41 protein-coding genes and 1 pseudogene (1 of these 42 cut by a window edge) are annotated in these 43,014 nt (G+C 71.8%); 20 read left to right on the top strand and 22 right to left on the bottom strand.

The genetic code is table 11. The annotated features are described in order from the left end of the window. The 4 genes from ADK36_RS19455 to ADK36_RS19440 form a co-directional block, all read right to left on the bottom strand. Positions 1 to 681: electron transfer flavoprotein subunit alpha/FixB family protein (locus ADK36_RS19455; protein ID WP_053198433.1), on the bottom strand; the 681-nt coding region annotated here is incomplete at its 3' end. A 72-nt stretch (positions 682 to 753) separates the two neighbouring features. Then, complete coding sequence (locus tag ADK36_RS19450) at positions 754 to 1,542, bottom strand: electron transfer flavoprotein subunit beta/FixA family protein (protein WP_030046806.1); 789 nt, start codon at positions 1,540 to 1,542, stop codon at positions 754 to 756. A gap of 240 nt (positions 1,543 to 1,782) precedes the next feature. Beyond that, the gene (locus ADK36_RS19445) at positions 1,783 to 2,292 is read right to left on the bottom strand and encodes a flavin reductase family protein (RefSeq protein ID WP_048580820.1); all 510 of its coding nucleotides are present in this window, start codon (positions 2,290 to 2,292) and stop codon (positions 1,783 to 1,785) included. Positions 2,293 to 2,501: 209 nt separating this feature from the next. Continuing rightward, on the bottom strand, positions 2,502 to 2,915 hold the full coding sequence (locus ADK36_RS19440) for a TlpA family protein disulfide reductase (protein ID WP_048580819.1): 414 nt from the start codon (positions 2,913 to 2,915) through the stop codon (positions 2,502 to 2,504). A gap of 76 nt (positions 2,916 to 2,991) precedes the next feature. On the opposite strand from ADK36_RS19440, the gene ADK36_RS19435 reads away from it, so the two are divergent. Next, positions 2,992 to 3,408 (top strand): DUF4395 domain-containing protein, encoded by a 417-nt coding sequence (locus tag ADK36_RS19435; protein WP_048580818.1) that lies wholly within the window; start codon positions 2,992 to 2,994, stop codon positions 3,406 to 3,408. Positions 3,409 to 3,595: 187 nt separating this feature from the next. Next, entirely contained in the window at positions 3,596 to 4,330 is a 735-nt protein-coding gene (locus ADK36_RS19430) for a lysophospholipid acyltransferase family protein (RefSeq protein ID WP_048580817.1), read from the top strand. 69 nt (positions 4,331 to 4,399) lie between these two features. Here ADK36_RS19430 and ADK36_RS19425 read toward each other — a convergent pair whose 3' ends face one another. After that, positions 4,400 to 4,972, bottom strand: a complete 573-nt coding sequence (locus tag ADK36_RS19425) for a transglutaminase domain-containing protein (protein WP_053198431.1) — start codon at positions 4,970 to 4,972, stop codon at positions 4,400 to 4,402. A 208-nt stretch (positions 4,973 to 5,180) separates the two neighbouring features. Here ADK36_RS19425 and ADK36_RS19420 point away from each other — a divergent pair, with 208 nt between their 5' ends. Beyond that, a complete protein-coding gene (locus tag ADK36_RS19420; protein ID WP_053198430.1) occupies positions 5,181 to 6,551 on the top strand; it encodes a hypothetical protein in 1,371 nt (456 codons plus the stop codon). Positions 6,552 to 6,581: 30 nt separating this feature from the next. On the opposite strand, the gene ADK36_RS19415 is transcribed toward ADK36_RS19420, so the two are convergent. The 3 genes from ADK36_RS19415 to ADK36_RS19405 are packed head-to-tail and all read right to left on the bottom strand — an operon-like array spanning position 6,582 to position 9,837. After that, the gene (locus ADK36_RS19415; RefSeq protein ID WP_048580814.1) at positions 6,582 to 7,652 is read right to left on the bottom strand and encodes a threonine aldolase family protein; all 1,071 of its coding nucleotides are present in this window, start codon (positions 7,650 to 7,652) and stop codon (positions 6,582 to 6,584) included. After that, a complete protein-coding gene (locus ADK36_RS19410) occupies positions 7,649 to 8,398 on the bottom strand; it encodes an SDR family NAD(P)-dependent oxidoreductase (protein ID WP_048580871.1) in 750 nt (249 codons plus the stop codon). The genes ADK36_RS19415 and ADK36_RS19410 overlap by 4 nt, the downstream gene beginning before the upstream one ends. A gap of 41 nt (positions 8,399 to 8,439) precedes the next feature. Next, complete coding sequence (locus ADK36_RS19405) at positions 8,440 to 9,837, bottom strand: DUF6421 family protein (protein ID WP_048580813.1); 1,398 nt, start codon at positions 9,835 to 9,837, stop codon at positions 8,440 to 8,442. Positions 9,838 to 10,242: 405 nt separating this feature from the next. Between ADK36_RS19405 and ADK36_RS19400 the strand changes: the two genes are divergently transcribed. Then, positions 10,243 to 10,926, top strand: a complete 684-nt coding sequence (locus ADK36_RS19400) for a glycerophosphodiester phosphodiesterase (protein ID WP_048580812.1) — start codon at positions 10,243 to 10,245, stop codon at positions 10,924 to 10,926. Between the two features lie 3 nt (positions 10,927 to 10,929). On the opposite strand, the gene ADK36_RS19395 is transcribed toward ADK36_RS19400, so the two are convergent. Then, positions 10,930 to 11,481 carry a GNAT family N-acetyltransferase gene (locus ADK36_RS19395; protein WP_053198439.1) on the bottom strand — a complete coding sequence of 184 codons (552 nt, stop codon included), beginning with the start codon at positions 11,479 to 11,481 and terminating at the stop codon, positions 10,930 to 10,932. Positions 11,482 to 11,552: 71 nt separating this feature from the next. On the opposite strand from ADK36_RS19395, the gene ADK36_RS19390 reads away from it, so the two are divergent. Further along, positions 11,553 to 11,945 carry a VOC family protein gene (locus ADK36_RS19390; protein ID WP_053198428.1) on the top strand — a complete coding sequence of 131 codons (393 nt, stop codon included), beginning with the start codon at positions 11,553 to 11,555 and terminating at the stop codon, positions 11,943 to 11,945. Position 11,946: 1 nt separating this feature from the next. Here the strand turns inward: ADK36_RS19390 and ADK36_RS19385 are convergent, their stop codons facing one another. After that, complete coding sequence (locus tag ADK36_RS19385; RefSeq protein ID WP_053198426.1) at positions 11,947 to 12,861, bottom strand: GNAT family N-acetyltransferase; 915 nt, start codon at positions 12,859 to 12,861, stop codon at positions 11,947 to 11,949. Positions 12,862 to 13,033: 172 nt separating this feature from the next. On the opposite strand from ADK36_RS19385, the gene ADK36_RS19380 reads away from it, so the two are divergent. Further along, a complete protein-coding gene (locus ADK36_RS19380; RefSeq protein ID WP_053198423.1) occupies positions 13,034 to 13,798 on the top strand; it encodes a VOC family protein in 765 nt (254 codons plus the stop codon). Between the two features lie 33 nt (positions 13,799 to 13,831). Here ADK36_RS19380 and ADK36_RS19375 read toward each other — a convergent pair whose 3' ends face one another. After that, entirely contained in the window at positions 13,832 to 14,368 is a 537-nt protein-coding gene (locus tag ADK36_RS19375; protein WP_048580808.1) for a MarR family winged helix-turn-helix transcriptional regulator, read from the bottom strand. Further along, positions 14,365 to 15,811 (bottom strand): annotated as a pseudogene (locus ADK36_RS19370) (FUSC family protein). The gene ADK36_RS19375 and the pseudogene ADK36_RS19370 overlap by 4 nt, the downstream one beginning before the upstream one ends. A 154-nt stretch (positions 15,812 to 15,965) precedes the next feature. On the opposite strand from ADK36_RS19370, the gene ADK36_RS19365 reads away from it, so the two are divergent. The 4 genes from ADK36_RS19365 to ADK36_RS19350 all read left to right on the top strand — a co-directional run bounded on the left by ADK36_RS19365 (position 15,966) and on the right by ADK36_RS19350 (position 18,935). Continuing rightward, complete coding sequence (locus ADK36_RS19365; RefSeq protein ID WP_048580869.1) at positions 15,966 to 16,505, top strand: DUF5134 domain-containing protein; 540 nt, start codon at positions 15,966 to 15,968, stop codon at positions 16,503 to 16,505. 113 nt (positions 16,506 to 16,618) lie between these two features. Further along, a complete protein-coding gene (locus tag ADK36_RS19360; protein ID WP_053198422.1) occupies positions 16,619 to 17,290 on the top strand; it encodes a phosphatase PAP2 family protein in 672 nt (223 codons plus the stop codon). Positions 17,291 to 17,366: 76 nt separating this feature from the next. Further along, positions 17,367 to 18,098 (top strand): HAD family hydrolase, encoded by a 732-nt coding sequence (locus tag ADK36_RS19355; RefSeq protein WP_048580805.1) that lies wholly within the window; start codon positions 17,367 to 17,369, stop codon positions 18,096 to 18,098. Between the two features lie 150 nt (positions 18,099 to 18,248). Then, entirely contained in the window at positions 18,249 to 18,935 is a 687-nt protein-coding gene (locus ADK36_RS19350) for a TetR/AcrR family transcriptional regulator (RefSeq protein ID WP_053198420.1), read from the top strand. Here ADK36_RS19350 and ADK36_RS19345 read toward each other — a convergent pair. Continuing rightward, a complete protein-coding gene (locus ADK36_RS19345; protein ID WP_048580803.1) occupies positions 18,923 to 20,425 on the bottom strand; it encodes an LVIVD repeat-containing protein in 1,503 nt (500 codons plus the stop codon). The genes ADK36_RS19350 and ADK36_RS19345 overlap by 13 nt on opposite strands. Before the next feature lie 65 nt (positions 20,426 to 20,490). Between ADK36_RS19345 and ADK36_RS19340 the strand changes: the two genes are divergently transcribed. Beyond that, on the top strand, positions 20,491 to 21,174 hold the full coding sequence (locus tag ADK36_RS19340; protein ID WP_053198418.1) for a DUF305 domain-containing protein: 684 nt from the start codon (positions 20,491 to 20,493) through the stop codon (positions 21,172 to 21,174). A gap of 34 nt (positions 21,175 to 21,208) precedes the next feature. Here ADK36_RS19340 and ADK36_RS19335 read toward each other — a convergent pair whose 3' ends face one another. Continuing rightward, complete coding sequence (locus ADK36_RS19335; RefSeq protein WP_048580801.1) at positions 21,209 to 21,712, bottom strand: DUF6214 family protein; 504 nt, start codon at positions 21,710 to 21,712, stop codon at positions 21,209 to 21,211. 208 nt (positions 21,713 to 21,920) lie between these two features. Here ADK36_RS19335 and ADK36_RS19330 point away from each other — a divergent pair, with 208 nt between their 5' ends. After that, positions 21,921 to 23,264 (top strand): FAD-dependent oxidoreductase, encoded by a 1,344-nt coding sequence (locus ADK36_RS19330; RefSeq protein WP_048580800.1) that lies wholly within the window; start codon positions 21,921 to 21,923, stop codon positions 23,262 to 23,264. Positions 23,265 to 23,329: 65 nt separating this feature from the next. Continuing rightward, on the top strand, positions 23,330 to 24,718 hold the full coding sequence (locus ADK36_RS19325; RefSeq protein WP_053198415.1) for a nucleobase:cation symporter-2 family protein: 1,389 nt from the start codon (positions 23,330 to 23,332) through the stop codon (positions 24,716 to 24,718). Here the strand turns inward: ADK36_RS19325 and ADK36_RS19320 are convergent. Then, positions 24,638 to 24,991 carry an ArsR/SmtB family transcription factor gene (locus ADK36_RS19320; RefSeq protein ID WP_053198413.1) on the bottom strand — a complete coding sequence of 118 codons (354 nt, stop codon included), beginning with the start codon at positions 24,989 to 24,991 and terminating at the stop codon, positions 24,638 to 24,640. The genes ADK36_RS19325 and ADK36_RS19320 overlap by 81 nt on opposite strands. 150 nt (positions 24,992 to 25,141) lie before the next feature. Here ADK36_RS19320 and ADK36_RS19315 point away from each other — a divergent pair, with 150 nt between their 5' ends. Then, a complete protein-coding gene (locus ADK36_RS19315; RefSeq protein ID WP_048580797.1) occupies positions 25,142 to 26,221 on the top strand; it encodes an NADH:flavin oxidoreductase/NADH oxidase in 1,080 nt (359 codons plus the stop codon). Between the two features lie 51 nt (positions 26,222 to 26,272). On the opposite strand, the gene ADK36_RS19310 is transcribed toward ADK36_RS19315, so the two are convergent. Continuing rightward, entirely contained in the window at positions 26,273 to 30,607 is a 4,335-nt protein-coding gene (locus tag ADK36_RS19310) for a cation-translocating P-type ATPase (RefSeq protein ID WP_053198411.1), read from the bottom strand. 133 nt (positions 30,608 to 30,740) lie between these two features. Continuing rightward, positions 30,741 to 32,066, bottom strand: coding sequence for an extracellular catalytic domain type 1 short-chain-length polyhydroxyalkanoate depolymerase (locus ADK36_RS19305; RefSeq protein WP_053198437.1), 1,326 nt, complete (start codon positions 32,064 to 32,066; stop codon positions 30,741 to 30,743). A 368-nt stretch (positions 32,067 to 32,434) separates the two neighbouring features. On the opposite strand from ADK36_RS19305, the gene ADK36_RS19300 reads away from it, so the two are divergent. Both ADK36_RS19300 and ADK36_RS19295 read left to right on the top strand, forming a co-directional pair. Next, on the top strand, positions 32,435 to 33,415 hold the full coding sequence (locus ADK36_RS19300) for a pectate lyase family protein (protein WP_048580795.1): 981 nt from the start codon (positions 32,435 to 32,437) through the stop codon (positions 33,413 to 33,415). A 32-nt stretch (positions 33,416 to 33,447) separates the two neighbouring features. Beyond that, positions 33,448 to 34,230 (top strand): pectate lyase, encoded by a 783-nt coding sequence (locus tag ADK36_RS19295; RefSeq protein WP_048580794.1) that lies wholly within the window; start codon positions 33,448 to 33,450, stop codon positions 34,228 to 34,230. Between the two features lie 116 nt (positions 34,231 to 34,346). Here the strand turns inward: ADK36_RS19295 and ADK36_RS19290 are convergent, their stop codons facing one another. After that, positions 34,347 to 35,105: a PaaX family transcriptional regulator C-terminal domain-containing protein gene (locus tag ADK36_RS19290; RefSeq protein ID WP_048580793.1), complete on the bottom strand. Its 759-nt coding sequence runs from the start codon at positions 35,103 to 35,105 to the stop codon at positions 34,347 to 34,349. Positions 35,106 to 35,180: 75 nt separating this feature from the next. Here ADK36_RS19290 and ADK36_RS19285 point away from each other — a divergent pair, with 75 nt between their 5' ends. Continuing rightward, entirely contained in the window at positions 35,181 to 36,854 is a 1,674-nt protein-coding gene (locus ADK36_RS19285; protein ID WP_053198410.1) for a DNA alkylation response protein, read from the top strand. Between the two features lie 39 nt (positions 36,855 to 36,893). Here the strand turns inward: ADK36_RS19285 and ADK36_RS19280 are convergent, their stop codons facing one another. Next, entirely contained in the window at positions 36,894 to 37,481 is a 588-nt protein-coding gene (locus ADK36_RS19280; protein ID WP_048580791.1) for an Rv1733c family protein, read from the bottom strand. Between the two features lie 274 nt (positions 37,482 to 37,755). Here ADK36_RS19280 and ADK36_RS19275 point away from each other — a divergent pair, with 274 nt between their 5' ends. Continuing rightward, complete coding sequence (locus ADK36_RS19275; RefSeq protein WP_053198408.1) at positions 37,756 to 38,841, top strand: WD40/YVTN/BNR-like repeat-containing protein; 1,086 nt, start codon at positions 37,756 to 37,758, stop codon at positions 38,839 to 38,841. A 107-nt stretch (positions 38,842 to 38,948) separates the two neighbouring features. Here the strand turns inward: ADK36_RS19275 and ADK36_RS19270 are convergent, their stop codons facing one another. Continuing rightward, the gene (locus ADK36_RS19270; protein ID WP_048580789.1) at positions 38,949 to 39,626 is read right to left on the bottom strand and encodes a uracil-DNA glycosylase; all 678 of its coding nucleotides are present in this window, start codon (positions 39,624 to 39,626) and stop codon (positions 38,949 to 38,951) included. Positions 39,627 to 39,696: 70 nt separating this feature from the next. Then, entirely contained in the window at positions 39,697 to 39,858 is a 162-nt protein-coding gene (locus ADK36_RS48900) for a hypothetical protein (protein WP_159029129.1), read from the bottom strand. Positions 39,859 to 39,929: 71 nt separating this feature from the next. Between ADK36_RS48900 and ADK36_RS19265 the strand changes: the two genes are divergently transcribed. Together ADK36_RS19265 and ADK36_RS19260 are read left to right on the top strand one after the other, a co-directional pair. Beyond that, positions 39,930 to 40,907, top strand: a complete 978-nt coding sequence (locus ADK36_RS19265; protein WP_048580788.1) for an N-acetylglucosamine kinase — start codon at positions 39,930 to 39,932, stop codon at positions 40,905 to 40,907. Between the two features lie 120 nt (positions 40,908 to 41,027). Continuing rightward, positions 41,028 to 41,951, top strand: coding sequence for a sirohydrochlorin chelatase (locus tag ADK36_RS19260; protein WP_107083661.1), 924 nt, complete (start codon positions 41,028 to 41,030; stop codon positions 41,949 to 41,951). A gap of 67 nt (positions 41,952 to 42,018) precedes the next feature. On the opposite strand, the gene ADK36_RS19255 is transcribed toward ADK36_RS19260, so the two are convergent. Continuing rightward, positions 42,019 to 43,014, bottom strand: the 3' portion of a protein-coding gene (locus tag ADK36_RS19255; protein ID WP_053198406.1) for a lactonase family protein. It continues 57 nt past the right edge of the window; 996 of the gene's 1,053 nt are visible here — the last part of the coding sequence; its start codon lies off the right edge, out of view; it ends in the stop codon at positions 42,019 to 42,021.

The following is a 43,014-nucleotide window of genomic DNA, read 5'->3' as shown; positions in this document are numbered from 1 at the left end:
GCCGAGGGAGTCGGCGAGGGCCTCGATGATCGCGAAGTTCTCCGCGCCGTTGACGCCACGGCCACCGGAGACCACGATCGCGGCCTCGGTCAGCTCCGGGCGGCCCGTCGACTCACGCGGCGTGCGGCCGGTGACCTTGGTGCCGGTGGCCTGGGCGGAGAAGGTGACCGCGAGGGCCTCGACCGCGCCGGCGGCCGAGGCGGCCTCCACGGCGGCCGAGTTCGGCTTGACCGTGATGACCGGGGTGCCCTTGGAGACACGGGACTTGGTGGTGAACGACGCGGCGAACACCGACTGGGTGGCCACCGGACCCTCGTCGCCGGCCTCCAGGTCGACGGCGTCGGTGATGATGCCGGAGCCGATGCGCAGCGCCAGGCGCGCGGCGATCTCCTTGCCCTCGGCGGAGGAGGGAACGAGGACGGCGGCCGGGGAGACGGCCTCGACGGCGGCCTGGAGGGCGTCGACCTTCGGGACGACCAGGTAGTCGGCGTACTCCGACGCGTCGTGGGTGAGGACCTTGACCGCGCCGTGCTCGGCGAGCGCGGCGGCGGTGTCGGCGGCGCCGTTGCCCAGCGCGACGGCGACCGGCTCGCCGACGCGGCGGGCCAGGGTCAGCAGCTCCAGGGTGGGCTTGCGGACGGCACCGTCCACGTGGTCGACGTAGACGAGAACTTCAGCCATGGGAATGCACTCCTGCGGATTGCGAAGTCTGAGGGGCGGTAAGGGGGTTGAGCCTCAGCGGGCCAGCGACCCTTAGATGAACTTCTGGCTCGCGAGGAACTCGGCGAGCTGCTTGCCGCCCTCGCCCTCGTCCTTGACGATCGTGCCGGCGGTGCGGGCCGGACGCTCGGCCGCGCCGTCCACGACGGTGTACGCACCCTCCAGGCCGACCTCCTCCGCCTCGATGTCGAGGTCGGACAGGTCCCAGGACTGAACCGGCTTCTTCTTGGCGGCCATGATGCCCTTGAAGGACGGGTAGCGCGCCTCGCCCGACTGGTCGGTGACCGACACGACGGCCGGCAGGGACGCCTCGAGCTGCTCGGAGGCGGCGTCGCCGTCCCGGCGGCCCTTGACCGTGCCGTCCTCGACCGAGACCTCGGACAGCAGGGTGACCTGCGGGACGCCCAGGCGCTCGGCGAGCAGGGCCGGTACGACACCCATGGTGCCGTCGGTGGAGGCCATGCCGGAGATCACCAGGTCGTAACCGGCCTTCTCGATCGCCTTGGCCAGCACCAGCGAGGTGCCCAGGGCGTCGGTGCCGTGCAGGTCGTCGTCCTCGACGTGGACGGCCTTGTCCGCACCCATGGACAGGGCCTTGCGCAGCGCGTCCTTCGCGTCCTCCGGGCCCACCGTCAGAACGGTGATCTCCACGTCGTCGTCGGAGTTCTCGGAGATCTGCAGCGCCTGCTCGACCGCGTACTCGTCGAGCTCGGAGAGCAGACCGTCCACGTCGTCCCGGTCGACGGTCAGGTCATCGGCGAAGTGCCGGTCGCCAGTGGCGTCGGGCACGTACTTCACGGTGACAACGATCCTCAAGCTCACGCCGGCTCTCCTACTGCGTCGACATTTCTCTGCTGCCTACTTGCAGGCAGCATAGGCGCCCCAAGCGGCCTCCCGATCGGGGCGACCTGCGCTCCGAGCGAAATATTACTCGTCAGTACACCCAGTTCGTTCCCGCTAAGCAAGCGCTTTGAACTGTGACCTTTGCAACGCAGCGTAATCGGAAACCGACGGCTTCGCAGAACAGCGGAAGGCCGGTTCGGTCACATCCGTCCGGTGAGCTCAGTCACGCAGACCGTTGAACCGGCCCTGGTGATACACCAGCGGACGGCCCGGGCCGGTGGAGTCACCCAGGACGACCTCGGCCAGCACGATGCGGTGATCACCGGCGGGGACGCGCCCGACGACCCGGCAGACCATCCAGGCGAGCACGTCGTCGAGGACGGGGACCCCTTCGGGGCCCTCGCCCCAGGCCGTGGGCGAACCGAAGCGGTCGGCGCCGCTGCGGGCGAAGGTGGCGGCCAGGTCCTGTTGGTGCTCGCCGAGTATGTGGACACCGACATGGTCCGTCGCGGCTATCGCCGGCCAACTGGAAGCGCCGACACCGATGCCGAAGGAGAGCATCGGGGGCTCGGCGGAGACGGAGGTGAGGGAGGTGGCGGTGAAGCCGACCGGGCCCGCCTCACCGCGTGCGGTGATCACGGCCACTCCCGCGGCATGGCGCCGGAAGACGGAGCGCAGCAGGTCGGGAGAGGCGAGCTGAGGGGTACCGAGGCCGGATGTGGCCGTCATGGAGCTGTCCTTCTGCGAGGGGAGGTGTACGGACCCGCGGCTGTTCAACAGCCCGGACAGCGCGCGCTCGCGGTGCGGGCCAGATCGACGTGGGCCCGTCCGAAGAGAAGGAGTTCCTCAGGCATCAGGTCAGGCTGACGATAGGTGGTGCGGACAGTCAAGTGGCTTCCTGAATGTGGGAGATGACTCACCCTCGGCATCACGGCCCCTCAGACCGCTTCGCCCAGGGCCGCGATCACATCCGCCCTGCGCGGCTGACCGGTGGCCCGCCGTACGACGTTTCCGTCGGCGTCGAGGACCAGCACGGTCGGCGTCTTGAGGATGTCGAGCCGGCGTACGAGGTCCAGGTTGTCCTCGGCGTCGATCTCCACGTGGGTCACACCCGGGACCATGCCGGCCACCTCGCCGAGCACCCGCCGGGTGGCCCGGCAGGGCGCGCAGAAGGCGCTGGAGAACTGCACGAGGGTGGCGCGTGCGCCCAGTTCCCCGCCCAACTCGGCCGCCACGAGCCGTTTTCCGTCGTCCCGCCCGCGCACCCGCACTCTCCCGCTCCGCCGCCGATGCAGCACTCCATAGGCGCTCGCCACCGCGAGCACCACCACGCACACCACGAGTCCGGTCATCACCGTGCTCAACCCTTCACAAGACTGCAAAGATTCCCGAGCCCCTGAAGTCTTTCCCTTGCGGAATGCTTGATTCATGGACATCGACATGAGGGGGCCGCGCTTCGGGGCGGCCGTGACGACCGTGGTGCTGGCGGTCGCACTGGTCACCGGTAGCGCCTGGCTGCTGGCCTGGCAGACGCTGGCGTTCGCGCTGGGCGCGGCGGGCGGGGTAAGCCGGTCGCCGTACGGCTGGCTGTTCCGCACGGCCGTACGACCCCGGCTCGGGCCGCCGACGGAGTTCGAGGCGCCGGAACCGCCGCGGTTCGCGCAGGCGGTGGGGCTGGTCTTCGCGGGCCTCGGGCTGGTCGGCTACACGCTCGGGCCGGACTGGCTGGGGCTCGCCGCCACCGGGGCCGCGCTCGCGGCCGCTTTCCTGAACGCCACCTTCGGGTACTGCCTGGGCTGCGAGATGTACCTGCTCCTGCGGCGGCTGACGGTGCGCGCCGGGTAAAGGCGGCACAAAAGACCGAGGTGGATCAAGGGGCCGACGTGACGAGGATCTCGCCGTTCCCCGGCACTTGGGCTTGGCCCTCGGCCGTTCTTGGGGCACGATCTGCGACATGCCGTAAACCTACGGCTGCGTAACTTCCCACTGGGAGCTTCCTTCCCAGGCACAGAAGGAAGGGTCCACCCCGTCCATGGCAGAGCTTGTCTACCGTCCCGTCGTCGGTTTCGCCCAGACGTTGTTCAAGGCGTGGGACCTCAAGATCGACTGCAAGGGGTCGGAGAACATTCCACGCTCGGGCGGCGCTGTGCTGGTGAGCAACCACATCAGCTACCTGGACTTCGTCTTCAACGGCCTGGCTGCCCTCCCGCAGAAGCGCCTCGTTCGCTTCATGGCGAAGGAGTCCGTGTTCCGGCACAAGATCTCCGGTCCGCTGATGCGCGGCATGAAGCACATCCCCGTGGACCGCAAGCAGGGTGAGGCGGCGTACGCCCACGCGCTGGACTCGCTGCGTTCCGGCGAGATCGTCGGGGTGTTCCCTGAGGCCACGATCTCGCAGTCGTTCACGCTGAAGAGCTTCAAGTCGGGCGCCGCCCGGCTGGCCCAGGAGGCCGGCGTGCCGCTGATCCCGATGGCCGTGTGGGGCACGCAGCGCCTGTGGACCAAGGGGCACCCGCGCAACTTCAAGCGCAGCCACACCCCGATCACCATCCGGGTCGGCGAGGCGCTCGAGGCATCCAAGGACAAGTACGCCGGTGCGATCACCCGGCAGCTGCGCGAGCGCGTCCAGGAGCTTCTGGAGGCCGCGCAGCGCGCCTATCCGGTGCGCCCCAAGGACGCCGGCGACACCTGGTGGATGCCGGCCCACCTCGGCGGTACGGCACCTACGCCGGAGCAGGTGCGCGCGGCGGAGGGCTCCGCCGGCTAGGGGCGGCGGAGCCGCATATGGATGCGGTCCCGCGCCCCTGAAGGGCACTGCCGGACCGGTTCCCGGCGGTCAGAGCGCGAGGGGCAGCGTCTGCCACAGATGCGGTCGGTCGGGGGCCGCCTTGAGTACGTCGAGTACGGCGGGGTGGGGTGCGGCGTACAGAACCGGATAGTCCAGCTCTTCGAGCTCCGGATCGGGCGTGAAGGCCAACTGCTCGCCGTCGAGTGAGAACTGGGCGTCCACGCCCGGCTTGTTGCCCCGTGGATCCTGTCGGTGCCAGGCACCGTTGAACCGGACGGCGACCAGGCCGTGCACCTCCTCGAACTTCTGGTAGCACAGCGCGGTCGGGATGTCCTCGGCCCGCAACAGCGCGGCCAGTGCGTGGGCCTTGGCGTAGCAGATGCCGGTGCCCTGCTCCAGGACGTCAGAGGCGCGCCAGGTGACACGGAGATCGCCGGAATCCTGTGAGTGCGGGATGGCGTCGCGCACGAACTCGAACGCCGCCCGCGCATATTCATACGAGTCCGCCACCCCGTCGGCGAGCCAGGCTGCCGTCTCGCGGACGAGCGGGTGGTGATGGTCGATGACTTCGTCAGCTGCCAAGTAGGCGGAGAGGTCAGCGGTTTCCTGGATCATCTGCATGGCAGCCGAGCGTAGGCGGCAGCCTTGGCGCGAGTCAATCAACTTTCCGACCAACGTATATCTATGCATTGACGGCGCGTGGGCACTGCGGTGGACACCCGTCTCCGGAAGAACGGCTGAACATCGCCGCAACCAGACGCCCCGACTACAACCCCTCCCCCGTCCCGCGGGTCTCGGCCACCGACCGCTCATCGACAAGGGGGAAGTCATGAAGCATCGCCTGCTCGGAGCCGCGCTCGCCTGCTGTGCCCTGGCCGGGGTCGGGGCCGGGCCCGTACACGCCGCGTCCGACCAGTTGTGGATCAGCGCGCCGTCCGAAACGGTACTGCCCGCGCCGGGTGCGGACGGCGGCGCGTCCCAGCGGACCCTTGATGTGCGGGTCACTCACGACAACACCGAGAACGGGGTGCCCGCCGGCCGGCTGACCGTGGACGCGAGCGGGATCGCCGCCTTCGCGCAGGTGTCGTGGCCCGCGAACTGCGTGCCCGAGTCGGCGGTCAAGGCGGTCTGCGACTTCGCCGGGATGCCGGCCGGTGCGGACAGCGTGGGGGCCGCTCTGCTGGGGCTTCGGGCGTTGCCGGACGCGGACCTCGAAGCGTCCGGGCATGTGCGCTATTCGGCCGCCGCCGGGGAGCTGACGGCCTACCCGGTCGAGACCCTGATCACCCTGGGCGACGGTCCGGACCTCGGGCTCAGTCAGGCCCCGAACCAGCGTGACCTCAAGCCCGGCACGGACACCCAGGTGCGGGCGACGGTCGGCAACAACGGCAACCGCGCCGTGGAACGCACGCTGCTGTCGGTCTACGCGTCCTACGGGCTGCGGTTCAAGGAGCGGAACTCCAACTGCGAGTACCGGGACCACGCCACCGGTACGTCCGCGCTGTGCGTGCTGGACGAGGCGGTGGCCCCGGGTGAGCGGTACGAGCTGACGAGCGCTCTGCGGGTGGGGCGCAAGGCCCTGTACGAGCGGTTCGACCACTCCGTACTGCCGTATTCGGACGCGGCGCTGGAAGAGGCTCGCGGCGGGGAGACCTGGACCCCGGGCACGGGGCCCGAGCTGGATCTGCGTCCCGTGGCGGCGCGGATCGCGGCGGCCGGGGACGAGGACCTCGATCTGTCGGACAACTACCGGGCCGTCATGCTCGACGCCAGGAACACCGCCGACCTGAAGCTCACCGGCAGCAAGGTGCGCGGGGACGCCGGGGACACCGTGACCGCCCGCATCACCGTCCACAACCGGGGCCCGGCGTGGGTGGCGTCGCTGGGCGCGGGCGCGGCCGTGGCCACGGTGCGGTTCCAGGCACCGGCGGGCACGACGGTCGTCGGATGGCCGCAGGAGGAGTGCGCGCAGGAGCTGCCGTCCGAGGAGGGGCCGGCCGTCACGACCTACTTCTGCCGGACGCCGGTCTATCTGCACGACCGGGCGTCCCACGCGTTCGAGGTGCGGTTGCGGATCGACGAGGTGGTGCGCGGAGCACGCACCACCGTCGAGACCCTCAACGACGACCCGGAGCTGCCCATCAGGAAGTTCGACCCGAACCTGCGCAACAACAGCGCGCGGATCGTCGTCAACGGCTGACCCGGGCGGGCGACCGCGGGGAGGGGACGGCTAGCGCGCCATCTCCTCCTTCAGCGCCGCCACGAAGGCGTCCACGTCGTCCTCGGTCGTGTCGAAGGCGCACATCCAGCGCACGACGCCCGCCGCCTCGTCCCAGAAGTAGAACCGGAACCGCTTCTGCAGCCGCTCACTCACGTCGTGCGGGAGCTTGGCGAAGACGCCGTTGGCCTGCACCGGGTAGAGGATCTCCACGCCGTGCACGGCGCGCACGCCCTCCGCCAGGCGCTGGGCCATCTCGTTGGCGTGCCGGGCGTTGCGCAGCCACAGGTCCTTGGCGAGCAGCGCCTCCAACTGCACCGACACGAAGCGCATCTTGGAGGCGAGCTGCATGGACAGCTTGCGCAGGTGCTTCATGTGGCTGACGGCGTCCTGGTTGAGGACGACGACCGCCTCCCCGAACAGGGCACCGTTCTTGGTGCCGCCCAGGGAGAGGATGTCGACGCCGACCGCGTTGGTGAACGTCCGCATGGGCACGTTCAGGGAGGCGGCCGCGTTGGCTATCCGGGAGCCGTCCAGGTGCACCTTCATGCCGTGCGCGTGGGCGTGGTCGCAGATCGCGCGGATCTCGTCCGGGGTGTAGAGGGTGCCGAGTTCGGTGCTCTGGGTGATCGAGACGACCTGGGGCATCGCCCGGTGCTCGTCCTCCCAGCCGTACGCCTGCCGGTCGATCAGCTCGGGGGTGAGCTTGCCGTCGGGTGTGGGCACGGTGAGCAGCTTCAGGCCGCCCATCCGCTCGGGGGCGCCGCCCTCGTCGACGTGGATGTGCGCGCTCTCGGCGCAGATCACCGCGCCCCAGCGGTCGGTGACCGCCTGGAGCGCGACGACGTTGGCTCCGGTGCCGTTGAAGACCGGGAACGCCTCCGCCGTGGCGCCGAAGTGGCTGCGGACGATCCGCTGGAGGTTCTCGGTGTAGTCGTCCTCGCCGTAGGCGGCCTGGTGCCCGCCGTTGGCCAGGGCCAGGGCGGCGAGCACCTCCGGGTGGGCGCCGGCGTAGTTGTCACTGGCGAAGCCGCGGACGTCCGGGTCGTGGTGGCGCCGGGCGTCGGTCTTCGGAGGGTTCACGGCTTCTCGGTCAGCCACAGGCGGTTTCCGTTCACTTCTGCGGCGGGCTTGTCCCAGACGTCGACGACGGCGTCGGCCAGGTCCTTGACGTCCGTGAAGCCCGCGAACTTCGCGTTGGGTCGCTCGGCGCGCATCGCGTCGTGCACCAGCGCCTTCACCACCAGGATGGCAGCCGCGGACGTCGGGCCCTCGGGGCCCCCGGCCTTGCGGAAGGCGTCGGCCAGCGCGAGCGTCCATGCCTCGGCGGCGGCCTTGGCGGCGGCGTACGAGGCGTTGCCCGCGGTCGGCTTCGAGGCGCCGGCGGCGCTGATCAGCACGTAGCGCCCGCGGTCGCTGCGCTGGAGGCCCTCGAAGAAGGCGAGCGAGGTGTGCTGCACGGTGCGGATGAGCAGCAGTTCCAGGAAGTCCCAGTCGTCGAGGCTGGTCTTGATGAAGGTCTCGCTGCCGCGCCAGCCGCCGACGAGGTGGACCAGGCCGTCGACGCGGCCGAAGTCCTTCTCGATGTGGTCGGCCCAGTCCCGGGTGGACTGCAGGTCGAGCAGGTCGACGGGTTCGCCGGTGACCGTCGCGCCGCCCGACGCGTAGCGGGCCGCGTCCACGGCCTCCGCGAGCCGCTCGGGATCGTTGTCGGCGGCGGCGACGGTCGCCCCCGCCTCGGCCAGCCGCAGCAGGGCCGCCCGGCCCGCGGGTCCGCCCGCGCCGGCCACCGCGATCACCGCACCGCTGAGAGCTCCGTTCCCCGCCATGTTCTTCGCCTCCTGAGCAGTGTTCTGGGTACCGCGGTCGCTCACGCGGCGATCCGCTCGGCGCTGTCCGCCGTGATGCCCCGGGTGGAGGCGATCACGTTCTTCAGCTTCTTGGACAGGGCCTCATAGAACATGCTCAGCGGAAACTCGTCCGGAAGCACGTCATCGACGAGCTTGCGCGGCGGCTGGTTCAGGTCCAGGGCGTCCGGGCCCTTGGCCCAGCGGGAGCCCGGGTGCGGGGCGAGGTAGGTGGAGACGAGCTCATAGCCCGCGAACCAGTGGACGAGCTTGGGGCGGTCGATGCCGTCTCGGTAGAGGTTCTCGATGTCGGCGCACAGCTGGTTGGTGACCTGCGGGGCGCGCTCCCAGTCGATGTGGAGCTTGTTGTCGGTCCAGCGGATCACGCCGTGCTTGTGCAGGTAGGCGAAGAGGAGCTGGCCGCCGAGGCCGTCGTAGTTGCGCACGCGCTCACCGGTGACCGGGAAGCGGAACATGCGGTCGAACAGCACCGCGTACTGCACGTCGCGGGCCTGCGGGACGCCGTCCGCCTGGAGCTTCACGGCCTCCTTGAAGGCGGTGAGGTCGCAGCGCAGCTCTTCGAGGCCGTACATCCAGAACGGCTGGCGCTGCTTGATCATGAACGGGTCGAACGGCAGGTCGCCGTGGCTGTGGGTGCGGTCGTGGACCATGTCCCACAGCACGAAGGCCTCCTCGCAGCGCTTCTGGTCGTGGACCATCGCGGCGATGTCCTCGGGCAGGTCGAGGCCCAGGATGTCGACGGCGGCGTCGGTGACGCGGCGGAAGCGGGCGGCCTCGCGGTCGCAGAAGATGCCGCCCCAGCTGAAGCGCTCGGGCGCCTCGCGCACGGCGATCGTCTCGGGGAAGAGGACGGCGGAGTTGGTGTCGTAGCCGGCCGTGAAGTCCTCGAACTTGATGCCGCAGAACAGCGGGTTGTCGTAGCGGGTGCGCTCCAGCTCGGCCAGCCACTGCGGCCAGACCATGCGCAGCACGACCGCTTCGAGGTTGCGGTCGGGGTTGCCGTTCTGCGTGTACATAGCGAAGACGACCAGGTGCTGGAGGCCGTCCGCGCGGCCCGCGGCGGGCTGGAAGGCCAGCAGCGAGTCGAGGAAGTCGGGCACCTCGAAGCCGCTCTCGGCCCAGCGGCGCAGATCCTTCACCAGGGCCTCGTGGTAGGCGGCGTCGTGCGGCAGCAGCGGGGAGAGCTCCTCGACGGCCGCCACGACACGCCGTACGGCGGCCTCGGCGTCCGCGCGCTCGGGCGCGCCCTCGGCCTCGAAGTCGATCGACCCGTCCTTGGACTGCCATGGCCGGATCTGCTCCACCGCATCCTTGAGCACCGGCCACGCCGGGTGCTCCACCACCCTGGTCGCGGGAGGAACCTGCTCCCCCGAAGCCGTCTGCACAAGAATTTCCGTCATGTCCCATCCTCCACAGGAGAACCTCGCGTAAGGAGACCGTATACACACGAGGTTCCTCCCAGCAAGAGGAGACTCGGGAAATTATCCTGCACACCCCCATGGTCACCGCACTTTTTCCTGTTGGTCATCCCGATGGCGCATACTCCGGCCACCCCTGGGCATACGGAAGGCCCGGGACGGCGCGCCGCCGCCCGCCCGGGGCGGTCAATCCCCGCAGGACTCGCCCACGCCAGGGTGACCACCTCGGGGCACGCGCTCCAGATACGCCATGTCCACTGGCGCAAACCCTGTGTACACGTGGGGTTCATCACGCGCCCGGGCCACTAGGCTGCGGATCTGCCGCGCGAACACTCCGCTCCGGTTTGCGCGCACGCCGAGCCGCCGTCGACGGAAGCGAGTTGAACCTTGAACTTCCTTACCATCGGTCATCGCGGAGTCATGGGTGTCGAACCCGAGAACACCCTCCGTTCCTTCGTCGCCGCCCAGCAGGCCGGGCTCGACGTGATCGAACTCGATCTCCACCTGAGCAAGGACGGCGCCCTCGTCGTCATGCACGACACCGACGTGGACCGCACGACCGACGGCGTCGGCGCGATCGCCGACAAGACCCTCGCCGAGCTGCGCGCCCTGGACGCGGGCCGCGGCGAGCGCGTGCCCGTCTTCGAGGAAGTCCTGGACGCCGTGAAGTCGCCGCTCCAGGCCGAGATCAAGGACGTCGCGGCGGCTCGGGCGCTCGCCGAGGTGATGACCGAACGGGACCTGGTCTCCCGGGTCGAGGTGTCCTCGTTCCACGACGACGCCGTGGCCGAGATCGCCCGCCTCGTGCCCGGGGTGCGGACCGCGCTGATCGCCAGCCGCTACGGCACCGACATCGTGGACCGCGCCGTCGCGGTCGGTGCCGCGACCGTCTGCCTGAACATCCGCCGCCTCACCCTGGAGGTCGTGGAGCGGGCCCGCAAGGCGGACCTGAAGATCATCGGCTGGGTGGTCAACACCCAGGACCACCTGCGTCTCGTACGGGCCCTGGAACTGGACGGCGCGACGACCGACTACCCGGAGATCAAGCGCACCGGCCGCTTCACGGCGTGACCGTCACGCCAGCTCCTTGACCAGCAGTTCGAACCGCAGGTCGTCGCGCTGCGGAATGCCATAGCGCTCGTCGCCGTACGGGAACGGGGTCATCCGTCCCGTACGGCGGTAGCCGCGCCGCTCGTACCAGGCGATCAGGTCGTTCCGTACCGAGACCACGACCATGTGCATCTCGGTCGCGCCCCAGGCCTCCCGGGCGTGCCGCTCCGCCTCCGCGATGATCACCTTGCCGAGGCCGACACCCTGGAGTGCGGGGCTGACCGCGAACATCCCGAAGTAGGCGTGCGCGTCGCGCCGCGCCAGCTGGCAGCAGGCGACGACCGCCCCGTCCCGCTCGACGGTGAGCATCCGGCTGTCCGGCGACTTGATGACCTCCAGCACGCCCTCCGGGTCGGTCCGCTGCCCTTCGAGGATGTCCGCCTCGGTGGTCCACCCGGTCCGGCTGGAGTCCCCGCGGTAGGCGGACTCGATCAGCGCGACCAGCGTGTCCACGTCGGCGTCCGTGGCGTCGCGGAAGGTGAGACCGTCGGCGGCGGTGGTCGCGACTGTGTCCATGCGGTTCTTCTCCACTTCTCGGGCATGACTCGTGCACCGCTGAGGGTAACGCGCCGCTAGGATCCGGCTGCATGGTGCACGTACTGAGCGGACGGACCCTCCTGCATCCCGCCGACCCCGAGCGTTCCCGTGTCTTCTACGGCGAGCAGCTGGGCCTGGCCGTCTACCGCGAGTTCGGAACGGGGCCGGAGCGCGGCACCGTCTACTTCCTCGGCGGCGGCTTCCTGGAGGTCTCCGGCCGCTCCGAGACCCCACCGTCCCCGGCCGTCCGGCTGTGGATGCAGGTCGAGGACGTGGCGGCGGCGCACGACGAACTGCGGGGCAAGGGCGTCGAGATCGTGCGGCCGCCGGTGAAGGAGCCGTGGGGGCTGATCGAGATGTGGATCGCCGATCCGGACGGGACGCGGATCGTGCTGGTGGAGGTGCCGGCGGATCATCCGCTGCGGTACCGGCCGGGGAGCTGAGTCACCCCGGGCGGTGTTCCCAGCGCCGGTCGGTGCGGGTCAGCTCCCGGAAGCCGGCCGAGGTCAGGTGATCCATCATCGTGCTGCCGGTGGCCGGTTCGTAGGCGAGGACGCGGTCCACGCCGCACAGCCGCAGCCAGTCGGCGGCCTGGCCCAGCAGCCGGCGCTCCAGGCCGTCGCCGTACGCCGACGGTTCGATGTGCAGGTTGCCGACATCGGCGAGGCCCGTCCCGCGCGTGTGGCGTTCGGGGCGGGACAGGGCGGTGTCGACCTCGATGAAGCCGAGGGCGCGTCCGGCTGCGTACGCCGTGAAGCGTGTCCCGCACTCCCCCAGTGTGCGGTCGACGGTGACGCCCGGTCGGGGCTCCTGGTGCGGCAGGTCGGCCACCCGCGCGATCAGGATCACCTCGGTGTCCCCGGTGTGCCGGAAGCCCGCCCGCTCGTAGCCGGCGCGGATGTGCGGCCAGCTGCGGGGCAGGCCGTAGACGGCCGGGGCGGGGAGCTCGCCGCTCGCGTACCGGGCACGTACGTTCCAGCGGGCCAGCTGGGCCAGGCAGGCGTTCATCAGCAGGTCCGCGGCCTCGTCGGAGTCCGGCCGGAAGGAGGCCGTGGGCCGGCAGACGAACCAGTCGATCTCGCCGATGTCCCGGTAGTCCGCGCCGACCTCGTCGTCGGCCCGGTACCGCAGCAGATGCGCGGCGGCCACGACGTGGTCGCGCTGCTCGGCGACGAGGGTCACGCGCTCGCCGACCCAGGGGTCGGTGATGAACTCGTCCGGCTGTCGCTCCAGGGCGCTGAGCACCGTGTTCACGGAGACGGAGACGCCGGGGACGACGGCGGCGACATGCGTGTTGATCAGTTCGGTGAGCTGGTCGCGGTCGGCGCGGCGGAAGGGGCGCACCTGAAGCGCGGGCATGCGGGGACCTCCGGTCGGAGAACGGTGCTCGGGAGGCCGCCATGCGATGCGGTACGGGGTCGAGGGTACGTCGGTGGCGGCGCCGGGCTCCAGTGGGTTTCGTCGGCCGGATGGCCGGGGCCGTGGGCGGGGCTTAGCGTGCTGGAGAGGGTTTTCCTGCGGGAGGAACGCCATGAAGCTCGACAAGCCGGTGACCGGCGGGCCCTGCTGGACGGAGTTGGGCACCAGCGATCTGGCCGCGGCGAAGCGGTTCTACGAGGGGTTGTTCGGCTGGCGGGCCGAGACCGATCCGCGGAACGAGGCCGGCGGCTACTCGATCGCGCACCTCGGGGACGCGGCGGTGGCCGCGCTGACGCCGCTGTACCAGGAGGGACAGCCGGTCTCGTGGAACGTGTCGTTCGCGGTGCCGGACGCGGACGCGGCCGCCGCGCAGGTCACCGAGGCCGGCGGGACGGTGCTGGTCGGTCCGATGGACGTGTTCGACGTGGGCCGCTTCGCGGTGGCCGTGGACCCCACGGGTGCGGTCTTCCAGCTGTGGCAGGCGCGGTCGTTCCCGGGTGCGGGGCTGCTCAGCGCGCCCGGCGCGCTGGGCTGGGTGGAGTTGCTGACCCGGGCGCCCGAGCGGGCCGTGGAGTTCTACACGACGGTGTTCGGCTGGAGCGTCAACGCCTCGGAGCACTACACGCAGTGGGGCGTCGACGGCGCCGACTTCGGCGGCATGGTCACGATGGACGACAAGTTCCCGCACGAGGTCCCGGCGCACTGGCTGCCGTACTTCGCCGTCGAGGACGTGGACGCCACGGCGGCGGACGCCACGGCGGCGGGCGGGACCGTCCTCATGGAGCCCACCTCCGTCCCCGACGGGCCGCGCATCGCCGTGCTGCGGGACCCGCAGGGGGCGGTGTTCGGGGTGTACCGCGCGGCCGACGAGAAGTGACTGCCCCCGGGCGACGTGACGACGCCGGTCGGATCAGCCGCGGAGCGCCCCGAGCCGGCCCTCCAGCTCGCCGAGCAACTCGCCCAGCAGCGCCGCGAGTTCGCCCTGTGCCCGCGGGGCGAGGCCGGACAGTACGGACGTCTCGTACGCGAGTTGCTCGGGCAGGATGCCGTCGACCAGGTCCCGGCCCGCGTCCGTGAGGCGGACGTGGGCGACACGGCGGTCGCGGGTGTCGCCCCTGCGTTCCACCAGGCCGCGCTCGCTGAGCTGCTTGAGGCGTTTGGTGACGGCGGCGCCCGAGGAGAAGGTCTCGCGGGCGAGTTCACTCGGGGTCAGCTCGTGGCCGGTGCGGCGCAGCGCGCCGAGCAGGTCGAACTCGGGGCGGCTCAGGCCCGCCCGGCGCAGCGGAGCGTCCTCGGCCTGCTGGAGAAGGGCGGCACAGCGGTTGATGCGGCCGATGATCTCCATCGGGGCGGTGTCGAGGTCGGGGTGGACGGTCCGCCACTGCCGGACCACGGCGGCCACCGTGTCCCGTCTCGTCCCGGTCGGCCCGCCGTTGGTCGCCGTCATGGCCGTACGCCCTCCGTCGTGTCGCTACCCGTGCGCTGGTCCGGGTACGGCGCTCGGCTCCGCCCCGTAGCCGCGAGCGTACGGGGTGCGGTCTGCTCGGCGCGCACGACCCGCTGCCATCGGCGGTCGGGGACGGCCACGGCGGCGGCGAGACCGACCAGCGCGCCGACCAAGGTGTCCACGACCCGCTCGGTGATCAGCCGCCCTGGTTCCTGGAACCCGGCGAACTCGGTGACGAGCAGCGCCATGGGGGTCACGCAGACGCTGCCGAGCCAGTAGTTGCGGGCGATCAGCGCCTCGGCACCGAAATTGAGCGCGAGGCAGCACAGGACCAGGGCGACCTCGCCGGTGTGGGCGAGCGGAACCAGTGCGGCGAAGAGGAGGACGCCGAGCAGGTTGCCGACGACGCGCTGGACGCCACGGCCCCAGGTGAGGGTGAGGTTGGCCTGGTACAGGGAGGCCGCGGTGACCAGGGCCCAGTAGGGACGGCCGATCCCCAGGGCGAGGGAGGCGTATCCGGCGAGGGCGCAGCCGAGGGCGGTGCGTACCGCGAGCGGGGCCAGGGGGCCGAGGCGGAGCCACAACGGGCCGGGGGGCGAGGCGGGTTCGGTGCCGATGCCGGCGAGGCCGGTGAGGTCGTCGACGTCCGGCACGGGGCGGTTGCCGCGCACCTGCCGGGCCCAGGTGCGCAGCAGCGCGGGGTCGGCGTCGGCGGGGGCGGCCAGGGCGACCTCGGCGCGGTCGACGAGGCGTTCGAGGGCGGCGCGGGTCGCGGAGGGGCGGCCGGCGGTGCGCAGCGCCTGCCGGGCGGCCCGCACGGCACTGCCGCTCCCGCCCGTGCCGTCCGTACCGTTCGTTTCGACGTACGCGGCGGCCGCGTTCAGGGCGCCCGCGGTGGCCCGGCGCTCCGGGCCGTGCGGACGCAGCAGGCCGGGTGCCATGCCGACGAGCCAGGCCCAGGCGGCGGCCGCGGCGGCCGGCGCGAGGTGGCCGGGGATCCCGTCGAGGGTCTGCGGGGTGAACAGGGCGGCGGAGCTGACGAAGGTGAGCACCACGTTGCCGGGCGGGCCGATGCGGGTCGCGTCGCACAGTGCCTTCTGTACGGCGGCCAGCACCGCGCCCACGGTGACCAGTACGACGGCGTCGCTGGTGAGCGAGGCCACGGCCAGCGCGATGGCGAGACCGCCGAGCATGCCGAGCACGACCCAGGCCAGGGTGCGGGCCCGGGCCGCGTAGGGGCGGTAGGGCGTAGAGGGCGCACAGGGATCCGGCCATCGTGTACATCGCCAGGTCCAGCCGGCCGAGCGTCAGCAGGGCGAGGTTGGGCGGGCCCACGGCGACGATCACGCTCAGTGCGGGCTTGAACCAGATGTCCGAGGGGCGGCCGAGGCGCAGCACTCCGGCCGGCGGAAGGCGGTCGCTGATGCCCTTCACCAGTTTCATGGCCATCACCTTAGCAAGTGTTTTACTCGTAAAGGATAACAGTGACCTGCCGTGCTCCGGCGAATGCTCCCCGTGTACACCCTTGCGCTCGCGTGCGCGCCCGACCGGCGGGGCATCGACGGACTGTCCGAGACCGTCGAGCGGGGGGGTGCGCGTGCACGGACCGGCTTCGCACGGCTGGCTGCTGGTCGCGCTGTGTGCGGCGACCGGGGCCTACTGCCTGCTGCGGATGCGCAGTCACGTGGAGGAACAGCGCCGGGCCGCGGGGGGCGAGGCACTGATGGGCTTCGGGATGGCCGCCATGGCGGTGCCCGCCGCGGTGTTCACGCCGCCGGTGTGGGCCTGGCCCGTCTACGCGGCCGTGTTCGGCGCGGCCGCCCTGCACGCCCTGTGGGCGGCACGAGAGGGCGCGCACCATCTGCATCACCTGGTGGGTGCCTCGGCCATGGTCTACATGGCGGTCGCGATGGCCGACCCGCCCGGCGGCCACGGCGGACACGGCGATCCCGGCATCCCGCTCGTGACGGGCACCCTGCTCCTGTACTTCACGGGCTATGTGCTGCTGTCCGGCGTCCGGCTGGTGCCCGTCGCGGGCGGCGGCGGGGGCATCGGATGGGGCGACCGTCCGGAGCTGGCGCGAGCCTGTCGGCTGTCCATGGGGATCGCCATGGTGGCGATGCTGCTGGCCCTCTGAAACCCTGTGAGTACGGCGTTCCCTCCCGGGAACGGCCGGCTCTCCTGTGGCGGGAGTCGCAAAACCCGCCCGGGCATTGGCCTCTCGCCCCACCTTTCGGCGAGGATCGCAGTATGCACACCCAGTCCGTCGAATCCCCGCCCCGCCCGCCGGCCGAGCGCAGGACCGCCCACTGGGCCGGTGCCCTCGCTCTGGGCTCCGCGTTGCTGCTCGCCCTCGTCGCTGTCCGGTGGCACCCCCTGATGACCCTCGACGGCGACCTCGCGGACACCACGCACCGCTGGGCGGTCGACTCGTCCGGCGTGACGCACACGTTCCGCATCCTGACGGACTGGGTCTGGGATCCGTGGACGATGCGCATCCTGACCTTCGCGGTCGCGATCTGGCTCGTGTGGCGGAGAGCGGCGCGCTGGACGGCCGGATGGCTGGTGGCCACCTGCCTGCTCGCCACGGTGGCCCAGCAGACCCTGAAGGCGGTGGTCGACCGACCCCGCCCCGTCTGGCCCGACCCCGTCGACTCCGCCCACTACTCGGCCTTCCCGTCCGGCCACGCCATGACGGCCACGGTGGTCTGCGGCCTCCTGCTGTGGCTCCTGCACCACTACGGCGCCGGGCGCGCCCTGTGGCGTACGGCCGTCGCCGTGGCCGTGGTCTCCGTGGCCGGCGTCGGGCTGACCCGGGTGTGGCTGGGCGTCCACTGGGCGACGGACGTCGTCGGCGGCTGGCTGCTGGGCGCCCTGGTCGTGGTGCTGGCGGTGGGCGCGCACATGCGACGGCCGGACTGACCCGCACGGTCGGACCGGCGTGCGAGCCGCGTGATCTTCCCGCGCGGCGCGACGTGACCACCGTAGGATCCGCGACATGACCGCAGTTCTGTTCGATTTTTCCGGAACCCTTTTCCGCGTCGAGTCCACCGAGTCCTGGCTGCGCGGAGCCCTCACCGAGGCCCAAGTGGAGTTCGGTGAGGCCGAGTTGGTCGAGGCGGCGCAGGCGCTGGAGGCCATGGGAGCGTTGCCGGGCGGGGTCGATCCCTCCTGGCTGCCCGAGGACGTCGCGAGTGTCTGGGGTGTGCGGGACAAGAGCGCGGAGCTGCACCGGGCCGCGTACACCGGGCTCAGCCGGCATGTGCAGCTCCCGGACGAGCGGTTGTACGACCTGCTCTACGACCGCCACATGGCACCGGCCGCGTGGATGCCGTACCCCGACACCGCCGAGGTGCTGCGGACGCTGCGCGAGCGCGGCATCGGCGTCGGGGTGGTCAGCAACATCGGCTGGGATCTGCGCCCGGTGTTCCGGGAGCACGGCCTCGATCCGTACGTGGACACCTACGTCCTGTCCTACGAGCACGGCGTCCAGAAGCCCGACCCCCGGCTGTTCGCGGCCGCCTGCGCGGCACTCGACGCCGATCCGCGCGACGTGGTCATGGTCGGCGACAACCGGCGGGCCGACGGCGGTGCGGCGGCCCTGGGCTGCGCGGTGCACTTCGTGGACCATCTGCCGGCCGAACAGCGACCTGAGGGGCTGCTGCCGGTACTGGATCTGGTGGGCGGCGTCCCTCGGACGAACGGTGCCGACCCGCGGCTCGACAAGTAGCCTCCGGCCACCATTCGGAGGTGTCGGGCCCGCCCTGGACGATCCCCCGCGTCGCCCAGGGCAGACGGCAACCCGGCCAGGCCGTATCGAGGCCGGGCCGGAAGCGCTGAGTATAGTTGGCTGGCAGCCAGTCAACGCAGGAGTTACAGCATGTCCCCGCGCAGCGCCTCGGTCAACGAAGAGCTGCGGCGCCGTTCCCGGGAGCGGCTTCTGCAGGCGGCGGTGGAGCTGGTCGGCGAGCGGGGCTACGAGGCGACCACGCTGGGGGACATCGCGGACCGGGCGGGCTCGGCACGCGGTCTGGTGTCGTACTACTTCCCGGGCAAGCGCCGGCTCGTGCAGTCCGCCGTGCACCGGCTGATGCACCGGACGCTGGAGGAGGCGCTGGAGCGCGAGCCGAAGACCGAGGACGGCCGGGAGCGGATGGCCCGGGCCATCGACGCGGTCCTGGGTCTCGCCCAGGAGCGGCCGGTGCTGATGCGCCAGCACATGGCGGGGTTCCTCCAGGCCGAGGGCTTCGTGCAGTGCCCGGAGCAGCGGCGCCTGGCCGAACTGCTGCGGGAGGTCTGCGTAGCGCACGGCTCGCAGGACGTCGACGACGACTACCCGATGCTGCGCGCGCTGCTCATGGGTGCGGTCTACGCGGCGTTGGTGCCCGGGGTGCCGATGCCGGTGCCGGTGCTGCGGGCCGAGCTGTTCAAGCGCTACCGGCTCGACTGGGAGCTGGGAGTCCCGCCGGACTCGGAGGCCGCGCCCGGCGGGACGTGCGACACGGATTTGTCGCGGTTCTTCGCGACCGGGTCCTCACCCGGCTGCCCGGACGGTCAGTCGAAGTAGTCCGGCTGCGTCTGGACGTTGAGTTCGCGCAGATGGACCCACCGGGCCGGGGCCGTGCGCCGGTCGTCGATCTTCAGGACGTCGAAGCCTCGGGCGTACTCGTTGGAGTAGATGTAGCCGTTGTAGTAGTACGCCGACCACGAGCCGCCAGACTTGATGGTGTCCGTGGTCAGCGGGCCGCGGTCGAAGTAGGCGATCTCCTTCGGGGCGGCCGAGTCGGTGAAGTCCCAGACGGAGACGCCGCCCTGGTACCAGGCCTGGACCATGATGTCCTTGCCCCTGACCGGGATCAGCGAGCCGTTGTGGGCGACGCAGTTCTCGGTGTCCGCCTGGTGGCGGGGGATCTTGAAGTAGCTGCGGAAGACGAGCTTGCGCTTGTCGCCCTTGCCGACGATGTCGTAGATGCCGTCGGCACCGCGGTTCGGGCCGATCTCCGCGTTGCAGGTGGCCGCGCCGCCGCCGCCCAGCTCGTCGGCGAAGACGACCTTGTCCGCTCGCTGGTTGAAGGTCGCCGAGTGCCAGAACGCGAAGTTCACGTTGTCCTGGACCCGGTCGATGACCTTCGGGCGCTCCGGGTCCTTGACGGAGAACAGGATGCCGTCACCCATGCAGGCGCCGGCGGCCAGGTCCTTCTGTGGAAGGACCGTGATGTCGTGGCAGCCGGTGGTCTTGGAGACGCCCGGGTTGGTGGGCCCGCCGGGGTTGCCACCGCCGTCCGGGCCCTCGCCGGGGAAGAGCACCGGGAAGCCCACGACCGCCGCCCGCTCGGGGGCGCCTCGCGGCACCTTGATGACGGAGATGCCGTCGTGCGGGGGCCGGCAGTCGGGGTAGGCGGCGTTCGGCGAGTACGAGGAGACGTAGACGTACACGTTCCCGCGCTCGGGTACCAGGGTGTGGGTGTGCGAGCCGCAGGCGGTCTCGACGGCGGCGACGTACCGGGGGTTCCTCTTGTCGCTGATGTCGAAGACCTTCATGCCCTCCCACGAGGACTTCTCGGTCGCCGGCTGGGTGGTGCTGTTGCAACTGCTGTCGCTGCGCGAGGAGTCGGTGGACAGGAACAGCAGGTCACCGGAGACGGAGATGTCGTTCTGCGAGCCGGGGCACAGGACCTGGGCGATGGTCTTCGGCGCCGTCGGGTTGCTGATGTCGAAGATGCGGAAGCCGTCGTAGTTGCCCGCGAAGGCGTACCTGCCCTGGAAGGCGAGGTCCGAATTCGTGCCCTTGAGCACGTCCTTGGGGACGTGGGCCAGGTGCTGGATGTTGTCGGAGTGGACGATCTCGTGCTGGCCGGGAATCTCGCCGTCCGCGATGGCCTTGTGCACCTCGGCCCGGGTGCGCTCGGAGACCTCCTGCTCCGCGACGGGGCCGTCCCCCGGGTCGGGGGTCGCGGCGGCCGGTTGCGCGGTGAGCAACGCGGCGAGGAGCCCGGCCGCCGCGGCGGCAACTCCCACGCGTCTGCGCCGCGTTCGGGGATTTCTGAACAGGGTCACTGTCTTTCCTCCCTTGTGCTGTTCGCACTGGAGCGGTTCACGCACGCCCGAGTATCGTCTTCGCCATGCACATTTCAAGAGTGGGTGATGAACATGTAACGAACGCGCCATACCGCCGGGCGCGCTTCGCTACGGCCGCACTGGCCGCCCTGACCGCGCTCGTGCTGGGCGGCTGCGACTCCGGCTCCGATGCCAAGTCGGCCGCGGAGGGCGGGCCTTCGGTGATCGCGCCCGGCAAGCCCGGCGAGTCGAACCGGATGCTGTCCGCCGAGGAGGCCGCACGGCAGCGCGCCGAGGACGACTCCCCCAACTCGGCGGACGTCGCCTACGCGCGGATGATGATCGAGCACCACTCCCAGGCCCTGAGGATGACCGAACTCGCCCCGGACCGGGCCGAGTCGACGAAGGTCAGGAAACTCGCCGAGCGGATCGCGGCCGCGCAGGGCCCGGAGATCACCGCCATGAAGGGCTGGCTGAAGAACAACGGCAAGGCCGAGAAGGGCGACGGCCACGAGCACGCCTCGATGCCCGGCATGGCGACCGAGGCCCAGCTGACGAAACTGGGCAACGCGCACGGGAGGGCCTTCGACCAGCTCTTCCTCACCCTGATGATCACTCATCACAACGGGGCGATCACCATGGCCACGGACGTGAAGGGACAGGGCAACAACATCCGGATCGAGGAGATGGCCGACGAGGTGGTCGCTCAGCAGACCAGCGAGATCACACGGATGCGGGAGATGCTCTGACCGGCGCCGGACCGTTTCTCCACCCGGGCCACGCTCAGTGACGGGCCCGGCGTCGGGTCAGGAAGCCAGCGTCGCGAGCCTGGCCGATCAGCCTGAGGGACTTCCGGCGGCCGTACCCCGTGGCGGTCATCACCGCGAGGACGGGGTCGGTCCCCTGCTCCTGAGCCGCGCGGTACTTCTGCGCCACCAGCCACTGCCCCTCGACACCCCGCGGCCAGCCCGACCCGGCCAGAGACGACCCGGCGTCGGCGCCGTCGGGCCCGGTGCCGTCCGGATCGGTGTCGTCCGGCCCGGCGCCGTCCGGTGCGACCCCGATCCCGCACGCCTGCGACAGCGGATCCTCGATCCAGTCGGCGAGCGCCGCCAGGTCGTCCAGGGACAGCGCCGGCTCGGCGCGTACGTCCTCGATGGAGACGCACCCCTCGGACAGCACGGCGACCGCGTCGACATGGGCGCCGTCACCGAACTCCAGCCGGACACCGAACCACGCCGTGGCCCCGGTGCCGTCCCGCACTTCCCACGCGGGCCACACGGACACGGCGCCGTCCGTCGCAAGGCGATCGGAAAGATTAAGAAAGGATGCTTCCAGCACACACGCAACGTAACCGCATGATCACACTCCATACGAACGAACACGCGCCCCGTGCGGCGCACAGCACCCTGTCAGCGGAGCGGCAGCGGTGCGATGCTGGAGTCGAGAGCGACTCCTGAAGATCCCTGAAGGTCCCCGGACAAGGAGTTCCGCCGTGCTGCGTGTCGCCGTCGTCGGCTCCGGACCCAGCGGGTGTTACACCGCCCAGAGCCTCGTACAGCAGGACCCCGACGTGGTCGTCGACGTCCTGGACCGGCTGCCGTGCCCGTACGGCCTGGTGCGGTACGGGGTGGCGCCGGACCACGAGAAGATCAAGTCCCTGCAGAACAACCTGCGGGCCGTCCTGGAGCACGAGCGGGTGCGGTTCCTCGGCGGCGTGCAGGTCGGCCCGGGCGGGGTGCCGGCCACCCGGCTGCCGGAGCTGTACCACGCCGTCGTGTACTGCGTGGGCGCCGCCACCGACCGCCACCTCGGGATTCCCGGCGAGGAACTGCCCGGCAGCTGGTCGGCGACCGAATTCGTGTCCTGGTACAGCGCCCATCCGGACGCCGCCGACGACGGATTCGTACTCGGCGCGCGCTCGGCGGTCGTCATCGGCGTCGGGAACGTCGCTGTCGACGTCACGCGGATGCTGTCGCGGGGCACGGCCGAGCTGAGCCCCACCGACATGCCGCAGGGGGCGCTCACCGCCCTCGCCGCGAGCCGGGTGACCGACGTCAGCATGGTTGGGCGGCGCGGCCCGTCGCAAGCTCGTTTCACCACCAAGGAGCTGCGGGAGCTCGGCACCCTGCCGGACACCGAGGTGACCGTGGATCCGGCGGAGCTGGCGCTGGATCCGGCATACACCGACCCCACCGGACTGCCCGCCCCGCAGCGCCGCAACATCGAGGTGCTGCGCGGCTGGGCCGAGACCCCACCACGGAACGCCGGCCACCGCATCCGGCTGCGCTTCTTCCTGCGCCCCGTCGAACTCCTCGCCGACGCGGGGCGCGTGGGCGCGGTGCGCTTCGAACGGACGGCACCCGACGGACAGGGCGGCGTGACGGGCACGGGCCGGTACGAGGACGTCGAGGCCCAGTTGGTGCTGCGTTCCGTGGGCTATCGCGGAGTACCGCTGGAGGGACTCCCGTTCGACCCGGCGACCGCCACGGTGCCGCACCTCGCCGGACGCGTCCTTCGCGAGGGCAGCGTCGCGCCGGGCGAGTACGTGGCCGGCTGGATCAAGCGGGGCCCGACGGGGGTCATCGGCACCAACCGTTCGGATGCCAAGGAGACGGTGACCTCGCTCCTGGAGGACGCCTCCGTGCTCGTACGCGAGGAGCGGCCCGACGACCCGCTCCCGGCACTGCGCGCCGAGGGGATCGAGCCGGTCGAGTGGACGGGTTGGTGCGCCATCGAGCGGGCGGAGGCGGAGCTGGGGACTTCGCTGGGCAGGGGCGTGGTGAAGCTACCCGACTGGGAGTCGTTGCTGGGTGCCGCGCACAACAGCGCCCCCTGAGGGGGAAACGAACCGGCAACGCCCCCGAAATCAACAATCTGTTCAAGGAGCCTACGGTCTCGCCCATGACAGAAACCGCGCCCGTGCACCCCGTCGACGAGATCCCGCCCAAACGCCAACTGGCCGCCTTCGGCCTCCAACACGTCCTCGCGATGTACGCCGGCGCCGTGGCCGTCCCCCTGATCGTCGGCGGCGCAATGCGACTCCCGCCCGCCGACCTGGCGTATCTGATCACCGCCGACCTGCTGGTGTGCGGCATCGCGACCCTCATCCAGTGCATCGGGTTCTGGCGGTTCGGTGTGCGGCTGCCGATCATGCAGGGCTGTACGTTCGCCGCCGTGTCGCCGATGGTGCTGATCGGCACGACGGGCGGCGGACTGCCCGCGATCTACGGCTCGGTGATCGTCGCGGGGCTCGCGATCATGCTGCTGGCACCGGTCTTCGGGCGGCTGCTGCGGTTCTTCCCACCGCTCGTGACGGGCACGGTGATCCTCGTCATCGGCCTCTCACTGCTGCCGGTCGCGGGCAACTGGGCCGCGGGCGGCGTCGGTTCGGCGGACTTCGGGGAGCCGAAGAACCTGGCGCTGGCCGCCTTCGTCCTAGCGGTGGTGCTCGGTGTGCAGCGGTTCGCGCCGGCGTTCCTGAGCCGGATCGCCGTGCTGATCGGCATCGTGGTGGGGCTGGCGGTGGCGGTGCCGTCCGGGTTCACGGACTTCGGCGGGGTCGGGGACGCCGACTGGGTCGGGATCAGTACGCCGTTCCACTTCGGGGCGCCCACCTTCGAGTTCTCGGCGATCCTCTCGATGCTGGTAGTGGCTCTGGTGACCATGACCGAGACGACCGGCGACTTCATCGCGGTCGGCGAGATGACGGACCGCAAGGTCTCGCCGCGCTCCCTCTCGGACGGCCTGCGCGCCGACGGCCTGTCCACCGTGCTGGGCGGCGTCTTCAACACCTTCCCTTACACGGCGTACGCGCAGAACGTGGGCCTGGTCGGCATGACCCGCGTGCGCAGCCGCTGGGTGGTGGCCACCGCGGGCGGCATCCTCGTCCTGCTCGGCCTGCTGCCCAAGCTGGGCGCGGTGGTGGCGGCGATACCGGCGCCGGTGCTGGGCGGCGCGGGTCTGGTGATGTTCGGGACGGTGGCGGCGAGCGGCCTCAGGACCCTCGCCCAGGTGGACTTCAAGGGCAACAACAACCTGACGGTGGTGGCCGTTTCCGTGGCCATGGGCATGCTGCCGGTCGGTGTGCCGACGATCTACGAGAAGTTCCCGGGCTGGTTCCAGACGGTGATGAACAGCGGCATCAGCGCGGGCTGCCTGACGGCGATCGTACTGAACCTGCTCTTCAACCACCTGCCCGCGAAGGGTGGTTCAGGCGCCGTCGAGGCGGACGGCCTGGCGGGCGGCGGCGTCGAGAAGGCAGTCGAGAAGTCCCGGGAAGAGGCCCTCTAGGTCGTCCTTGCGCAGGCCGTTCATCTTGGCCGTGCCCCGGTAGACCTGCTGGAGCACACCGCTCTCGCGCAGCACCCGGAAGTGATGCGTGGTGGTGGACTTGGTCACGGGCAGGTCGAAGTGCGAACAGGAGAGCTCGTCGCCGACGGCGGCGAGCTCTCGCACGATCCGCAGCCGCATCGGGTCGGACAGCGCGTGCAGCACGCCCTCCAGACGGATCTCCTCGCGCGTCGGGTGCGGGAGGTCACGGCTGCTGACAGCGGGGCTGGTCACGGCGGCTCCACTTCGTCGGGTTCCCTCGCTCGGGGTTCCCCGGGCTCGGATTCCCTCATTGTACGAGACCTCTCGTAGTTTGACACTTCCCGTACTACGATGCCTATCGTACGAGTCGACCGCTGGTCCCCGTGACGAATGGAGTCTGCCGTGAGTGCGCTCTTCGAGACCTACACCCTGCGCGACGTGACGATCCCGAACCGGGTGTGGATGCCCCCGATGTGCCAGTACTCGGCCGCGCCGGAGGGCCCGGACGCGGGCGTCCCCGACGACTGGCACTTCGCGCACTACGCGGCCCGCGCGGCCGGCGGCACGGGCCTGATCATCGTCGAGGCCACGGGGGTCAGCCCCGAGGGCCGGATCTCCCCGTACGACCTGGGCATCTGGAACGACACCCAGGTCGAGGCGTTCCGCCGGATCACCCGCTTCCTGGTGTCGCAGGGCACCGTGCCCGCGATCCAGCTGGCCCATGCCGGCCGCAAGGCCTCGACCGACCAGCCCTGGCGGGGCGGTGCGCCGGTCGGTGCGGAGGCGCACGGCTGGCAGCCGGTGGCGCCGAGCGCGGTCGCGTTCGCCGACGGTCACCCGGTGCCGAGCGAGCTGACGGCCGCCGAGATCCAGGAGATCGTGGGGCAGTTCGCGGACGCCGCGCGCCGCGCCCTCGCCGCCGGCTTCGAGATCGCCGAGATCCACGGCGCCCACGGCTACCTGATCAACGAGTTCCTCTCGCCGTACTCCAACCACCGCACCGACGAGTACGGCGGCTCGTACGAGAACCGCACCCGCTTCGCCCTCCAGGTCGTGGACGCCGTACGGGAGGTGTGGCCGGACGACAAGCCGCTGTTCTTCCGCATCTCGGCGACCGACTGGCTGGAGGAGGACGGCTGGACCGCCGACGACACGGTCCGCTTCGCCGCCGACCTGCGGGCCCACGGCATCGACCTCCTGGACGTCTCCACCGGCGGCAACGCCGCGGGCGCCCGCATCCCCGTCGGACCGGGCTACCAGGTGCCGTTCGCCGCGCGGGTGAAGGCCGAGACCGGGCTGCCGGTCGCCGCCGTGGGGCTGATCACCGAGGCCGAACAGGCCGAGAAGATCATCGCGAACGGTGAGGCGGACGCGGTGCTGCTCGGCCGGGAGTTGCTGCGCAGGCCGTCGTGGGCACGGGACGCCGCGCGGGAGCTGGGCGGGGACGTGCATGTGCCGGACCAGTACCACCGGTCCGTTTGATCGCCTACTCGTGGGGCTGGTTCCTGTGTTCGTGCGACGGACGGTTCGAGATCATCGAGTCGGCAGACGTCGCTCAACCATCCGCTCCAGATGCGGCACAGCCCGCTGCCCCGCCACCGCCAGCGCGATCGACGCCGCGACGCCCGTCCAGGCGATCGGGCCGAGTGGGGTGCAGCCGAAGAGGTTGCTGAGGCCGGGTGTCTCGACGAGGACGAAGAGGACGGCTGCGGAGCCGAGGGCGGTGACGCGGACCAGAGGGCTGCCCCGGCGGTCCGCCAGGGTCTGGGCGAGCTGGGTGCCGACCACGGCGCACAGGGCCATCGTCGTGGAGCGGCGGGCGGTGCCCGGGGTGAAGCGGCCGAACAGCCAGGCGGACGTGGCGCCCAGCGTGGTGGTCAGGGCGCGATGCCGGATCTTGCTGATCAGCGGTGCGCCGAGGAGTGAGGTGCCCAGGGGTTCGGTGCCTTCGGGGCCGCCCCCGGACGCCGGTCCGGTGTCCGGGGGCGGCCCACCCTCCGCCCTCTCCGTTCCCTCCTGTTCCTTCGGCGTCACCGCCACCGCCATCGCCGGGAACAGGTCCGTGAACAGGTTCACCAGCAGCATCTGACGGGTGGACAGGGGCGCCGCGCCGGACAGGAGCGTGCCGAGGAGGCCGAAGCCCACCTCGCCGGCGTTGCCGCCGATCAGGATGGCGATGGCGTCGGCGACGCTGTGCCACAGGGCCCGGCCCTCGGTGACCGCCTCGATGAGGACCGTCATGTCGTCGTCGGTGAGGACGAGGTCGGCCGCGTTGCGGGCGGCCGCCGAGCCGCGGGCGTTGATGCCGACGCCGATGTCGGCGGCACGGATGGCCGCCGCGTCGTTCGCGCCGTCGCCGACCATGCCGACCACCCGCCCGGCGTCCCGCAGCGCCTCGACGACCTGGAGTTTCTGCTCCGGCGCCACCCGGGCCACCACACCCATGTCCCTCAGCATCCGGGCGCGTTCCTCCCGGCCCGCGGACGCCAGTTCGTCGCCCGTGACCACCCCGGTGTCCTCGGGCCAGCCCAGTTCCGCGGCGATCGCGCGCGCGGTCTGCGGATGGTCGCCGGTCAGCATGACGGGGCGTACGCCTGCCTTGCGCAGGCCCTCGACGAGGGCCGTGGAGGTGTCGCGGGGCACGTCGGCGAGGGCGAGCAGGCCCGTGAACTCCAGCTCCTCCAGCGGCTGTTCCAGAACGTCCGCCGCGTCGGCCGCCGCGTCCAGCCGGCGCTGGGCCACCGCCAGCACGCGCAGTCCGCCGCCGGCCAGCTCCTGCGCCGTCTCCGCTGCCGAGGAGGGCAGGTCGGCGCAGGCGGGCAGGACCGTCTCCGGGGCGCCCTTCACCACGAGTACGGCGGTGCCGTCCTCCGCCTCGCCGACGGCGGCGGCGTAGCCACGGCCGGCCTCGAAGGGCAGGCCCTCGGTCTGGGACCACTCGGGGTCGGGGCCGGCCGCGTCCAGGACGGCCTCGTCGGTGGCGTGCACGGGCCGGTCCGCGCCGCCGTTCAGCTGGGGGCAGGCGCGCGCCGCGGCCCGGAGCGTGCGGTGGTCCTCGTCCGGCTTGCGGACCGTGCCGTCGGCGTCCGACACGCGGACGAGTCGGAGCCGGTTCTCGGTGAGCGTGCCGGTCTTGTCGAAGCAGATGGTGTCCATCCGGCCGAGCGCCTCAAGGGTGCGCGGGGCCCGGACGAGAACTCCCCGGTGGCTCAGCCGGCGGGCGGCGGCCAGCTGTGCCACGGTCGCCGCCAGCGGCAGCCCTTCGGGGACGGCGGCGACGGCCACCGCCACCCCGCCGCTCACCGCCCGGCGGACCGGTGTGCCGCGCAGCAGTGACAGCGCGGTCACCCCGGCGCCGCCCGCGAGGGTCCACGGCAGTGCCTTGTCGGTGAGTTCCCGGAGCCTGGCCTGGACTCCGGCGGACGGTGGCGTACGGGCGGCGAGGGCCACGGCCCGGGAGGCCTCCGTGCGCTCCCCCGTGTCCACCACTACGGCCCGGGCTTGTCCGGCCACCACGGTCGTGCCCTCGAACACCATGCAGCTGCGGTCCGGCACGGCGGCGTCCGGTGTCGGGTCGACCCCCTTGTCCGCCGCCAGGGACTCCCCGGTCAGCGCGGACTCGTCGACCTCCAGACCGTCCTCCCACACCAGCCGGGCGTCCGCGGGCACCACGTCGTCCGCGCGGAGCTCGATCACATCGCCCGGACCGAGCTTGGTGGCGTCCACGAGGTGCGGCCGTGCCTCCGGCTCCTCGGTCGTGACGCGCGCCTTCTGCTTCTGCTTCGCCACCAGACCGGACAGCGCCCGCTCGGCCCGCATCCGCTGGACGCCGCCGACCAGCGCGTTCAGGTCGAGTGCGCCGACGACCAGCAGCGCGTCCACGACGGAGCCGAGGATCGCCTCGGCCGCCGAGCCGACGGCCAGCACCGGGGTGAGGGGGTCGTCGAGTTCTCCGCGCACGGCCCGGGCCAGTCGCAGCGGCCCGGTCAGCGGCGCGAACATCCGCTGCCGCCCCATCGCCTGGACCGCCTCGCGCGCACGGCTCCTCGCCTGCTCGGGCAGGGTCGGCTGGGGGCCCTGCTGGTGCTCCAGCCGTTCGCGGACCTCGGTGTGTTCCAGTTCGTGCCAGGCCACGCGCGGCCGGGGGCGCGGTGCGCGGGTCACCGCCACGCCGAGGGCCGCACGTACGCCGGTCAGCAGCGCCCATGCCGCGCTCGCGTCGACGGGTGTGTGTCGCAGTCCCGGCCACGGGGTGGGGCGGCCGCGCCGGGACTTGCCGATGGCCACCAAAAGCCCGGACAGGGCGGCGCCGGACCGGGCCAGGACCTGCGACCTGCGGCCGACCCCGCGCGCGGCCGGCACCGCCCGCAGCAGCCGCCACACATCGGCCAGCCCGTGCAGGGCCAGCACGTCCGCGCCCCAGACCACGGCCCCGTCCCGGTCGGTGAGGGCGACGGCCACATCTCCGGCGAGCAACCCGGCGAGGATCTCCTCGTCGTCCTCCACCGGCCGGGCGACCGTCACCACCACGCCGTCGTCCTCGGCCCGCAGCGCGTTCACGACATCGCTCAACGACCGCTCGTCGCGTACCACTTGGTCGGCGAGACTGGTGAAGTCGGCCAGGGCGGGGTCGTCCACCATCACGACCCGCAGGCCGGCCCGACGCGCCGCGTCGAGCACCGTCTCCGCCCACGGGTCCGCGTCGGCTCCCGGCGTCCGCAGCGCGCTCGGGTGCAGGACGACCGTGTCGGCCATCTCCAGCTGGCGCAGCCGCTCGGTGTCGCGCACCAGGACTCCCGTGCGGGACAGCGTGGAACTCAGTACGGCGTGGAAGGCGGCGGGACCGTAGCGGGCGGCCTTGGGGGATCCGGCGAGCACCGCCTCCGCCGCCTCGGTGCCGTCGTGCTTGACCAGCAGCGTGGCCAGCGCGCCCACGAGGCTGCCGGTCTCGGCGTGCGCGGCGTACGCCTGGGCCGGGGAGGTGCGCAGCGGCGGACGCGGGCACCGTCCTCCGGCCACGCTGCCTCGCTCCGGCGCGCAGACGTCGTCGTGGACCATGTCGAACGCCGCCGCGCGGGCGACCGTCTCCGCGAGCTGGAGGGAGCGCAGCGCGCCGTCGAGCACCAGGGCGGTCGGGGTGCGTCCGGCACCGTGGGCGGCCGCGTTCGCCAGGGCCAGCAGCATGTCCATGCGGGAGCGGCCGACCCGGGCCCGCAGCCACCCGCGGAAACGGGGGTTCTCCCGCAGCAGCGTCACCAGCGCGGTCACCGACCGGGGTGAGGCCGGCAGCCGCAGACCGTATCCGATGAAGGCGCCCGCGATGCCGATCCCGTCGGCGGCGAGCGTCACGGCGGCGTCCCGTACTCCGGCCCGGTTGGCCGGGTGGGGGATCTCCTCGACCTCCTCGTCCGTCCGGGCCAGCCCGTGTCGGGCCGCGATCTCGCTCGCCCTCTCCAGCACCCGGTCGCCGGCGGACTCCTCGACGGCGGTCACCACCAGGCGGCTCAGTCCGCCGTCCCAGTACGCGAGGGCCACGTCGGGGTGCTCGGCCAGCGCCGCGGCGACCTTGCGCGCGGCCCGCTCGGTTCCGCCCTCCCGCCGTACCCGCTCCGGTGCCTCGGGCCGCAGCGCGAGGTGGGCCCGGGCGCCGGACCGCCAGGGGTGCGGCCGCAGGGGCAGCGTGTTGCGGGCGACGCGCACGACACGTGCCGCGGTGTCGGCGCTCCGTATCCCCGCCCGGGCCGTCCCGGCCACCGCCCCCGCGGCGGCTCCCACCGCGGGGGCGGCTGATCGGGCGAGTAGCCGGGGCCCGGCCGCGACCAATCCGGCCGCGGCGGCTGTCGGCCGTGTGAGCAGTCCCAGAACCATCGCTCGCCCTCGCTCCACCTCGTTCGACGTCGCCTTCGGTGGGGCCCGGGTTCCCGCAAAACGGCATGTCATCCGTGTACGGGCGCCCGGTCACGGCGTACGGCGCCCGGTCACGCCGCGCGGTCCGGGAAGGTCAACCGACCGTGCAGGCCGTTCCGCCGAGCGTGAAGGCGCCCGGCGCCGCGCTGTTGCCGGTGTGGTTCGCCTGGTAGCCGATGCTGACGCTCGCCCCTGGTGCGAGCGCCGCGTTGTACGCGACGTTCGTCGCCGTGACCGCGCCGGAGGCCGGTGTGTAGGTGGCTCCCCAGCCGTTGGTGATCGTCTGGCCGGCGGGCAGGGTGAAGCCGAGCCGCCAGCCGTTGATCGCCGTCGTGCTCGTGTTGGTGATCGTGACGGAGGCGGTCAGGCCCGTGCTCCAGGCGTTGGTGGTGGCGGTCACCTTGCAGGCGCCGGGCTGGGGCTGGGGTGCGGGGCCGCCGCTGTCGAGGCCGAAGAAGGTGAGCACCCGGGCGGCCATGCCGGAGCTGTACAGGTTGTGGCCGACGCCCTGGAGGCTGATCGCCTCGACGGGTGCCCGGTCACCGGTGCCGCCGTAGCGGGTGCGGGTCCAGCCGGACTGGGGCGTGTCCGTGGCGGCGGGGGTCTGGCCGATGCCCTGGACGTTCGTCCACTGCTTGATCATCTCCCCGAAGTTGGGGTAGCGCAGGACGTCGTCCTCGGTGCCGTGCCACAGCTGCATGCGGGGGCGCGGGCCGGAGTAGCCCGGGTAGGCGCCCCGGACCAGGTTGCCCCACTCCTGCGGGGTGTGGGTCACGGTGCCGCCCGCGCAGGCGCTGTTCCACTCGGAGCCGTCGGTGGTGGCGAAGCAGCCGAAGGGGACGCCGGAGAAGGCGGCACCCGCGGCGAACACGTCGGGGTAGTCGCCGAGCAGGACGTTCGTCATCATCGCGCCGGAGGAGATGCCGGTGGCGAACACCCGCCCGGTGTCGGCGTCGTAGGTGCGGGTGACCCAGTCGACCATGGACTTGATGCCGACCGGGTCGCTGCCGCCGCCGCGCTTGAGCGCCTGCGGGGAGGCAACGTCGAAGCACTTGCTGCTGCGGGTGACGGACGGGTAGAGCACGATGAAGCCGTACCGGTCGGCGAGCGTGTCGTACTCGGTGCCGTTGTACATGTCCGGGCCGGAGCCGGTGCACCAGTGCACGGCCACCAGGACGGCCGGGTGGGCGGTGACGCTGTCCGGCACGTACACGTACATGCGCAGGTTGCTGGGGTTGGTGCCGAAGTCGGTGACCTCGGCGAGGGCGGCGGTGGGGACGACGTCGGCGGCCTCGGTGCGGGCGGAGGCGGCGGGGGCGGTGACGAGCAGGGCCGCGAGCAGTGGCAGGAGCGCTCCGAGGAGAGCTACGAGTAACGCGTGGAGGGGTCTTCTCGGGGTGGTGCCGGTGGGGGTGGGCACGTCCTTGTCCCTTCTGGCGCTGTCGATGGGGGTCAGCAGGAACTGTTCGTCCGGGTCGCACATCCGTGGAACCGGCATTGACTCGCCTCTCGCGGGAAAGCGCCCCGAGGGCATCGTGGCATGGACACGCTCATCATGGAAGCGCTCCCACGCCACCATGAAGAGAGCCCTTACTCCCACCAGGACTGACGGATTCTTCTGCGCAAAGCGTTGACCAGAAAGCGCTTGCCCCCTACGTTCCGTTCAGCAGGGTGACCGAGCCGCACGACGAAACCCCCCACATGGCCACCCCGTCCGCTCGCGGTGTTCAGCATGAAGCACATCGTTCATGTACGTGTTCGCACGTCCTTCTGAAGGGACACACCCGCATGCGCACTCTCCCCCCACGTGCACGGCCGCAGAGAACCGCCCTGGTGACGGCCGCCGCAGCCGCCCTCGCCACCGCGGCCGTCATGGTCCTGCCGCAGCCCGCCGGGGCGGCCGAGACCTCGCCGATCGGATTCGGCGCCGGGACGACCGGCGGCGGCAGCGCCTCGGCCGTCACCGTGTCGACCCTGGACGCCTTCAGGACGGCGGTGACCGGCAACTCGGCCAAGGTCGTCCGGGTCAACGGCCTGATCCCGCTGAGCGGTCAGGTCGACGTCGGCTCCAACACCACGGTGCTGGGCGTGGGTTCGTCGTCCGGGTTCACCGGGGGCGGGCTGCGACTGAAGAACGTCACCAACGTCGTCGTCCGCAACCTGAACATCAGCAAGCCCGTGGCGCCGGCCGACGGCATCACGGTCCAGGCGTCGACGAAGGTGTGGATCGACCACAACTCCTTCTCGGCCGACCGGAATCACGACAAGGACTACTACGACGGCCTGCTGGACATCAACCACGGCTCGGACAACGTCACGGTGTCCTGGAACACCTTCAAGGACCACTTCAAGGGCTCGCTCGTGGGTCACAGCGACAACAACGCGAGCGAGGACACCGGGCATCTGAAGGTGACGTACCACCACAACCAGTTCAGCAACGTCTACTCGCGCATCCCCAGCCTGCGCTTCGGCACCGGGCACTTCTACAACAACTACGTGGCCGGCGCGGACACCGCCTGCCACTCGCGCATGGGCGCCCAGATGCTCGTGGAGAACAACGTCTTCCGCGACACGAAGATCGCCGTCACCACGAACCGCAGCAGCGACGTGGACGGCCACGCCAATCTGCGCGGCAACGATCTCGGCGGGGCCGCGACCGAGATCTCCCAGGTCGGCACCTTCACCTCGCCGCCCTACAGCTACACCGCGGAGTCCGCGTCCACCGTCGTCGCCTCGGTGACGTCCGGCGCGGGCGCCGGAAAGATCTGATCACCCCCCAACCGGAAGAAGGCATACGGGACATGACTTCAACCGCAAAGCCCCGCGCCCGCCGGCGCGCGCTGACCGGCGGCCTGGCCGCACTCGGAATCTCGTCTGTCATGATCACGACACTCGCCGCACCGCCGGCGAGCGCCGCCACCTGGCCGACGCCCAACGGCAGCCAGGGGACCTCCTCCACCATCTCCGTGTCCGGCACCAAGGACTACGGCATGAAGAAGTTCTACGGCACCGGGGACCTGGCCGGTGACGGCCAGGAGGAGGGCCAGGACCCGATCTTCAAGCTCGCGGCCGGCGCGACGCTGAAGAACGTCATCATCGGTGCGCCCGGCGCCGACGGCATCCACTGCGAGGGCAACTGCACGCTGCAGAACGTGTGGTGGGAGGACGTCGGCGAGGACGCGGCGACCTTCCGGGGCGGCTCCACCTACAACGTGATCGGCGGCGGCGCGAAGAAGGCAGCCGACAAGGTCTTCCAGCACAACGGGCCCGGCACGGTGAACATCTCCAACTTCGCCGTCAGCGAGTTCAAGACGCTGTACCGCTCGTGCGGCGACTGCTCCACGCAGTACACGCGCAAGGTCAACCTCAGCAACATCGAGGTGACCGGCACGGGGTCGACCGCGCGCCTCGTCGGCATCAACGTCAACCGGGGCGACGTGGCGACCCTGCGCGGCATCACGATCCTCAACGACTCCAGCCGCAAGGTCGTCCCCTGCCAGAAGTACAACAACACCACCGCGGTGGGTACAGGGCCGGACAGCACGAACTGCCTGTACTCCACATCGGACATCACCTACAGGTAGGTCCCGCGCACATGTAGTCCCCCCACGGTGAAAGCGGCCGTACGGAGCGTCCCCGCACGGCGCTCCGTACGGCCGCCGTGTCGTTCGGCAGCATTCGTCGTTCTTGCGCACCCGCGTCACTCCTGAAGGCCACGCGCGCGTACGTCCTCCGCCAACTCCCGTCGGTAGTCCGCGTACGCGGCGCGCAGCCGCTCGCCCGGCCAGTCGGCCGGGAGGAACGGGGGCGGCAGCACCGGGTCGGCGAGCAGGTGCCGTACGACGGCGGCGAAACCGGTGAAACGATCCGACGGGCGCCGGGCGCCCTCGACATGGGTCAGCAGGGCGCGGCCTGTGGCGGCCCACGCGTCCAGCGGCCACAGGTCCGCGGCCAGCTCCCGGGCCGCGCGCTCGGGGCGGGCCGTGTAGCACTGTGCCACCTCACCGAGGTCGTCCGGCAGGGTGCGGCGGAGGTTGGCCGGGCGCAGCCAGACGCCCTCGCGGAGTTCGGCGAGCCGGAGCCGGGTCAGCTCGGTGCGCAGTTCGGCGCGTTCGGCGGCGCCCCGGCCCGTGGCCGTGACGACGACCATCTCCCAGTCCCCGCCCCAGGGCCGGGTGGCGGGGTGGACGGCGTCGTCCTGGCGCCGCTGGCGTTCCAGGAGCCGCTCGCTGAGCCCGTGCACGGTGTCCGCGCGCCGCAGATCGCCGGCCGCCACCATCCGGCTGAGCGCGGCCCGCAGCGTGGACGGCGCGATCCCGAACGGCTCCACGGCGCCCACCAGGTCCTTCACCGGAAGCTCGGGGGGATGCAGCCCCAGCAGCAGACTCAGGACGACCGACCGGGCGGACAGCGGGCGCAGTTCCACCTCGTCGGCCGTCAGTGACGCGTTGTTCCGCATGGCCAGGTACCTTACGTGCCGACCCGACGTATTACAGGATTGCTGCGACCGCAGCGATGATGCAACACTGGCGACATGGTCTCGACATCGGCACAGGAGCTGTCCGGGCAGTACGCCACCCACGACGTCACCAACCAGCCCCCTCCCCTGGCCCCGTACGACGCGTCCGAGGACACGGCGCTGCTCGAAGGGCTGCGGCGCGAGGGAGCCGGGTGGGCGGAGGAGGACATCCGGCGGCTCGGATCGCGGGCGGGGAGCGTCGAGGCGCAGGAGTGGGGCGAGCTGGCCAACCGGCACGAGCCCGAGCTGCGTACGCACGACCGGTACGGCCATCGCGTCGACGAGGTCGAGTTCCATCCGAGCTGGCACCACCTGATGCGGGTCGCGGTCGCCGAGGGGCTGGCGGGGGCGCCCTGGGCGGACGAGCGGCCCGGCGCGCATGTGGCCCGGACCGCGGGCGGGCTGGTGTGGGGGCACACCGAGGCGGGCCACGGCTGCCCGACGTCGATGACGTACGCCGCCGTCCCCGTGCTGCGTCGGCAACCCGAGCTCGCGAAGGTCTACGAACCCCTGCTGACCAGCCGGGAGTACGACCCGGAGCTGCGCGTGCCGACCGAGAAGCCGGGTCTGCTGGCGGGCATGGGGATGACCGAGAAGCAGGGCGGCTCCGACGTCCGTACGAACACCACCGTGGCGACCCCGACCGCCGAGCCCGGCGTGTACACGCTGCGGGGCCACAAGTGGTTCACCTCTGCGCCGATGTGCGACGTCTTCCTGGTGCTGGCGCAGGCTCCCGGCGGTCTGTCCTGCTTCCTCGTGCCGCGTGTCCTGCCCGACGGCAGCCGCAACACCTTCCGCATCCAGCGACTGAAGGACAAGCTGGGCAACCGTTCCAACGCCTCCTCCGAGCCCGAGTTCGACGGGACCGTCGCCTGGCTGGTGGGGCCCGAGGGGCGGGGCGTCAAGACGATCATCGAGATGGTCAACTGCACCCGGCTGGACTGCGTGATGTCGTCGGCGACGCTGATGCGCAAGACGCTCGTCGAGGCAGGGCACCATGTCCGCCACCGCAGCGCGTTCGGCGCCCGGCTGATCGACCAGCCCCTGATGCGCAACGTCCTGGCCGACCTGGCGCTGGAGTCCGAGGCCGCCACGACGCTGACGCTACGGCTGGCCGGCGCGGCCGACCGGGCGGTGCGCGGAGCCGACGCGGACGGGGCGGAGACGGCGTTCCGCCGTATCGCCACCGCCGTCGGCAAGTACTGGGTCACCAAACGCGGTCCGGCCTTCACGGCGGAGGCCCTGGAGTGCTTCGGCGGCAACGGCTACGTCGAGGAGTCGGGCATGCCCCGCCACTACCGGGAGGCTCCGCTGCTCTCGATCTGGGAGGGCTCGGGGAACGTCAACGCCCTCGACGTCCTCCGGGCGCTGAGCAGGGAGCCGGGCACCGCGGAGGCGCTCTTCGCGGAACTCGCCCTCGCGCAGGGAGCGGACGCCCGGCTGGACGCGGCCGTCACCCGTCTGAAGAGCCGGCTCGCGACGGGTTCCGAGGCCGGCGCCCGCCGCCTGGTCGAGCTGATGGCCCTGACCCTCCAGGCCTCTCTGCTGGTCCGGCACTCCCCCGCGGCGATCGCCGACGCCTTCTGCGCGACCCGACTGGGCGGTGACTGGGGGCACGCGTTCGGGACACTGCCGGACGCCGCCGACGTGGACGGGATTCTGGGACGGGCGCTGCCGGGTGAGGGGTGAGGCCGGCTCGGGGCGCCCTGCCCGCCCCCCGTTCAGCCGTCACCCCGTCGTCCGCCCACCCCACAACGGTCCGAACCGTGCCCACTCGTAGCCCCACTGGTCGACGCGCCGGCTCTCCAGACGGCTGCGGAGGGCGCGGCCGGCGACGAAGGGGACGCACGCCGCGCTGACGCCCGCGAGCGCGCCGACCAGGGTGGCCCGGGTGCGGGCCTCGGAGGGGGTGGCGGGCCGGGTCACCAGGCGGCCCTGCGGGTCGGTCCAGACGGTGACCGGCATGCCGACGCCGCTGCCGGGCCGGACGCGGGCCTGGCCGGTGTGCGGGGAACCGTCCCGCGCGCTCCAGCGGACCTTCGCCCACACCTGCTCGCTGCTCGGCGTGCCGACGCGGGAGTCGGGCGTGCCCGGCGCCTGCTCGGTGAGGAGGGCCACCACGGGCCGCCACTCGACGCGCTCACGGGCCATGCCCTGCTCCACCGTGCCGGCCGTCGCCAGGCCGGCGAGTACTCCGGCGAGGGCGGTGACCGCCCAGGCGGCGAGCAGTACCCAGCCCTCCACCGCGTCGGCCCGGCGCCTGAGCGGATTGCGCCGCCACCGCCACAGCCAGACCTTCGGACCACGGAACGCCATCGAAGGCTTCCTCCTCATGAGCGCACGAACAAGCCGGACCCACCGCCCTCCCATACGGGAGACGGCAGGCGGATGCTCACGGCACCTGCCGGGATCGACCGTGGCACGGGTCACGCGACGCCCGCGGGTGTCTCGCGAAAGCGCCCCGCAATCCGCGGCGGCGAGCTATCCTCGCCGCCCTGACCTGCGACGCAAGCCGTTCCAGAGGTGACTGTCAGTGCCGAGGTGCAGACTGGCCGGTACCTGAGACAAAGACGTCGCGGAGGTGACCGGCATGACCGAGGTACTGCTCGCCGTGGGAACCCGCAAGGGCCTGTTCATCGGGCGGAGGCGAGGTGACACCTGGGAGTTCGACGAGAGCCCGTACTTCAACGCCCAGGCCGTGTACTCGGTCGCCATCGACACCCGGGGCGAGCGTCCGCGCCTGCTGGCCGGCGGCGACAGCGCGCACTGGGGTCCCTCCGTGTTCCACTCCGACGACCTGGGCCACACCTGGACCGAACCGGCCCGGCCGGCCGTCAGGTTCCCGAAGGACACGGGCGCTTCCCTGGAGCGGGTGTGGCAGCTGCACCCGGCGGCCGCGGAGCCGGACGTGGTGTACGCGGGCACGGAACCGGCCGCGCTGTACCGCTCCGAGGACCGCGGCGAGACCTTCGACCTCGTCCGCCCGCTGTGGGAGCACCCGACCAGGTCGAAGTGGGTGCCGGGCGGCGGCGGTGAGGGGCTGCACACCGTGATCACCGACAAGCGCGACCCGCAGGCCGTGACGGTCGCCGTGTCGACCGCCGGCGTGTTCAGGACGGCCGACGGCGGTGCGAGCTGGGCGCCGTCCAACTCCGGCGTCTCCGCGGTGTTCCTGCCGGATCCGAACCCGGAGTTCGGCCAGTGCGTGCACAAGATCGCGCAGGACGCGACGACCGCGGACCGCCTCTATCTCCAGAACCACTGGGGCGTGTACCGCAGCGACGACGCGGGCGCGCACTGGACGGACATCGGCGAGGGCCTGCCGTCCACCTTCGGCTTCGCGGCCGCGGCGCATCCCCACCGAGCCGAGACGGCCTACGTGTTCCCGATCAACGCCGACTCGGACCGCGTCCCGGCCGACCACCGCTGTCGCGTCTTCCGTACGGCGGACGCGGGCAAGAGCTGGGAGCCCCTGTCCGCGGGGCTGCCCCAGGAGGACCACTACGGCACGGTGCTGCGCGACGCGATGTGCACCGACGACGCGGACCCGGCGGGCGTGTACTTCGGCAACCGCAACGGCGAGGTGTTCGCGTCGGCCGACGACGGCGACAGCTGGCGGCAACTGGCATCGCATCTGCCGGACGTGCTCTGCGTCAGGGCCGCGGTGGTCGGTTGAGCCGTCGCGGCTCACGGGCCGGCCTCGGCGACCGGTTGATCGCCGCTGCCCCCACGGCAGAACCGACTCCGGTCGCCGGGCCGCCAGCCGGGCCGGCGCACCCTGCCCTACGGCAGTCGCCACTCCACCGGCTGTCCGCCCTGCCGGATCAGCAGGTCGTTGGCCCGGCTGAAGGGACGCGAGCCGAAGAAGCCCCGGTCGGCGGACATCGGTGACGGGTGCGCGGACTCGATCGCCGGAAGATCCCCCAGCAACGGCCGCAGATTTCGCGCGTCACGACCCCACAGGATCGACACGAGCGGCTTGCCGCGCGCGGCCAGCGCCCGGATGGCCTGCTCCGTGACCTCCTCCCACCCCTGGCCCCGGTGCGCGGCGGGCTTGCGCGGGGCCGTCGTCAGGGCCCTGTTGAGCAGCAGCACACCCTGCTGCGTCCACGGCGTCAGATCGCCGTTCGACGGCCTGGGCAGCCCGAGGTCGGAGTGCATCTCCCGGAAGATGTTCTCCAGACTGCCCGGCAGCGAACGCACCTCGGGCGAGACCGCGAAACTCAGCCCGATCGCCATCCCCGGCGTGGGGTAGGGGTCCTGACCCACGATCAGGACACGGACGTCGTCGAAGGGCTGCTGGAAGGCCCGCAGGACGTTCGCCCCGGACGGAAGATAGGTACGGCCCGCCGCGATCTCGGCCCGGAGGAAGTCCCCCATGGCGGCGATGCGTTCGGCCACGGGCTCCAGAGCTTTCGCCCAGCCGGCTTCAACAAGTTCATGCAAGGGTCGTGGTGCCACGGCGCGTCACTCTACTGGCACCCACAGAGGCCCCGCATATACACGGAAGCCTCCCCCCGCGGGCGGCCCCTCAGGCGCTACCCTTCCTCCTCATCGAGATCTTTGTCGTCGAGATCTTCGGCGTCGATTCTTCGAACCCGTCGAGCCGGTCCCGCAGCCGGTCACCGGGAAGGAGGGGAGCTTGTTCCGTCCAGCGGTCGAGCCACTCCGCCATGGTCATCAGCGTCGCCATGGCCGTCGTCCTCGTTCCGTCCTTCGCTCCCCCGTCGGACCGGGTGGGCAGCCGGTGGACCGGCGACTGCCGTGACCGGCGGCTCCGGGTTTCTCGCCGTCGACTCCGGCGGGTCCGGTATGCGGGTCGTCGTCGGAACCGTCGGCCGTGGTGGTCTGGCCCGGCGGGAGTCCCGTGAGCCCGTGCGAACCGGTGACCGGGGTATCGACCCCGATCATCTGATGGCGCAACTGGTGCCCATGGTGCGGGCGTCGGTGGCCGAGGCCGGTGTCACCGGGCTGGGCGCGGCCGCGGTCGGGGCGGCCGGGATGGCCAGCCTGGGGGACGCCCTGCGCGCCGAACTGCCGGGTGCGCTGGAGCGGGAGTTCGGCATCGAGCGCGTCGCACTCGCCGCCGATGCCGTCACCGCCTATGCCGGCGCCCTCGGGGCCCGGCCCGGTGCCGTGCTCGCCGCCGGTACAGGACTGATCGCGATCGGCACCGACCTGGCGCGCTGGACCCGCGCGGACGGCTGGGGGCATCTGCTCGGAGACTGTGGCAGCGGTGCCTGGATCGGGCGGGCCGGGCTGGAGGCGGCGTTGCGGGCGTACGACGGGCGGCCCGACGGGTCGGCCGGACTGCTGGCCGCCGCCGAGGAGCTGTTCGGCCCGATGCCGGGGCTGCCCGGGAAGCTCTATCCGCGCCCGGACCGTCCCGCCGTCCTCGCCTCCTTCGCTCCGCACGTGGGCGCCTGCGCGGACGGCGACCCGGTGGCCGCGGACATCCTGCTGGCCGCCGCACGGCACATGGCCGACTCCGCGGCCGCCGTCTGCCCCGCGACCGGGGAGCCCCAAGTCGCGCTCACCGGCGGCCTGTTCCAGATGGGCGCGCCTCTTCTCGAACCTCTGGAGGAGGAGTTGTCGAAGCGGCTGCCGCACGCACGGCATGTGCCTGCCGCCGGGGATCCGCTCCAGGGAGCGGTGCGCATCGCGACCGGTCTGGCGACGGGCGGGCTCACTCTGCCGAGTGATGATGTGATGCTCTGTGTGGTGAGCGGAAAGAGGGACTGATCCACCGACGCCACCCGGTTCCGGACCGTAGGTAACTCAATCAGACAAAAGCGGACGGATACCGCTCACCTGCACCCTCCCCGAACAGGGGAGCCCAAGAAGCCAGTAACATGCGTCGCCATGAGCTCCCCCACTGGGCCCGCGTCCGGCCTGCCAGTACGAATGCCGCGACCTCGTCAGCCCGGGCGGCACCGCCGACCCGAGCCCCTGGCGGCTCCCGAGGGCGCGCCCGCGCTCGTTCTCGCGGTGCCGGGCACTCCGAGCGCCGCCACCCGCGGCCTCGCCGAGGAGGTCGTGAGCATCGCCCGCTCCGAGCTCCCCGGCCTCGACGCCCGGATCGGGTACGTCGACGGTGATGACGTGGAGTTCCCCACCCTCCAGTCGGTGCTGGTGCACGCGGCCGAGGAGCGCGCCGCCCGCTATGAGCAGGCGATCGCCGCCGGTGTGGAGGCCAAGGAGCCGGAGGGCCCCGTCGCCGTCGTCGTGCCGCTGCTCGCCGGCCCGGACAACGCGCTGCTGCGCGTCATCCGCCAGGCCGTGATGGACAGCCGTGTCGCGGCCGATCTGACCGATGTGCTCGGCCCGCACCCGCTGCTCGCCGAGGCGCTGCACGTGCGCCTGTCGGAGGCCGGCCTGGCCCGCGCCGACCGCGCCCGGCTGTTCACCGTGGCCACGGCCGCGGACGGCATCATCCTCGCCTCTGTGGGCGGCGAGGAGGCCGTGCAGGCGGCCGGGATCACCGGCATGCTGCTCGCCGCGCGCCTGGCCGTGCCGGTGATGGCGGCGGCCCTGGACCAGGAGGGCTCGATCTCGGCCGTGGCCGACCAGCTGCGTTCCTCGGGCTCCCAGCAGCTGGCGCTGGCGCCGTATCTGATAGGGCCGGAGATCGACCCGAGCCTGGTCGCGGAGGCCGCTCAGGAGGCGGGCTGTTCCGCTGCCGAGGCGCTCGGCCCGTACCCGGCGATCGGCAAGCTCGCCCTGTCGAAGTACACGACGGCGCTGGGCATCGCCCCGCCGCAGCCGCAGGGCACGCCGGTCCGCTGACGCGCACCGCACAGCCGTAACGCCGAAGGGCCCCTCCTCAGCCGGGAGCGGGCCCTTCGGCGTGCGGTCAGGCCCCGCCGGCCTCCGGGCCGATGACCACGCAGGACGCCGCGGGCACCTCGATCGAGCCCTCGTAGCGCGGGAGTCCCGTGTCCGGGTCCACGGCGAACCAGGAGACGTCCCCGGAGCGCTCGTTCGCGACGTACAGGAAGCCGCCCGCCTCGGTGAGCGCGCGCGGCCAGTGTCCGGCGCAGGTGACCGTTCCGGTCAGCCGCAGTTCCTCGCCCTCGACGGCGAACGTCGACAGCACGTCCTCGCCGCGCGTCGCGGTCCACACGAAGCGGCCGTCGGGCGAGGCGACGATCCCCGAGGGATAGGCGTCGTCGGCCGGCGCACCCGCCAGTACGGGCACCTCCGCCAGCGGCTTCAGCGTGCCGTCGTCGGTGTCCCAGTGGCAGACGGTGACGGTGGGGGTGAGTTCGTTGACGACGTACGCGTAGGGGCGGTGCGGGTGGAAGGCCAGGTGGCGGGGTCCCGAGCCGGGCCGCAGGGCGATCTCCCGGTGGACGTCGAGGGTGCCGTCGGTCAGCGTGCACACCCGCAGCGAGTCGGTACCCAGGTCGACGCTGACCGCCCAGCGGCCGCTCGGGGCGGGCTGCACCTGGTGGGCGTGCGGGCCCTGCTGGCGTGGCGTGTGCGGGCCCGAGCCGGTGTGCTGGAGGACGGCGGACGGAGCGCCCGCGAGGCTGCCGTCGGGGCGGACGGGCACGGCGGTGACACTGCCGGAGCCGTAGTTGGCGGTCAGGACGTGCCCGGCGAAGAGGCTGAGGTGCGTGGGTCCGCCGGCGCCCACCGGTACCGGTGATCCGATGAGCTCCGGTTTGCCCCCGGTCACGCGGTACGCGGCCACCGCGCCCTCGGCCGTCTCACTGACCGCGTAGAGCGTGTCGCCGCCGGGCGACAGGGCCAGGTACGCGGGATCGGGCACGTCGCCCGTGCCTCCGAGGACGGTCAGCGCGCCGCTGTTCGCGGCCACGGACGCCGCCACGATCCCGGGTCCGCC

The organism is Streptomyces viridochromogenes (assembly GCF_001270495.1).
Classification (GTDB): domain Bacteria; phylum Actinomycetota; class Actinomycetes; order Streptomycetales; family Streptomycetaceae; genus Streptomyces; species Streptomyces viridochromogenes_A.
Note: the sequence above shows the minus strand (reverse complement) of the source record. Positions and strands in the feature narration are given on the sequence as shown.

Coding starts and splice junctions, on each gene's coding strand:
- ADK36_RS19445 (WP_048580820.1), bottom strand. CDS start 2,292: ATGACGGCCACATCCGGCCTCGGTACCCCTCAGCTCGCCTCTCCCGAC.
- ADK36_RS19440 (WP_048580819.1), bottom strand. CDS start 2,915: ATGACCGGACTCGTGGTGTGCGTGGTGGTGCTCGCGGTGGCGAGCGCC.
- ADK36_RS19435 (WP_048580818.1), top strand. CDS start 2,992: ATGGACATCGACATGAGGGGGCCGCGCTTCGGGGCGGCCGTGACGACC.
- ADK36_RS19430 (WP_048580817.1), top strand. CDS start 3,596: ATGGCAGAGCTTGTCTACCGTCCCGTCGTCGGTTTCGCCCAGACGTTG.
- ADK36_RS19425 (WP_053198431.1), bottom strand. CDS start 4,972: ATGCAGATGATCCAGGAAACCGCTGACCTCTCCGCCTACTTGGCAGCT.
- ADK36_RS19420 (WP_053198430.1), top strand. CDS start 5,181: ATGAAGCATCGCCTGCTCGGAGCCGCGCTCGCCTGCTGTGCCCTGGCC.
- ADK36_RS19410 (WP_048580871.1), bottom strand. CDS start 8,398: ATGGCGGGGAACGGAGCTCTCAGCGGTGCGGTGATCGCGGTGGCCGGC.
- ADK36_RS19405 (WP_048580813.1), bottom strand. CDS start 9,837: ATGACGGAAATTCTTGTGCAGACGGCTTCGGGGGAGCAGGTTCCTCCC.
- ADK36_RS19395 (WP_053198439.1), bottom strand. CDS start 11,481: ATGGACACAGTCGCGACCACCGCCGCCGACGGTCTCACCTTCCGCGAC.
- ADK36_RS19390 (WP_053198428.1), top strand. CDS start 11,553: ATGGTGCACGTACTGAGCGGACGGACCCTCCTGCATCCCGCCGACCCC.
- ADK36_RS19385 (WP_053198426.1), bottom strand. CDS start 12,861: ATGCCCGCGCTTCAGGTGCGCCCCTTCCGCCGCGCCGACCGCGACCAG.
- ADK36_RS19380 (WP_053198423.1), top strand. CDS start 13,034: ATGAAGCTCGACAAGCCGGTGACCGGCGGGCCCTGCTGGACGGAGTTG.
- ADK36_RS19375 (WP_048580808.1), bottom strand. CDS start 14,368: ATGACGGCGACCAACGGCGGGCCGACCGGGACGAGACGGGACACGGTG.
- ADK36_RS19360 (WP_053198422.1), top strand. CDS start 16,619: ATGCACACCCAGTCCGTCGAATCCCCGCCCCGCCCGCCGGCCGAGCGC.
- ADK36_RS19355 (WP_048580805.1), top strand. CDS start 17,367: ATGACCGCAGTTCTGTTCGATTTTTCCGGAACCCTTTTCCGCGTCGAG.
- ADK36_RS19350 (WP_053198420.1), top strand. CDS start 18,249: ATGTCCCCGCGCAGCGCCTCGGTCAACGAAGAGCTGCGGCGCCGTTCC.
- ADK36_RS19340 (WP_053198418.1), top strand. CDS start 20,491: ATGCACATTTCAAGAGTGGGTGATGAACATGTAACGAACGCGCCATAC.
- ADK36_RS19325 (WP_053198415.1), top strand. CDS start 23,330: ATGACAGAAACCGCGCCCGTGCACCCCGTCGACGAGATCCCGCCCAAA.
- ADK36_RS19310 (WP_053198411.1), bottom strand. CDS start 30,607: ATGGTTCTGGGACTGCTCACACGGCCGACAGCCGCCGCGGCCGGATTG.
- ADK36_RS19300 (WP_048580795.1), top strand. CDS start 32,435: ATGCGCACTCTCCCCCCACGTGCACGGCCGCAGAGAACCGCCCTGGTG.
- ADK36_RS19295 (WP_048580794.1), top strand. CDS start 33,448: ATGACTTCAACCGCAAAGCCCCGCGCCCGCCGGCGCGCGCTGACCGGC.
- ADK36_RS19290 (WP_048580793.1), bottom strand. CDS start 35,105: ATGCGGAACAACGCGTCACTGACGGCCGACGAGGTGGAACTGCGCCCG.
- ADK36_RS19285 (WP_053198410.1), top strand. CDS start 35,181: ATGGTCTCGACATCGGCACAGGAGCTGTCCGGGCAGTACGCCACCCAC.
- ADK36_RS19280 (WP_048580791.1), bottom strand. CDS start 37,481: ATGGCGTTCCGTGGTCCGAAGGTCTGGCTGTGGCGGTGGCGGCGCAAT.
- ADK36_RS19275 (WP_053198408.1), top strand. CDS start 37,756: ATGACCGAGGTACTGCTCGCCGTGGGAACCCGCAAGGGCCTGTTCATC.
- ADK36_RS48900 (WP_159029129.1), bottom strand. CDS start 39,858: ATGGCGACGCTGATGACCATGGCGGAGTGGCTCGACCGCTGGACGGAA.
- ADK36_RS19260 (WP_107083661.1), top strand. CDS start 41,028: ATGAGCTCCCCCACTGGGCCCGCGTCCGGCCTGCCAGTACGAATGCCG.